This is a genomic window from Pseudomonas sp. SD17-1 (assembly GCF_029201585.1).
GTDB lineage: Bacteria > Pseudomonadota > Gammaproteobacteria > Pseudomonadales > Pseudomonadaceae > Aquipseudomonas > Aquipseudomonas palmensis.
In genome coordinates, this window is the sequence record NZ_CP104044.1 from 4352878 (window position 1) to 4409248 (window position 56371).

The 56371-nt window shown below is 64.9% G+C and carries 55 protein-coding genes (2 of these 55 running past the window's edge); 21 read left to right on the forward strand and 34 right to left on the reverse strand.

What is annotated here, in order from left to right; genetic code table 11:
* The 7 genes from N0B28_RS19780 to N0B28_RS19810 form a co-directional block, all read right to left on the reverse strand.
* Positions 1 to 239: the beginning of a DUF2058 domain-containing protein gene (locus N0B28_RS19780; RefSeq protein ID WP_043862554.1), read on the reverse strand. It extends 301 nt beyond the left edge of the window; 239 of the gene's 540 nt are visible here — the first part of the coding sequence; the start codon lies at positions 237 to 239; the stop codon falls past the left edge of the window.
* 26 nt (positions 240 to 265) lie between these two features.
* A complete protein-coding gene (mazG, locus tag N0B28_RS19785) occupies positions 266 to 1096 on the reverse strand; it encodes a nucleoside triphosphate pyrophosphohydrolase (protein ID WP_043862555.1) in 831 nt (276 codons plus the stop codon).
* A 95-nt stretch (positions 1097 to 1191) separates the two neighbouring features.
* A complete protein-coding gene (gene relA / locus N0B28_RS19790; protein WP_054914700.1) occupies positions 1192 to 3432 on the reverse strand; it encodes a GTP diphosphokinase in 2241 nt (746 codons plus the stop codon).
* A 98-nt stretch (positions 3433 to 3530) separates the two neighbouring features.
* A complete protein-coding gene (gene rlmD, locus N0B28_RS19795; protein ID WP_088514027.1) occupies positions 3531 to 4889 on the reverse strand; it encodes a 23S rRNA (uracil(1939)-C(5))-methyltransferase RlmD in 1359 nt (452 codons plus the stop codon).
* Positions 4889 to 5791 (reverse strand): cysteine synthase CysM, encoded by a 903-nt coding sequence (gene cysM, locus N0B28_RS19800; RefSeq protein WP_162484876.1) that lies wholly within the window; start codon positions 5789 to 5791, stop codon positions 4889 to 4891. The genes rlmD and cysM overlap by 1 nt, the downstream gene beginning before the upstream one ends.
* Before the next feature lie 175 nt (positions 5792 to 5966).
* The gene (locus N0B28_RS19805; protein ID WP_043862559.1) at positions 5967 to 7313 is read right to left on the reverse strand and encodes a sensor histidine kinase; all 1347 of its coding nucleotides are present in this window, start codon (positions 7311 to 7313) and stop codon (positions 5967 to 5969) included.
* Positions 7314 to 8030, reverse strand: coding sequence for a response regulator transcription factor (locus N0B28_RS19810; RefSeq protein ID WP_275728246.1), 717 nt, complete (start codon positions 8028 to 8030; stop codon positions 7314 to 7316). It lies immediately after the preceding gene.
* A 213-nt stretch (positions 8031 to 8243) separates the two neighbouring features.
* Between N0B28_RS19810 and N0B28_RS19815 the strand changes: the two genes are divergently transcribed.
* The 4 genes from N0B28_RS19815 (at position 8244) to N0B28_RS19830 (ending at position 12924) form a co-directional block, all read left to right on the forward strand.
* Positions 8244 to 10997 carry a response regulator gene (locus N0B28_RS19815; RefSeq protein ID WP_043862561.1) on the forward strand — a complete coding sequence of 918 codons (2754 nt, stop codon included), beginning with the start codon at positions 8244 to 8246 and terminating at the stop codon, positions 10995 to 10997.
* Between the two features lie 67 nt (positions 10998 to 11064).
* Positions 11065 to 12054 (forward strand): 2-hydroxyacid dehydrogenase, encoded by a 990-nt coding sequence (locus N0B28_RS19820; RefSeq protein WP_236176574.1) that lies wholly within the window; start codon positions 11065 to 11067, stop codon positions 12052 to 12054.
* A 31-nt stretch (positions 12055 to 12085) separates the two neighbouring features.
* Positions 12086 to 12523 carry a hypothetical protein gene (locus N0B28_RS19825; RefSeq protein ID WP_275728252.1) on the forward strand — a complete coding sequence of 146 codons (438 nt, stop codon included), beginning with the start codon at positions 12086 to 12088 and terminating at the stop codon, positions 12521 to 12523.
* Between the two features lie 8 nt (positions 12524 to 12531).
* Entirely contained in the window at positions 12532 to 12924 is a 393-nt protein-coding gene (locus N0B28_RS19830; RefSeq protein WP_078479811.1) for an META domain-containing protein, read from the forward strand.
* 84 nt (positions 12925 to 13008) lie between these two features.
* Here the strand turns inward: N0B28_RS19830 and N0B28_RS19835 are convergent, their stop codons facing one another.
* Positions 13009 to 13473, reverse strand: coding sequence for a TlpA disulfide reductase family protein (locus N0B28_RS19835; RefSeq protein WP_043862565.1), 465 nt, complete (start codon positions 13471 to 13473; stop codon positions 13009 to 13011).
* A gap of 87 nt (positions 13474 to 13560) precedes the next feature.
* Here N0B28_RS19835 and arsC point away from each other — a divergent pair, with 87 nt between their 5' ends.
* The 3 genes from arsC to N0B28_RS19850 are packed head-to-tail and all read left to right on the forward strand — an operon-like array spanning position 13561 to position 14913.
* Complete coding sequence (gene arsC, locus N0B28_RS19840) at positions 13561 to 13914, forward strand: arsenate reductase (glutaredoxin) (protein ID WP_054914702.1); 354 nt, start codon at positions 13561 to 13563, stop codon at positions 13912 to 13914.
* Positions 13911 to 14516 (forward strand): NAD(P)H:quinone oxidoreductase, encoded by a 606-nt coding sequence (wrbA, locus tag N0B28_RS19845; protein WP_043862567.1) that lies wholly within the window; start codon positions 13911 to 13913, stop codon positions 14514 to 14516. Before arsC ends, wrbA begins: the two co-directional genes overlap by 4 nt.
* The gene (locus tag N0B28_RS19850; protein WP_058540998.1) at positions 14509 to 14913 is read left to right on the forward strand and encodes a DUF2069 domain-containing protein; all 405 of its coding nucleotides are present in this window, start codon (positions 14509 to 14511) and stop codon (positions 14911 to 14913) included. The genes wrbA and N0B28_RS19850 overlap by 8 nt, the downstream gene beginning before the upstream one ends.
* Positions 14914 to 15027: 114 nt before the next feature.
* Here the strand turns inward: N0B28_RS19850 and N0B28_RS19855 are convergent, their stop codons facing one another.
* Both N0B28_RS19855 and ttcA read right to left on the reverse strand, forming a co-directional pair.
* Entirely contained in the window at positions 15028 to 15699 is a 672-nt protein-coding gene (locus N0B28_RS19855; protein WP_275728258.1) for a DNA-3-methyladenine glycosylase I, read from the reverse strand.
* A gap of 5 nt (positions 15700 to 15704) precedes the next feature.
* Positions 15705 to 16529: a tRNA 2-thiocytidine(32) synthetase TtcA gene (gene ttcA / locus N0B28_RS19860; protein ID WP_054914704.1), complete on the reverse strand. Its 825-nt coding sequence runs from the start codon at positions 16527 to 16529 to the stop codon at positions 15705 to 15707.
* A gap of 268 nt (positions 16530 to 16797) precedes the next feature.
* Between ttcA and N0B28_RS19865 the strand changes: the two genes are divergently transcribed.
* Positions 16798 to 17397 carry a Yip1 family protein gene (locus tag N0B28_RS19865; RefSeq protein WP_043862571.1) on the forward strand — a complete coding sequence of 200 codons (600 nt, stop codon included), beginning with the start codon at positions 16798 to 16800 and terminating at the stop codon, positions 17395 to 17397.
* Between the two features lie 128 nt (positions 17398 to 17525).
* Positions 17526 to 18020, forward strand: a complete 495-nt coding sequence (locus tag N0B28_RS19870) for a SprT family zinc-dependent metalloprotease (RefSeq protein WP_043862572.1) — start codon at positions 17526 to 17528, stop codon at positions 18018 to 18020.
* 111 nt (positions 18021 to 18131) lie between these two features.
* Here N0B28_RS19870 and N0B28_RS19875 read toward each other — a convergent pair whose 3' ends face one another.
* From N0B28_RS19875 to N0B28_RS19890, 4 genes are all read right to left on the reverse strand, one after another.
* Positions 18132 to 19460, reverse strand: a complete 1329-nt coding sequence (locus N0B28_RS19875) for a dicarboxylate/amino acid:cation symporter (protein ID WP_054914705.1) — start codon at positions 19458 to 19460, stop codon at positions 18132 to 18134.
* A gap of 298 nt (positions 19461 to 19758) precedes the next feature.
* Complete coding sequence (locus N0B28_RS19880; RefSeq protein WP_043862574.1) at positions 19759 to 21105, reverse strand: ATP-binding protein; 1347 nt, start codon at positions 21103 to 21105, stop codon at positions 19759 to 19761.
* On the reverse strand, positions 21102 to 21779 hold the full coding sequence (locus N0B28_RS19885) for a response regulator (RefSeq protein WP_043862575.1): 678 nt from the start codon (positions 21777 to 21779) through the stop codon (positions 21102 to 21104). The genes N0B28_RS19880 and N0B28_RS19885 overlap by 4 nt, the downstream gene beginning before the upstream one ends.
* Before the next feature lie 111 nt (positions 21780 to 21890).
* Positions 21891 to 22493, reverse strand: a complete 603-nt coding sequence (locus N0B28_RS19890; protein WP_043862576.1) for a membrane protein — start codon at positions 22491 to 22493, stop codon at positions 21891 to 21893.
* Positions 22494 to 22625: 132 nt separating this feature from the next.
* Here N0B28_RS19890 and N0B28_RS19895 point away from each other — a divergent pair, with 132 nt between their 5' ends.
* Positions 22626 to 23417: a dienelactone hydrolase family protein gene (locus tag N0B28_RS19895; protein ID WP_058540996.1), complete on the forward strand. Its 792-nt coding sequence runs from the start codon at positions 22626 to 22628 to the stop codon at positions 23415 to 23417.
* A 101-nt stretch (positions 23418 to 23518) separates the two neighbouring features.
* Positions 23519 to 24220, forward strand: a complete 702-nt coding sequence (locus tag N0B28_RS19900) for a 4'-phosphopantetheinyl transferase superfamily protein (RefSeq protein WP_043862578.1) — start codon at positions 23519 to 23521, stop codon at positions 24218 to 24220.
* Between the two features lie 9 nt (positions 24221 to 24229).
* On the opposite strand, the gene N0B28_RS19905 is transcribed toward N0B28_RS19900, so the two are convergent.
* Genes N0B28_RS19905 through N0B28_RS19915 form a run of 3 tightly spaced genes read right to left on the reverse strand, consistent with a single transcriptional unit; the run spans position 24230 to position 27085 of the window.
* Entirely contained in the window at positions 24230 to 24745 is a 516-nt protein-coding gene (locus tag N0B28_RS19905; protein WP_275728270.1) for a (2Fe-2S)-binding protein, read from the reverse strand.
* Complete coding sequence (locus N0B28_RS19910) at positions 24732 to 26363, reverse strand: ATP-binding protein (RefSeq protein WP_196933217.1); 1632 nt, start codon at positions 26361 to 26363, stop codon at positions 24732 to 24734. Before N0B28_RS19910 ends, N0B28_RS19905 begins: the two co-directional genes overlap by 14 nt.
* Complete coding sequence (locus tag N0B28_RS19915) at positions 26360 to 27085, reverse strand: response regulator transcription factor (RefSeq protein WP_054914711.1); 726 nt, start codon at positions 27083 to 27085, stop codon at positions 26360 to 26362. Before N0B28_RS19915 ends, N0B28_RS19910 begins: the two co-directional genes overlap by 4 nt.
* Positions 27086 to 27813: 728 nt before the next feature.
* Between N0B28_RS19915 and N0B28_RS19920 the strand changes: the two genes are divergently transcribed.
* The 3 genes from N0B28_RS19920 (at position 27814) to N0B28_RS19930 (ending at position 32989) form a co-directional block, all read left to right on the forward strand.
* Positions 27814 to 30702 carry a ribonucleoside-diphosphate reductase subunit alpha gene (locus tag N0B28_RS19920; RefSeq protein ID WP_043862582.1) on the forward strand — a complete coding sequence of 963 codons (2889 nt, stop codon included), beginning with the start codon at positions 27814 to 27816 and terminating at the stop codon, positions 30700 to 30702.
* 249 nt (positions 30703 to 30951) lie between these two features.
* Complete coding sequence (locus N0B28_RS19925; protein ID WP_043862583.1) at positions 30952 to 32199, forward strand: ribonucleotide-diphosphate reductase subunit beta; 1248 nt, start codon at positions 30952 to 30954, stop codon at positions 32197 to 32199.
* Positions 32200 to 32464: 265 nt separating this feature from the next.
* Positions 32465 to 32989 carry a Bro-N domain-containing protein gene (locus N0B28_RS19930; protein ID WP_054914712.1) on the forward strand — a complete coding sequence of 175 codons (525 nt, stop codon included), beginning with the start codon at positions 32465 to 32467 and terminating at the stop codon, positions 32987 to 32989.
* Positions 32990 to 33366: 377 nt separating this feature from the next.
* Here the strand turns inward: N0B28_RS19930 and N0B28_RS19935 are convergent, their stop codons facing one another.
* The 6 genes from N0B28_RS19935 to N0B28_RS19960 all read right to left on the reverse strand — a co-directional run bounded on the left by N0B28_RS19935 (position 33367) and on the right by N0B28_RS19960 (position 39920).
* Entirely contained in the window at positions 33367 to 33696 is a 330-nt protein-coding gene (locus N0B28_RS19935) for a low molecular weight protein tyrosine phosphatase family protein (protein ID WP_229590066.1), read from the reverse strand.
* A 148-nt stretch (positions 33697 to 33844) separates the two neighbouring features.
* A complete protein-coding gene (locus tag N0B28_RS19940; RefSeq protein WP_238596412.1) occupies positions 33845 to 34372 on the reverse strand; it encodes a UPF0149 family protein in 528 nt (175 codons plus the stop codon).
* A gap of 93 nt (positions 34373 to 34465) precedes the next feature.
* A complete protein-coding gene (locus N0B28_RS19945; RefSeq protein ID WP_254996796.1) occupies positions 34466 to 35611 on the reverse strand; it encodes a hypothetical protein in 1146 nt (381 codons plus the stop codon).
* A gap of 60 nt (positions 35612 to 35671) precedes the next feature.
* Positions 35672 to 36568: a nitrilase family protein gene (locus N0B28_RS19950; protein WP_054914714.1), complete on the reverse strand. Its 897-nt coding sequence runs from the start codon at positions 36566 to 36568 to the stop codon at positions 35672 to 35674.
* Between the two features lie 127 nt (positions 36569 to 36695).
* A complete protein-coding gene (locus tag N0B28_RS19955; RefSeq protein WP_123752779.1) occupies positions 36696 to 38645 on the reverse strand; it encodes an FAD-dependent oxidoreductase in 1950 nt (649 codons plus the stop codon).
* 81 nt (positions 38646 to 38726) lie between these two features.
* Positions 38727 to 39920, reverse strand: a complete 1194-nt coding sequence (locus N0B28_RS19960) for a hypothetical protein (RefSeq protein ID WP_275728281.1) — start codon at positions 39918 to 39920, stop codon at positions 38727 to 38729.
* Between the two features lie 116 nt (positions 39921 to 40036).
* Between N0B28_RS19960 and N0B28_RS19965 the strand changes: the two genes are divergently transcribed.
* Positions 40037 to 40939, forward strand: a complete 903-nt coding sequence (locus N0B28_RS19965; RefSeq protein ID WP_043862589.1) for a formate/nitrite transporter family protein — start codon at positions 40037 to 40039, stop codon at positions 40937 to 40939.
* On the opposite strand, the gene N0B28_RS19970 is transcribed toward N0B28_RS19965, so the two are convergent.
* Complete coding sequence (locus tag N0B28_RS19970) at positions 40936 to 42003, reverse strand: MBL fold metallo-hydrolase (protein ID WP_275728286.1); 1068 nt, start codon at positions 42001 to 42003, stop codon at positions 40936 to 40938. The genes N0B28_RS19965 and N0B28_RS19970 overlap by 4 nt on opposite strands.
* Before the next feature lie 154 nt (positions 42004 to 42157).
* Here N0B28_RS19970 and N0B28_RS19975 point away from each other — a divergent pair, with 154 nt between their 5' ends.
* Positions 42158 to 43234, forward strand: a complete 1077-nt coding sequence (locus N0B28_RS19975; protein ID WP_078480541.1) for a diguanylate cyclase — start codon at positions 42158 to 42160, stop codon at positions 43232 to 43234.
* 71 nt (positions 43235 to 43305) lie between these two features.
* Here the strand turns inward: N0B28_RS19975 and N0B28_RS19980 are convergent, their stop codons facing one another.
* On the reverse strand, positions 43306 to 43629 hold the full coding sequence (locus N0B28_RS19980) for a DUF2025 family protein (protein WP_043862592.1): 324 nt from the start codon (positions 43627 to 43629) through the stop codon (positions 43306 to 43308).
* Between the two features lie 192 nt (positions 43630 to 43821).
* Here N0B28_RS19980 and N0B28_RS19985 point away from each other — a divergent pair, with 192 nt between their 5' ends.
* Positions 43822 to 45036, forward strand: coding sequence for an ATP-binding protein (locus N0B28_RS19985; protein ID WP_043862593.1), 1215 nt, complete (start codon positions 43822 to 43824; stop codon positions 45034 to 45036).
* Here N0B28_RS19985 and N0B28_RS19990 read toward each other — a convergent pair.
* The gene (locus N0B28_RS19990; protein ID WP_058540987.1) at positions 44975 to 45892 is read right to left on the reverse strand and encodes a LysR family transcriptional regulator; all 918 of its coding nucleotides are present in this window, start codon (positions 45890 to 45892) and stop codon (positions 44975 to 44977) included. The genes N0B28_RS19985 and N0B28_RS19990 overlap by 62 nt on opposite strands.
* Positions 45893 to 46006: 114 nt before the next feature.
* On the opposite strand from N0B28_RS19990, the gene N0B28_RS19995 reads away from it, so the two are divergent.
* Positions 46007 to 46765 (forward strand): SDR family oxidoreductase, encoded by a 759-nt coding sequence (locus tag N0B28_RS19995; RefSeq protein ID WP_275728292.1) that lies wholly within the window; start codon positions 46007 to 46009, stop codon positions 46763 to 46765.
* A gap of 4 nt (positions 46766 to 46769) precedes the next feature.
* Here N0B28_RS19995 and N0B28_RS20000 read toward each other — a convergent pair whose 3' ends face one another.
* The 7 genes from N0B28_RS20000 to N0B28_RS20030 form a co-directional block, all read right to left on the reverse strand.
* Positions 46770 to 47189, reverse strand: a complete 420-nt coding sequence (locus tag N0B28_RS20000) for a DUF4375 domain-containing protein (protein WP_058540986.1) — start codon at positions 47187 to 47189, stop codon at positions 46770 to 46772.
* 53 nt (positions 47190 to 47242) lie between these two features.
* Positions 47243 to 48100: an HlyD family secretion protein gene (locus N0B28_RS20005; RefSeq protein WP_054914719.1), complete on the reverse strand. Its 858-nt coding sequence runs from the start codon at positions 48098 to 48100 to the stop codon at positions 47243 to 47245.
* An 11-nt stretch (positions 48101 to 48111) separates the two neighbouring features.
* Positions 48112 to 48318, reverse strand: a complete 207-nt coding sequence (locus N0B28_RS20010) for a DUF1656 domain-containing protein (protein ID WP_043862598.1) — start codon at positions 48316 to 48318, stop codon at positions 48112 to 48114.
* Entirely contained in the window at positions 48305 to 50293 is a 1989-nt protein-coding gene (locus N0B28_RS20015) for an FUSC family protein (protein ID WP_043862599.1), read from the reverse strand. Before N0B28_RS20015 ends, N0B28_RS20010 begins: the two co-directional genes overlap by 14 nt.
* Positions 50294 to 50536: 243 nt before the next feature.
* Positions 50537 to 50653 carry a cytochrome c oxidase subunit CcoM gene (gene ccoM, locus N0B28_RS20020; RefSeq protein WP_043862641.1) on the reverse strand — a complete coding sequence of 39 codons (117 nt, stop codon included), beginning with the start codon at positions 50651 to 50653 and terminating at the stop codon, positions 50537 to 50539.
* Positions 50654 to 50786: 133 nt separating this feature from the next.
* On the reverse strand, positions 50787 to 50948 hold the full coding sequence (locus N0B28_RS20025) for a hypothetical protein (RefSeq protein ID WP_088513942.1): 162 nt from the start codon (positions 50946 to 50948) through the stop codon (positions 50787 to 50789).
* A 70-nt stretch (positions 50949 to 51018) separates the two neighbouring features.
* The gene (locus N0B28_RS20030; protein WP_043862600.1) at positions 51019 to 51348 is read right to left on the reverse strand and encodes a hypothetical protein; all 330 of its coding nucleotides are present in this window, start codon (positions 51346 to 51348) and stop codon (positions 51019 to 51021) included.
* A 152-nt stretch (positions 51349 to 51500) separates the two neighbouring features.
* On the opposite strand from N0B28_RS20030, the gene N0B28_RS20035 reads away from it, so the two are divergent.
* Complete coding sequence (locus N0B28_RS20035; RefSeq protein WP_078480545.1) at positions 51501 to 52115, forward strand: hypothetical protein; 615 nt, start codon at positions 51501 to 51503, stop codon at positions 52113 to 52115.
* Positions 52116 to 52121: 6 nt separating this feature from the next.
* Here the strand turns inward: N0B28_RS20035 and N0B28_RS20040 are convergent, their stop codons facing one another.
* Positions 52122 to 52820, reverse strand: coding sequence for a hypothetical protein (locus N0B28_RS20040; protein WP_058540983.1), 699 nt, complete (start codon positions 52818 to 52820; stop codon positions 52122 to 52124).
* Positions 52821 to 52936: 116 nt separating this feature from the next.
* Here N0B28_RS20040 and rapA point away from each other — a divergent pair, with 116 nt between their 5' ends.
* Positions 52937 to 55783 carry an RNA polymerase-associated protein RapA gene (rapA, locus tag N0B28_RS20045; protein WP_054914722.1) on the forward strand — a complete coding sequence of 949 codons (2847 nt, stop codon included), beginning with the start codon at positions 52937 to 52939 and terminating at the stop codon, positions 55781 to 55783.
* Positions 55784 to 55997: 214 nt separating this feature from the next.
* On the forward strand, positions 55998 to 56371 hold the beginning of the coding sequence (locus N0B28_RS20050) for an EAL domain-containing protein (RefSeq protein ID WP_275728298.1). The gene runs 1879 nt beyond the window's last position; the window shows 374 of its 2253 coding nt (coding positions 1-374); the start codon lies at positions 55998 to 56000; its stop codon lies beyond the right edge, outside the window.

Sequence of the window (56371 nt, forward strand, 5' to 3'; positions counted from 1 at the left end):
ACCTGGGCGGCACGGGCCTTCTGCTCGGCCTTTTCCTGCTGCTGACGGTTGAGCTCCTGGTCACGCTTGGCCTTCTCGGCCATGGCTTCCTTGGCCAGGCGCTGCTGGGTGTCGTCGACTTCGACCTGGCCTTTGTGCTCCAGGCGTTTCTGTTTCTTCTGTTCTTTGCTGACCTGCTTGACCTGCTTCTGGTTGACCAGGCCGGCTTTGAGCAGTTGGTCACGAAGGGAAAGGCTCATCGGTGTTCACTCACTTATGCAACAGCTCAGCCGCAGCTGGGCAGGTTCTTTTCCTGACGTTTGGCTTCGCCCCAGAGCGCGTCCAAGTCTTCGAGGGTGCAATCTTCAATCGGACGCCCCATGTCGCGCAATGCCTGTTCGATAAAACGGAAACGTCGTTCGAACTTGCGATTGGCGCCACGCAGGGCGTTTTCCGGGTCCAGCTTGAGGTGACGGGCCAGGTTGACGGTGGCGAACAGCAAATCGCCCACCTCGTCGGCCAGCGCCGCCGGGTCGTTGTCGGCCATGGCCTGGAGTACTTCGTCGAGCTCCTCGCGCACCTTGTCCAGCACCGGCAACGGATCGTCCCAGTCGAATCCGACCTGGGCCGCACGCTTTTGCAGTTTGGCCGCACGCGACAGGGCCGGCAAGGCCGCCGGCACGTCGTCGAGCAGCGACAGTTGTTCGGGCTCGCCCTTTTCGGCGCGCTCCTGGGCCTTGATCTCTTCCCAGCGCTGCTTGACCTGTTCTTCATCGAGCCGTGGCAGGTCCAGCGGCGCATGGAGCTCGCCGGTGGGGAATACGTGCGGGTGGCGACGGATCAGCTTGCGGGTGATGCTGTCGATCACCCCGGCGAATTCGAAACGGCCCTCTTCACGGGCCAGCTGGGCGTAATACACCACCTGGAACAGCAGGTCGCCCAGTTCGCCCTGCAAGTGTTCGAAGTCGCTGCGCTCGATGGCGTCGGCCACCTCGTAGGCTTCTTCGAGGGTGTGCGGGATGATCGTGGCGTAGGTCTGCCTGAGGTCCCACGGGCAGCCGTACTGCGGGTCGCGCAGGCGGGCCATGAGGTGGAGCAGGTCGTCTAGGGTGTACATCGTGTGCTCTCTGTTCGGCAGGTCTGGCCTCATCGCGGGTCAAGCCCGCTCCCACAAGGATCCTGCAGGAGCGGGCCTGCCCCGCAATGGCGCCCTCAAGGCGTACGGTTGCGCCGCGTCTCGATGATGTTGGGCAACTGCGAAATGCGCCCCAGCAAGCGCCCCAGGGCGTCCAGGCCCGGGATCTCGATGGTCAGCGACATCAGCGCGGTGTTGTCCTCCTTGTTCGAACGGGTATTCACCGCCAGCACGTTGATGCGCTCGTTGAGCAGCACCTGCGACACGTCACGCAGCAGGCCCGGGCGGTCATACGCACGCACGATGATGTCCACCGGGTAGGTCTGCACCGGCACCGGGCCCCAGCTGACCTGGATGATGCGCTCCGGCTCGCGACCGGCCAGTTGCAGCACCGAGGCGCAGTCCTGGCGGTGAATGGTCACCCCACGGCCCACGGTGATGTAGCCGACGATGGCATCGCCCGGCAGCGGCTGGCAGCACCCGGCCATCTGCGTCAGCAGGTTGCCAACGCCCTGGATCTGGATATCCCCGCGCTTGCCCGGCTTGTAGCCGGTGGCCTTGCGCGGCACCAGCTCGATGTGGTCGATGCGGTCCGGCTCCACCAGTTGCTGCGCGGCGTTGACCAGGTGCGCCAGGCGCAGGTCGCCGGCGCCCAGCGAGGCGAACATGTCTTCGGCAGTCTTGAGGTTGGCCTTTTCGGCCAGGCGCTCGAAGTCCACCTGCGGCAGGCCCAGACGGTTGAGTTCGCGCTCGAGCAGGGTCTTGCCGGCGGCGACGTTCTGGTCGCGGGCCTGCAGCTTGAACCAGTGCACGATCTTGGCCCGCGCCCGCGAGGTGGTGACGTAGCCCAGGTTCGAGTTCAGCCAGTCGCGGCTCGGGTTGCCGTGCTTGCTGGTGATGATCTCCACCTGCTCGCCGGTCTGCAGGCTGTAGTTGAGCGGCACGATGCGCCCGTTGATCTTGGCGCCCCGGCAGTTGTGGCCGATCTCGGTGTGCACGCGGTAGGCGAAGTCCAGCGGCGTGGCGCCCTTGGGCAGGTCGATGGCGTGGCCGTCGGGGGTGAACACGTACACCCGGTCCGGCTCGATATCCACGCGCAGCTGTTCGGCCAGGCCACCGATGTCCCCCAGTTCCTCGTGCCATTCCAGCACCTGGCGCAGCCACGAGATCTTCTCCTCGTAGTGGTTGGAGCTGGGCTTGACGTCGGTGCCCTTGTAGCGCCAGTGCGCGCAAACGCCCAGTTCGGCCTCCTCGTGCATGGCATGGGTGCGGATCTGCACCTCCAGCACCTTGCCTTCGGGGCCGATCACCGCGGTGTGCAGCGAGCGGTAGCCGTTCTCCTTGGGGTTGGCGATGTAGTCGTCGAACTCCTTGGGGATGTGCCGCCACAGGGTATGCACGATGCCCAGCGCGGTGTAGCAGTCGCGCATCTCGGGCACCAGCACGCGCACGGCGCGCACGTCGTAGATCTGGCTGAACTCCAGGCCCTTGCGCTGCATCTTGCGCCAGATCGAATAGATATGTTTGGCCCGGCCGCTGATGTCGGCCTTGACGCCCGTGGCCAGCAGCTCGTTCTGCAGCTGGTTCATCACGTCGCTGATGAAGCGCTCGCGGTCGAGCCGGCGCTCGTGCAGCAGCTTGGCGATCTGTTTGTACTGGTCGGGTTCAAGGTAGCGGAACGAGAGGTCTTCGAGCTCCCACTTGATGTGGCCGATGCCCAGGCGGTGGGCCAGCGGCGCGTAGATGTCGAACACCTCGCGGGCCACGCGGTTGCGCTTCTCGTCGTCGGCGCCCTTCACCGCACGAATGGCGCAGGTTCGTTCGGCCAGCTTGATCAGCGCCACGCGCACGTCGTCGACCATCGCCACGAGCATCTTGCGCAGGTTCTCGACCTGCGCCTGCGAGCCCAGCACCAGCGAATGGCGCGGGCTGAGGCTGGCACTGATGGCCGCCATGCGCAGCACGCCGTCGATCAGCTTGGACACCACCGGGCCGAAACGCTGGCCCACCTCGGCCAGGGTCACCTTGCCTTCACGCACCGCACGGTAGATGACCGCCGCCACGAGGGAGTCCTGGTCGAGCTTGAGGTCGGCGAGAATCTCGGCGATCTCCAGGCCCGCCTGGAAGCTCGAGGTACCGTCGGCCCAGGAATGCTTGGCCGGGTTACCTTTTTTCTCTATGTCCTGAGCGAACTCGCAGGCCGCCTTGAGGGCTTCCCGGTCCAGCGCCAGGTCGACGCTGACCACATGATCCAGCCATGCTTCGAGATTGATACTGCCGTCGGTGTTGACCGGCTGGTGCACTCTCACCTGTACCATCTTTGTTTACCTTTCCCTACAGCGCATGCTCATGCGCTTGAAAACACGGGTGTCGCCCCTGCCAGATCGAAGGGGCTACACCGGGCGGGCCAGCGTCGCTAACCCACCTCGAATAACGCCATGGCCTCGACATGCGCAGTCTGCGGAAACATGTCGAGGATCCCGGCACATTTTAACCGGTACCCCTGCTTGACCAGCTCGACGGTGTCGCGGGCCAGCGTCGCCGGGTTGCACGACACGTAGACCAGACGTCGGGCGCCAAGTGCGGCGATGTTGCGCACCACCTCGAAGGCACCGTCGCGCGGTGGGTCCAAGAGTACCGCACAAAAGCCTCCTGCCGCCCAGCCTGAAGTCGCCAGAGGCTGGGATAAATCGGCCTGAAAAAACTGCGTGTTATGCAGTTTGTTGCGTTGGGCATTGGCCGCAGCCCGATCGACCATGGCCTGCACCCCTTCCACCGCCACCACTTCGCGGGCCTGCCGGGCCAGCGGCAGGGCGAAGTTGCCAAGGCCGCAGAACAGGTCCAGCACACGCTCGTCGGCCTGTGGCGCAAGCCATGCCAGGGCCTGCTCGATCATCGCGGTGTTGACCTGGGCATTGACCTGCACGAAGTCACCTGGCCTGTAGGCCAATTCCAGGTTCCACGGTTCCAGGGTAAACCCTAGCGTGTCCGCTGGATTGGCCGGGGCCGGTTGCCCCTCACCTTGTAACCAGAGTTGTACACCCGCCTCGCTGCAGAACGCCTGCAAACGTGCCAGGTCGGCCTCGACCAGTGGCGCGGTATGGCGCAGCAGCAGTGCCAGGGCGGTGCCGCTGAACAGCTCCACGTGCCCCACCACCTGTGGCTTGCTCAGGCTCTGCAACAGCAGCGGCAGGTGACGCAGTATCGACTGCAAGGGTTGTACCAGCACCGGGCAGTCGTCGATGGCGACGATGTCCTGGCTGGCTTCGGCGCGAAAGCCCACGTCGAGCTTCCGGGCCTTGGCGTCCCAGCGCACCGCCACGCGGGCGCGCCGGCGGTAACCGAATTCGGGGCCGGACAACGGCGCGGCCCACTGCTCGGGCACCACGCCGGCCACCCGCTGCAACTGCTCGGCCAGCAGGCGCTGCTTGAGTTCGAGCTGAGCGGCATGGGGCAGGTGCTGCAGGTTGCAGCCGCCACAGCGATCGAAGTGCTTGCACGGCGCCGGGCGCCGCGCCTCGCTGGGGCTGAACACACGCTCCAGGCGTGCCTCGACCACCTTGCCGTGGGCATTGAGTACCCGTGCCTCGACCTCTTCACCGGCCAGGGCGCCGCTGACGAACCAGGTGCGCCCTTCGAAGAAGGCGATGCCGCGGCCGTCACCGGCCAGGCGCTCGATGCTCAAGCGCTGTTTCTTGCCCGTTGGCACCTGGGGCGCACGGGTACCACCGGTCGGCTGGAAGCGCAGACCGCCATTGCGTTTGGCCTTGGACATCAGTTGGCCGCGTCGAAGATGCCGGTCGACAGGTAACGGTCGCCACGGTCACAGATGATCGCAACCATTACCGCGTTTTCCAGCTCGCGCGACAGGCGCAGCATGGCCGCCACCGCACCACCGGAGGACACGCCACAGAAAATGCCCTCTTCGCGGGCCAGCCGGCGGGTGGTTTCCTCGGCTTCGCTCTGGGCCATGTCGACCACACGGTCGACGCGGCTGGCGTCGAAGATCTTCGGCAGGTACTCGTGGGGCCAGCGGCGGATCCCGGGGATCGCCGAGCCTTCCATCGGTTGCAGGCCGACGATCTGCACGTTGGGGTTCTGCTCCTTGAGGTAGCGCGAGCAGCCCATGATGGTGCCCGTGGTGCCCATGGAGCTGACGAAATGGGTGATGCTGCCGCCGGTCTGCTGCCAGATTTCCGGGCCGGTGCTGACGTAGTGGGCTTCGGGGTTGTCACCGTTGCCGAACTGGTCGAGCACCTGGCCACGGCCTTCGGCCTGCAGGCGTTCGGCGAGATCGCGGGCGCCCTCCATGCCTTCTTCCTTGCTGACCAGGATCAGCTCGGCGCCGTAGGCGGTCATGGCGGCCTTGCGTTCGGCGCTGGAGTTGTCGGGCATGATCAGGATCATCTTGTAGCCCTTGATCGCCGCTGCCATCGCCAGGGCGATACCGGTGTTGCCGGAGGTCGCCTCGATCAGCGTGGCGCCTGGCTTGATCTGCCCGCGCAGTTCGGCACGGGTGATCATCGACAACGCCGGCCGGTCCTTGACCGAGCCTGCCGGATTGTTGCCTTCGAGCTTGAGCAGGAGGGTATTGCTGGTCTCGCCGGCCATGCGCTGCAGGCGAACCAGGGGCGTGTTGCCGACGCAATCGGCGATGGTAGGGTACTGCAAGGTCATGGCGTATTTCGCAATCCAGACTGCGGGGGCGCCTATCATACCGGCAAACGGCTTTGGCCCATATCACGCAATGGTTGAGGGTTATAGCCGAGGGATATAAGCAGCCCGCGCGCAGCAACTTGAAACGGTGGTGGTGCATTCGCCGGCAAGGCCGGCGCCTAAAGCCGCAGCGGTGCTAGATCACCGCCGGCAGCTGCATGTTCACCCGCAAGCCCTTGGCGTTGTTCTGCGCCCACAGCTGCCCGCTCTGACGCTGCAGGGCATTGCGCGCAATGCTCAGGCCCAGGCCGAAGCCGCCGTTCCCCGGCCGCGAGTCGTCCAGGCGGGTGAACGGCGCGAAGATGTGTTCCAGCTGCGCCTCGTCCACGCCTCCGCCTTCGTCCTCCAGCCACAGCAGCCACTGGCCCCCCTGGCGGCTTCCCGCCAGGCGTATCACCCCGCCCGGCGGCGAGTGGCGAATGGCATTGCGCAGAATGTTCTCCAACGCCTGGGCCAGGCTGTTGAGGTTGCCCTGCACCCAGCAGTCGGCCCCCAGCGTGCACACCAGTTGCTCCCGCGGCCAGCCACTTTCGAAGCAGGCATCCTCCGCCAGCATCTCCCACAACGCCTGCACCTGGATCGGTTCGCTGACCAACTGCGTGCGCTCGGCGTCCAGCCAGGCCAGTTGCAGGGCGTCTTCCACCAGGCGCTGCATGTTGTCCACTTCCCGGCCGAGGCGTTCGCGCAGCGCCTCCAGGTCGGTCTCGCCCTCGCTGGCCACCCGCAGGCGGCTCAGCGGCGTGCGCATTTCATGGGACAGGTCGCGCAGCAACTGCTGCTGCAGGGCCACCGTGCCCTGCAGGCGCTCGGCCATGTCGTCGAAGGCGCGCCCCAGCTCGCCGAACTCGTCCTTGCGGCTGGTGGTGTCGCTGGCCACCCGCGCGGTGAGCCGGTCGGCGCGCCAGGCATTGGCCTGCTCGCGCAACTGGCTCAGCGGGCGAATCAGCATGCGATACAGGCCCACGCAGAACACCAGGGTCAGCAAGCCGGGGATCAGGCCGTTGGTGACCATGCGCCAGAACAGCATGTTCAGGCGCCCCGGCATCAGCCGCTGCGGCAGTTCGATCACCAGGCTGCCCAGGCTGGAGTCGTCCGGGAACGGCACGAGCATCCATGGCGAGCGCGCCGAATGCCGGCTTACCGGCCAGTCGGTGCCGCGCAGAAACGTCAGGCGCTGGCTCTGGGCGTCGGTCAGCGGCACGCTGCCCAGCGATTGCAGGTCGCTGCCGATCACGCCCACGAAACCGCGCTCGCGCTCGTGCATCTGCGTCAGCCACGCATCCACGCCGGCCTGCCCGCCGCGGCGCACGGCGTTTTCGGCCTCGCGGGCGTAGTCTTCGAGGGTGGCGCGCGCCTTGGGCGACAGGTAGGCGTTGCGGATCTCCATGTGCCGGCCCCACTGCCAGCTCAGGGCAATCATCAGCAGGCAGAACACCACCAGCAGCAAGGCCAGCTTCCAGAACAGGGAATGACGGCTGAGCACCTACAGGTCCTCGCTGGCGCTGAGCACATAGCCCTTGCCCCACACCGTGCGCACCTGGCGCTCCAGGTAACCGATGGCCTTGAGCTTGCGGCGGATCTGGCTCACGTGCATGTCCAGGCTGCGGTCATGCCGGGCATAGCCGCGCTGCAATACGTGCTGATAAAGGAATACCTTGCTCAACACCTCTTCATGGCTGCGGTGCAGGGTGTCGAGCAGGCGGTACTCGCTTAAGGTCAGGCCGGCCCGCTGCTGCCCGTGGAGCACATCGCAGGCCAGTTCATCGAACACCAGTTCGCCCGCGGGCGTGCCCTCCCCCGGCTGGTGCCGGCGCTCCAGCGCCACCCGCCGCAGGATCGCCTCGATGCGCACGCGCAGCTCGACCATGCTGAACGGTTTGGGCAGGTAGTCGTCGGCGCCGCGCTGGAAGCCGGTGATGCGATCGCCTTCGGCGCCCAGCGCCGACATCAGGATCACCGGTATCGAGCTCTTCTCGCGCAGCCGCGCCAGGGCATCCAGCCCGTTCAGGCCGGGCAGCAGGATATCCATCAGCACCACATCGAAGCTGCGCTGGCGAGCCATCTGCAGCCCTTCGCGGCCATCGCGGCACCAGGTCACCAGAAACCCGCTGCGCTCAAGCTGCTCGTGCAGGTGGGCACCCAGGACCGGATCGTCCTCGATGGCAAGTATGTTTGAGGCGTTAATGGCGACGGGATTCATTGGCGGGTGCTAGCAATTCTCAATCGCTCGATTATTGAGCATTCCCCCCATGCAAGCAACACGCGCCGACAAAAGCACCTGCGCCTCCTACAATCGACAAAAACAGATACAAATGAGTGCATTAGATACACAGTCGCGGTAATTTTCAGAGTTGGGTCGTCGGAACATGCCGACGAAGGTCCTACAGCGCTAACCGAGCACAGGAGAGTGGGCGTGCTGAATCGATTGGGAATCAGAAGCCGCGTACTGCTGCTCGCCCTGCTCCCGGCCAGCATGATGGCGCTGGTGCTGGGTGGTTACTTCACCTGGTTGCAGCAAAGCGAACTGCAGGCCCAGCTGCTGCAACGCGGTCGCATGATCGCCGAGCAACTGGCGCCCCTGGTGGCCCCGGTGCTGGCCCGCAACGATTCGGCGCAGCTCGAGCGCATCGCCGCCGAGGCGCTGGAGCAGGCCGACGTGCGCGCCGTGTCGTTTCTGCACCCCGACCGCAGCCACCTGGCCCACGCCGGCCCGAGCATGCTCAACCAGCAGCCCAGCGGTGGCGGCACCCAGTTGCTGCAACGCAGCGGCAACGATGCCACGCGCTACCTGTTGCCGGTGTTCGGCCGCCATCGCGAGCTGGCCGGCGAACGGGTTCCCGGTGAAGCCGACCGCCTGCTGGGCTGGGTCGAGATCGAGCTGTCCCACGATGGCACGCTGCTGCGCGGCTATCGCAGCCTGTTCGCCAGCCTGCTGCTGATTCTGGTGGGCCTGGGCGCGACCGCCCTGCTGGCGCTGCGCATGAGCCGCACCATCAACGGCCCCATCGGGCAGATCAAGTTCGCGGTCAACCAGCTCAAGGACGGCAACCTCGAACAGCGCCTGCCGAGCCTGGGCAGCCATGAGCTGGATGAACTGGCCAATGGCATCAACCGCATGGCCGAAACCCTGCACAACGCCCATGAAGAGCTGCAGCACAGCATCGACCAGGCCACCGAGGACGTGCGCCAGAACCTTGAGACCATCGAGATCCAGAACATCGAGCTGGACATGGCGCGCAAGGAAGCCCTGGAAGCCAGCCGCATCAAGTCCGAATTCCTGGCCAACATGAGCCACGAGATCCGCACGCCGCTCAACGGCATCCTGGGCTTTACCCACCTGCTGCAGAAAAGCGAACTGACCCCGCGCCAGCTCGACTACCTGGGTACCATCGAAAAATCCGCCGACAGCCTGCTGGGAATCATCAACGAGATCCTCGACTTCTCCAAGATCGAGGCAGGCAAGCTGGTGCTCGACAGCATCCCGTTCAACCTGCGCGACCTGATCCAGGACACCCTGACCATCCTCGCCCCGGCGGCCCACGCCAAGCAGCTCGAACTGGTCAGCCTGGTGTACCGCGACACCCCGCTGTCGCTGGTGGGCGACCCGCTGCGGCTCAAGCAGATCCTCACCAACCTGGTGAGCAACGCGATCAAGTTCACCCGCGAAGGCACCATCGTTGCCCGCGCCATGCTCGATGACGAAACCGAAGACAGCGTGCAGTTGCGCATCTGCGTGCAGGACACCGGCATCGGCCTGTCCAGCCAGGATGTGCGTGCCCTGTTCCAGGCCTTCAGTCAGGCCGACAACTCGCTGTCGCGCCAGCCCGGCGGCACCGGCCTGGGGCTGGTGATCTCCAAGCGCCTGATCGAACAGATGGGCGGCGAGATCGGCGTCGACAGTACCCCGGGCGAGGGTTCGCAGTTCTGGATCAGCCTCAACCTGCCCAAGGCCCGCGACGACGCCGAGGACCTGCCACCCCAGGCGCTGCAAGGCCGGCGCATGGCAATCGTGGACGACCACGAACTGGCCCGCCAGGCATTGGCGCACCAGATGCAGGACTGCGGCCTGGACGTGACCACCTTCACCACCAGCGAGCAGCTGCTCAAGGGCATCGAGGCCGCCTTCCTTGCCGGCCAGCCGTTCGAGCTGGCGATCATGGGGGTCAACCTGCAATCGCTGGCGCCCGAGCGCCTGGGCCAGTACATCCAGCGCCTGGAGCACTTTGCCTGTCAGGCCCTGGTGCTGTGCCCCACCACCGAACAGGCGCTGTACCACCCGCACCTGCCCAATGCCCACGGCCAGCTGCACGCCAAGCCTGCGTGTACGCGCAAGGTGCGCCGGGCCCTGCTCGAGCTGGTGCAGCCCAGGCGTACCAGCGGCGAATACAAGGTGCCCAGCGGCCAGCGCCAACCCCGCGTGCTGTGCGTGGACGACAACCCGGCCAACCTGCTGCTGGTGCAGACCCTGCTCGAAGACCTCGGCGCCGATGTGCTGGCGGTGGACAGCGGCCATGCGGCGATCAGCGCAGTGCAGGACGAGCACTTCGACCTGGTGCTGATGGACGTACAGATGCCGGTGATGGACGGGCGCGAATGCACCGAACAGATCCGCCAGTGGGAGGCCACGCGCAGCGCCCCGGCCTTGCCGATCGTGGCCTTGACCGCGCATGCCATGGCCAACGAGAAGCGCGCCCTGCTGCACAGCGGCATGGACGACTACCTGACCAAGCCGATCAGTGAGCGCCAGCTGGCCCAGGTGGTGCTGAAGTGGACCGGCCTGCAACTGGGCAGCCCGACCAACGAGCGCGGCGCCGAACTGCCGGTCGACGGCAACGACCTGAAGGTGCTGGACCCTGAGGAAGGCCTGCGCCTGGCGGCAGGCAAGCCCGACCTGGCCGCCGACATGCTGGCCATGCTGCTGGCTTCGCTGGATGCCGACCGCGACGCGATCCGCTGCGCCCGCGAGGCCGACGACCGCCACGCCACCATCGAGCGCGTGCACCGCCTCAATGGCGCCACGCGCTATTGCGGCGTACCGCAGCTGCGCGCCGCCTGCCAGCGCAGCGAAACCCTGCTCAAGCAGGACGACCCCGAGGCCCAGCGTGCCCTCGACGAACTGGACCAGGCCATCAACCGCCTGACGACCGTGGCCCGCCAGAGCGCCTGATCTCTGGCAAGGCCCGGGCCTTGCCGGTTGGTTACACTGACGGCATCCGACCCTTGGGAACCATGCCATGCAAGCCTTGCTTTTCAGCAGCCAACACTATGACCAGGACAGCTTCAGCAGCGCGCCAGGGGCCACGCAACTGGCGCTGCACTTTCAAGGCGCGCGCCTGACCGAAGACACCGCGGCACTGGCCGAAGGCTACGAGGTGGTGTGCGCGTTCATCAACGACGACCTCTCGGCGCCGGTGCTGACCCGCCTCAAGGCCGGCGGCACGCGCCTGATCGCGCTGCGCTCGGCCGGCTACAACCATGTCGACCTGGCCGCCGCCAAGCGCCTTGGGCTGACGGTGGTGCGGGTGCCGGCCTACTCGCCGCATGCGGTGGCCGAACACGCCGTGGCCCTGATTCTTGCCCTCAATCGCCGCCTGCACCGTGCCTACAACCGCACCCGCGAGGGCGATTTCAGCCTGCACGGGCTGACCGGCTTCGATCTGCACGGCAAGACCGTCGGCGTGGTCGGCACCGGCCAGATCGGCCTGGCGTTTGCGCGGATCATGGCAGGCTTCGGCTGCCAGCTGCTGGCGTACGACCCCTACCCCAACCCCGAGGTGGAGGCGCTGGGTGCACGTTACCTGGACCTGCCGGAGCTGCTGCGCGAATCGCGCATCATCAGCCTGCACTGCCCGCTCACGCCGCAGACCAGGCACCTGATCAACCCACAGAGCCTGGCCAGCCTGCAGCCGGGCGCCATGCTGATCAATACCGGGCGCGGCGCGCTGGTCGACACACCGGCGCTGATCGACGCGCTCAAGAGCGGCCAGCTCGGCTACCTGGGGCTGGACGTGTACGAGGAAGAGGCGCAGATCTTTTTCGAGGACCGCTCCGACCTGCCGTTGCAGGACGACGTGCTGGCGCGGCTGCTGACCTTCCCCAACGTGATCGTGACCGCGCACCAGGCCTTCCTGACCCGCGAGGCACTGGCGGCGATCGCCGCCACCACGCTGGAGAACATTGCCCGCTGGGCGGCAGGCAATCCGCAGAATCTGGTCGAGGGATGATGCTAGGATACGCGCCATATTTGGAGGACCCATGGTCGAACACGATTTCCGCTACACCCTGTTCAATCCGCAACACACCCTGATCGAATGCCGCTCGCTGGTACCCGGTCGCTATCAGGTCACCGGCAACGGTGGCTCGATCCAGAAAGGCGACGTACTGCTGGTGACCCTCAAGGGCAGCAAGACCCTGTCGATGCGCCTGACGGTCGAGACCGTGCGCCACCTGATCAACCCCACCGGCCAGTGGGTGGCGGTAGCGGCGGGCCCGGTGTTCGGCGAGCTGGCGATTCATGCATGGCAGGTCAACTGCGATGGCTGCCAGGCCACCCTGGACTTCGAATTCGCCGTGGATGCCAAGCTGGGCACCAAGGCGCAGAAGCCGGCGGCCGTGGCGCGCATCGCCGAATTGGGTTGGTGCACACAGGACGACAAGCACCTGTGCCCGAAATGCCAGGAGGCTGCAAAGTGAAACCCGTGATGGTCTGTGCAGCGGTGGTCGCGACCCTGGCCGGTTGCGCAGCCGAGCCGATGAAGCTGCAACAGGAGCAGAGCTACGTGCTGGAGTGGATTGGCGAACGTCCGCTGATCGACTACAGCCACCTGACCCTGACGCTGGCCGAGGATGGCCGGGCGTATGGCAATGCCGGCTGCAACCACTGGTTTGCGCCGTATACGCTGGACGGCGAGAAACTCAGCTTTGGCCCGGTGGGCAGCACGCGCAAGCAGTGCGCGCCGGCGCTGATGGAGCAGGAAAAGCGCTTTCTGAAGGCGCTGGAGACCGTGCAGCGCTGGGACATTTCGCCGATCGAGCAGGTGCGCTTCTGGCCCGAACAGGGCAAGCCGCTGCGCTTCTGGCCTGAGGAAGGCTGACAGCCCGCATCGCCTGCATCGCGGGCCAGGCCCGCCCCACAACGCTGTGGGAGCGGGCTTGACCCGCGATCGGCGCACCGCCGATCAGGCGCCCTTTAGCACCTTGATCTTCTCGGCCAGCCCCTCGGCCGTCTGCTCGCCCATCAACTGCTCACGCACCTTGCCCTTGTCGTCGATGATGTAGGTCACCGGCAGTGCCTCGCTGCGCGGCAGGTCGTAGCGCTCGGCCGGGTCGTCGGCCAGCACGGTGAAGTCGATGCCCAGCGCCTGGCTGGCCTTTTTCAGCTCATCGCCGCGCAAGCCGTCGAAATTCACCCCCAGTACGGTGATCCCCTGCGCCTGCCAGTCCTTGGCGGCTGCGTTCAGTTCGGGGATCTCGGTGCGGCACGGCCCGCACCATTCGGCCCAGTAGTTGAGCACCACCCAGCGCCCTTCGATCTGCTCGGCTTTCACCGCATTGCCGTTCTGGTCGAGGCCGTAGTCCACACCGCATCCGCCGAGCAACAGGCTCGCGGTGATGGCCAGGGCTGCTGCCAATCGCCTTGTCATGGGTCAATCCTTCTTCAAGATTCAGGCAAAATGCCAATTCGCTGCGGTTAGAATAGCCGCCACCCCCTGCCGGATGCGACCCCGAACATGACCGAACTGACCCTGTATCACAACCCGCGCTGCTCCAAGTCCCGTGGCGCGCTGGAATTGCTCGAAGCCCGTGGCCTGACCCCGGAGGTGGTGCGCTACCTGGAAACCCCACCCGACGCCGCCACCCTCAAGGCCCTGCTCGGCAAGCTGGGCATCGGCGCACGCCAGCTGCTGCGCAGTGGCGAAGACGAATACAAGACCCTGGGCCTGGCCGACCCGGCCCTGAGCGACGACCAGTTGATCGACGCCATGGCCCGGCACCCCAAGCTGATCGAACGCCCGATCCTGGTGGCGGGCAACAAGGCCGTGATTGGCCGGCCGCCCGAGAAGGTGCTGGAGATTCTGCCGTGAGCGCGCCCTATATCCTGATCCTGTTCTACAGCCGCCACGGCTCCACCAGCGAAATGGCCCGGCAGATTGCCCGTGGCGTCGAACTGGGTGGGCTGGAGGCGCGCCTGCGCACGGTGCCGGCGATTTCCACCGAGTGTGAAGCGGTGGCCCCCGACATCCCCGAGAACGGCGCGCTGTATGCCACCCTCGACGACCTGCGCCATTGCTCGGGCCTGGCCCTGGGCAGCCCGACGCGCTTCGGCAACATGGCCGCGCCGCTCAAGTATTTCATCGACGGCACCAGCAGCCTGTGGCTGAGTGGCGGGCTGGTGGGCAAGCCAGCGGCGGCGTTCACCTCCACGGCCAGCCTGCATGGCGGCCAGGAGTCGACCCTGCTGTCGATGCTGCTGCCGCTGATGCACCACGGCATGCTGATCATGGGGCTGCCCTACAGCGAATCGGCGTTGCTCGACACCCGGGGCGGCGGCACGCCGTATGGCGCCAGCCACCATGCCGGGGCCGATGGCAAGCGCGACCTGGACGCCGACGAGATCGCCCTGTGCCGTGCCCTGGGCCAGCGCCTGGCGAGCACTGCCAAACTGCTGGAGAACGGCCGTGGCTAAGAAGCCCAAGGTGCTGCCGCCGCTGGAGTGGCTGGAGCCACGTGTGCGCGCTACCCGGGTGCTGAGCCTGGTGGCGTTTTTCAGCCTGATGGCGTTGCTGACGGTGAACAACCTGTGGTTCGCCAACCTGCACGGCGCGCGCGTGGGGGTGATCCTGGCCATCGAGCTGGTGCCGTTGCTGCTGGTGCTACCGGGCATGCTGATGGGCAGTGCACGGGCCCATGCGTGGACGTGCTTCGTGGTGAACCTGTACTTCATCAAGGGCGTGCTGGCCGCGTTCGACCCGGCGCGGGCGCTGCTGGGGTGGCTGGAAGTGGGGATCAGCCTGGTGCTGTTCGTGAGTGCGCTGCTGTTTGTGCGCTGGCGCTTTCAGTATGAGCGGCGGGTGGCAATGTAGGAGCCGGCATTGCCGGCGAAGGGCTGCAACGCAGCCCTGTAGCATCAGACTGAATCGCGTTGCGGCCTTCGCTGGCAAGGCCAGCTCCTACAGGCGACAGCGACACCGTCGTTCTCAATGGTTGACGGTATACGCCAGCATCATCGACAACTGGCACATCGGCCGCCCGCTCTGGGCATGCCACTGGTTGAACGCCTGCTGCACGGTGGCCAGGTCGCGCTGGCTGGTCGGCTGCCGGTCGATCACATCCTGCGCCACCAGCGCCGCCACCACGTCATTGCTCGGCACGAAGGTGTCCTTGCCGACCATGCGCAGAAAACGCGGCGCCGACAGCCCGCCCATCTGGTTGCCCTGCTTGGCCAGGTACTTCCACAGGCCGACGATGTCGGTCACCGGCCAGTCGGCGATCAACGCACCGAAACTGCCCTTCTCACTGGCCACGTCGAGCATGAACTGCGCATTGCGCGGCACGCTCTTGAGCTTGCCCAGGTGGCGGATGATGCGGGTGTCCTGCATCAGCCGCTCCAGGTGCTCGGCGCCCATCAGCACCACCTTCTCTGGGTCGAAGCCGAAGAACACCTGCTCGAACGCCGGCCACTTGGCATCCACCAGGCTGTGCTTGAGCCCGGCGCGAAACACCCGCAGGGCCATGGTCGAGAGGTAGCGGTCGTCGCTGATCTGGCGCAGCTGCGCCGGGCTCAAAGGCTCGGGCAGGTGCGCCTCGAGCGCCGCCGCCGAACCGAAGCGGTTCAGGCAGAATTCATGCAGCCACTGATAATCGCGCATGCCGGTCAGAGGTTCAGCACATCGACAAACCGCGGGGTGGCGGTTTCATCGATGCGCAGGTTGGTGAAGTCGAACAGGTTGCGGTCCGCCAGCTGCGACGGCACCACGTTCTGCAGGCCGCGGAAGATGCTCTCGGTGCGTCCCGGGGTCTTGCGCTCCCACTCCACCAGCATGTCCTTGACCACCTGGCGCTGCAGGTTTTCCTGCGAGCCGCACAGGTTGCACGGGATGATCGGGAATTGCTTCATGTCCGAGTAGGCCTGGATGTCCTTCTCGGCGCAGTAGGCCAGCGGACGGATCACCACGTTGCGACCGTCGTCGGCGCGCAGCTTGGGCGGCATGGCCTTGAGCGTGCCGTTGAAGAACATGTTGAGAAAGAAGGTCTCGACGATATCGTCGCGGTGATGCCCCAGGGCCATCTTGGTCGCACCGATCTCGTCGGCGAAGGTGTACAGCGTGCCGCGACGCAGGCGCGAGCACAGCGAGCAGGTGGTCTTGCCTTCCGGGATCAGTTCCTTGACCACCGAATAGGTGTCTTTCTCGACGATGTGGTACTCGATGCCCAGGGTCGCGAGGTAGGCCGGCAGGATGTGCTCGGGGAAGCCTGGCTGCTTCTGGTCCATGTTGACCGCGACGATGTCGAACTTGATCGGCGCCACTTTCTGCAGGTGCAGCAGAACATCGAGCATGGTGTAGCTGTCTTTGCCGCCCGACAGGCAGACCATGACCTTGTCGCCCTCTTCGATCATGTTGAAGTCGGCGACGGCTTCGCCGGCAAGGCGACGCAGGCGTTTTTGCAGTTTGTTCTGGTTGACCGAAAGGGTGCCCATGGCGATTGAATCCGCAAGGTGTGACAAAAGCGGCACATTTTACGCACAAACCTGACGCTCGCGTAGCCCATCCGATAAAGACTGCAAGGAAATGAAGCGCCGCGCTTACAGCGCAATTTGCTCTAAAAAAGCGGATTTGTGCAGCGAACCCCTTCCTATACTGCGTCATAAGGCCACAGCAAGCGTGACCTGATCCCGTCAGGCCCAGCCACTGGGCCGCGCAAGCGCTCCGCTGGGGGGCGATGGCAACAACGAGGGAGTGACTGGCATGATCCATCACGTTCTGGGGCTGTTCACCCATCCTGACCAGGAATGGAAAGAAATCCGTGGCGAAGACGAAACCATCAGCCACATGTACCTGACCCACACCTTGATACTGGCGGCGATACCCGCCGTTTCCGCGTTCATCGGCACCACCCAGGTGGGCTGGGTGATCGGCAACCGCGCACCGGTCATGCTCACCGTCGACAGCGCGATCTGGATGACCGTGATGTCCTACCTGGCCATGCTGGGCGGCGTCGCGGTGATGGGCGCCTTCATCCACTGGATGGCGCGCACCTACGACGCCACCCCGAGCATGGCCCAATGCATCGCGTTCGCCACCTACACCGCCACCCCGCTGTTCATCGGCGGCCTGGCGGCGCTGTACCCGCACCTGTGGCTGGGAATGATCGTCGGCACGGCAGCCATCTGCTACACGGTGTACCTGCTGTACGTGGGCCTGCCGACCTTCATGAACATCCCGTCCGACGAGGGCTTTCTGTTCTCGAGTTCGGTGCTGGCGGTGGGGCTGGTGGTGCTGGTTGCCATCATGGCCTTCACCGTGATCGTCTGGGGACTGGGCGTGGGGCCCGTCTATACCAGCTAGACAATACGCCAACCTAGGGGCTGTACCCATCAGGCCGCCGCAAGGCGGCTTGATGCTGTGCGGACCAGCGGTCTCGGCAGCGCCGCCCGGGTTGCGGCATAATTGCCGGCCAGGAGTGTCCAACCGATATGCCAGAGCTGCTCAATTCCCGCGTCGAAAGCTGTTACCAGCAAGCCGAAAGTTTTTTCAAGCGCCCCTTCCTGCGTCCCGAGGTGAGCTTCAAGCTGCGCGGGCAGAAGGCCGGTGTCGCGCACCTGCACGAAAACCTGCTGCGCTTCAACCTGCAGCTGTACCGCGAGAACAGTGAAGACTTCCTGCGCCAGACCGTGCCCCACGAAGTCGCGCACCTGGTGGCGCATCAACTGTTCGGCGACCGCATCCAGCCCCATGGCGAGGAGTGGCAGCTGATCATGCGCGGGGTGTACGAGCTGCCACCCAACCGCTGCCACAACTATGCAGTCAAGCGCCGCAGCGTGACCCGCTACATCTACAAGTGCCCATGTGCGGGCAGTGACTTTCCGTTCTCGGCGCAGCGCCACGGGCTGGTGCGCCAGGGGCGGCGGTATCTGTGCCGGCGGTGTCGGCAGACGCTGGTGTTCACCGGCGAGACGCGGGTGGAGTAGACGCCTCGCCGGCAAGCCAGCGCCCTGCAGGAGCCGACCTTGCGGCGAAGACGCCTGCACAGGCGCAAAAAAAAGCCCATCCGAAGATGGGCTTTTTGCGTTTGGCTAACCTCAGCCCTGGCGCACCGCACCTTCGGCGACACCCAGGTCGTCGGTAGGACGGGTGTCGACCAGCGGCGAACCACCCGAAGCCAGCTCGGCTTGCAGCTTGTCTTCGTCCAGCTCGTTGACCCACTTGGCCACCACCACGGTTGCCACCGCGTTGCCGATCAGGTTGGTCAGGGCGCGGGCTTCGGACATGAAGCGGTCGATACCCAGGATCAGCGCCAGGCCGGCAACCGGCAGGTGGCCAACCGCCGACAGGGTCGCGGCCAGCACGATGAAGCCGCTGCCGGTAACGCCTGCAGCACCCTTGGAGGCCACCAGCAGCACCAGCAGCAGGGTGATCTGGTGGGTGATGTCCATGGTGGTGTCGGTGGCCTGGGCGATGAACACCGCAGCCATGGTCAGGTAGATCGAGGTGCCGTCCAGGTTGAACGAGTAGCCGGTCGGGATCACCAGGCCAACCACCGATTTCTTCGCGCCCAGACGCTCCATCTTGGCCAGCATGCGCGGCAGGGCCGACTCGGACGACGAGGTGCCGAGCACGATCATCAGCTCTTCACGGATGTAGCGGATCAGCTTGAGTACGCTGAAACCGTGGGCACGGGCGATACCGCCCAGAATCACCAGGATGAACAGCAGGCAGGTGATGTAGAAGCAGGCCATCAGGTAGCCCAGCTGCACCAGCGAACCCACGCCGTACTGGCCGATGGTGAAGGCCATGGCACCGAAGGCACCGATCGGGGCCAGCTTCATGATCATGTTGATGATGTTGAACATGACGTGGGCGAAGCGGTCGATCAGGTCCAGCAGCGGCTTGCCGTAGGCACCCAGGCGGTGCAGGGCGAAACCGAAGATCACCGAGAACATCAGCACCTGCAGGATGTCGCCGTTGGCGAAGGCACCGACCACGGTGTTGGGGATGATGTTGAGCAGGAAGCCGACGGTGGTCTGCTGCGCACCGGCGGCGGCATAGGCAGCCACGCTGCTGGCGTTGAGGGTGGTCACGTCGATGTGCATGCCGGCACCCGGCTTGACCACGTTGACCACGACCAGGCCGATGATCAGCGCGATGGTCGAGACGATTTCGAAGTAGAGCAGCGCGTAGCCGCCGGTCTTGCCGACCGATTTCATGCTCTGCATGCCGGCGATGCCGCTGACCACGGTGCAGAAGATGATGGGGGCGATGACCATCTTGATCAGTTTGACGAAACCGTCACCCAGCGGCTTGAGCGCCACACCGGTGTCGGGATAGAAGTGACCCAGCAAGATACCGATGGTGATGGCGATGATCACCTGGATATACAGCGATTTGTACAGCGGCTGACGCGTCGTCATGGCTATTTTCCTCAATGTGCCGGCCCATCCTTCCCAGGAGGCGATCGGCACCTAAAGCGCGAACCCTCCTGCATTGGAGGGATTTGTTGTGTCGAGCTGCGTGGCAATGCTCTGCGGAGTCAATAGCAAGGCTGATGCCAGGATGTGCCAAGGCGGTGCAAACACCCTGTTTCAGGGCATTTCGTGCACCGCAAGGCAGCAAGGCAGGACGCGCCAGTTGGCGGATTTCCGCCCGGCACTCAAAGAATAGACCCGATGATGGCGGTAATCCGCCCACTGGGCGGAATGTGGCAGGCGCTCAGTCGAGCGGAAAGCGGATACGGAAGGCAGCGCCGCCCAGGGGCGAATCGTCGAGAGTGAGGGTGGCGTCGTAGCTCTCGATGATGTCCTTGACCACCGCCAGGCCGATGCCCTGCCCCGGGTACTGGCGATCGAGGCGCTCGCCCCGCTGCAGGATACGTTCGCGCTGGTGCACCGGTACGCCGGGGCCGTCGTCCTCGACACACAGCTCCAGCGCCGTGTCGCTGACCCGCAGGCTGATGCGGATCTGCCCCAGGCACAGACGGTAGGCGTTTTCCAGCAGGTTGCCGAGCAGTTCGAGCAATGCGCCCTGCTCCATGGGTACCAGTGCCTGGTCGGGCACTGCATAGGTGATGTGCACCTGCTTGTCGCGGTAGACCTTGGCCAGGGTGCTGCACAGGCTGTCGAGCAGCGGGTGCAAGGCCACCTGGTGGCGCACCAGGCCGCTCTTGCGCAGGCTGGCGCGCTGCAACTGGTAGTCGATCTGCTGGCTCATGCGCTCGATCTGGCTCTGCAGCACCCGCGCCTGCTCGCGCTCGCCTTCGCGCTGGGCCATGCTTTCGCTGACCCCTTGCAGCACCGCCAGCGGGGTCTTGAGGCTGTGCGCCAGGTCATCCAGCGAGTCGCGGTAGCGCCCGCGCTGCTCGCGCTCGCTGCGCAGCAGGCGGTTGAGCGAGCCGGTCAGGCGCAACAGCTCGCGCGGGTGTTCGGCACTGAGGCCCTCGCGGGCGCCAGACTCCACGTCGTCCAGCTCCACGCTCATGCGCCGCAGCGAGCGCAGGCCCCAGGTCAGCCCGGCCCAGAGCAGCAGCATCAGGGCCAGCAGCGCCGCGCCAAAGCCCAGGTAGAGCTTCTCTTGCAGGCCGTTGAGGGTTTGCTGGTACTCGCGCACCGGTTGCAGGGCAACGATGCTGAAGGCCGCGCTCTTGCCGCCCAGCAGCTTGACCTCCACGTCATAGACGAAGAACTCCTCGCCGTGGTCCTGGCGGATGCGCGCGAACTCGTTGCCGCGCCCGTCGTAGCGGGGTGTGTAGTTGATGTTCTCGTCGTTGGTGGCACGCGAACGCCACACCAGGTTGCCCTGGCGGTCGTAGATGTAGCCGAGCAGGCGGCTGTCGGGCAGGTTGAATTTCTCGTCCGGCAGCAGATCGGGCATCTGCAGCTTGCCGCCGTCTATGCGCGCCGCCGAGATCAGCGTGGTCACGTCCGAGGCCAGGCGCTGCTCGATGGACTCCTGCAGGGCCAGGCTGAAGGCCTTCTGCAGGGCCGGCAACAGAGCCAGCATGAACAGCAGCGCCAGCACCGCTGCGGCCAGCATCAGGCGCAGGCGCAGCGAACGAATCACAGGCAGCGCTCGGTGAACAGGTAGCCCAGGCCACGTACCGTGTCGATGGGCTTGAAGCCGTTGTCGCCCTCGAGCTTGCGGCGCAGGCGGCCGATCAGCACTTCTATCACGTTGGGGTCACGCTCGCCGTCGTCGGGGTACAGCTGCTCCATCAGACGGTCCTTGGCCACCACCTGCTGGTGATGGCGCATCAGGTATTCGAGGATGCGGTATTCGTAGGCGGTCAATGCCAGGGGCTGGTCATCGAGCAGCGCCTGCTTGCGGTTGAGGTCCAGGCGCAGGGGGCCTGCGATGATGGTCGACTGGGTGAAGCCGCTGGAGCGGCGCAGCAGCGCATTCAGGCGCGCCTCCAGCTCTTCGAACTGGAACGGTTTGACCACGTAGTCGTCGGCACCGGCGGCCAGGCCTTCGACCTTGTCCTGCCAGTTGCCACGGGCGGTGAGAATCAGGATAGGAAATGTCTTGCCCTGGCTGCGCAGTTGGCGGATCAGGTCCAGCCCGCTCATGCCCGGCAGGCCCAGGTCGACGATGGCCAGGTCGTGATTGAACTGTTCGGCCTGGTACAGCGCCTCCTCGGCATTGGCCACCGCTTCGACCACATGCCCGCTTTCGCTCAGACGGCTGAACAGGTGATGCCGCAACAGGGCTTCATCCTCGACCACCAGCAGTTTCATACGCTCCTCCATAACCAGGCCCGGCCTGCTTGGCCGGGCATCTCGCTACATAACGGCAGAATAACAGCGAACCGGCCAGAGTGAAGGCCGGTTCGGGTATTGCGCGGGGGTTCAGAACAGGTAGTTGGCCGACAGGTAGGTTTGCGCGCTGCTTTTCAGGCGCAGGGCACCGAGCTTGTCGCCGTCGTGCTCGGACAGTTCGGTGGTGGCGTTGCTGCGCAGGTAGCGGTAGCCCAGTTCGACCGAAGCATTGCTGCTGACCTGTTGCAGTACGCCAGCCTGCAGGCCGTAGGCGTAGCCGGTGTCGGTGTCGCGGCTGTAGCCGGAGGATTCCTGGCTGAGCTTGGTCACGCCCAGGCTCGCACCGCCGAATGCCTTGGTGCTGCTACCCAGCGGATAGAACACGTCGTAGCTGCCCAGCAGGTTTTCCTGGCGCATTTTCAGGCCGCTGTGGTTGTTGGAGACGTTGTCGTAGGTGAGGTAGTAGCGGCCCTGGTCGTTCTGCTGACCAATGCGCGCACCCCAGGTGCCGTCCTTGCTGATGATGCCGTCGGTGTTGAGGTGGTCGGTGTTGCTGCTGAGCAGGCCGGACTTCTTGATCTTGTCGCTGGTCTGGCCGTAGGTGAGGCCGGCGAAGGTGGTGTCGGCAGCCTGTACCAGGGAGCTGGCACCCAGCATGGTGATGGCGATCAGTACGGTATTGAGGCTTTTCATGAGTGTGTACTCCAGAGTGATGCGCGGTGTTTGTGTGGGAGCTAGAGTAAGCAGGGCGCCCTGAACCGCCGCTGAATGCTGGCTGAACCCCGGCTGAACGAGCGGGCATCAACGGAAAAAAGGAGACTGACCATGCGTTACCTGCTCGCACTTGCCCTGATCGGCGCCACTGGCCTGGCCCAGGCCGCGGTGCAAACCCGCCAGATCGACTACCAGGACGCCGACGGCAAGCGCCTGGTGGGCTACTACGCCTATGACGACGCCGTGAAGGGCGAACGTCCCGGGGTGGTGGTGGTGCACGAATGGTGGGGGCTGAACGACTATGCCAAGCGCCGTGCCCGCGACCTGGCCGGGCTGGGCTACAGCGCGCTGGCCATCGACATGTATGGCGACGGCAAGAACACCGAGCACCCGGCCGATGCGCAGGCGTTCATGGCGGCGGCCTTGAAAGACCCGAAGACGGCGGCAACACGCTTCGATGCCGGGGTCGAGTTGCTGAAGATCCAGCCGCAGACCAACCCCGACAAGATCGCCGCCATCGGCTACTGCTTCGGCGGCAAGGTGGTGCTGGACGCTGCGCGGCGCAGTGAGCCGCTGGCGGGGGTGGCGAGCTTTCACGGAGCGCTGGTGACGGCCACGCCGGCAACCAGCGGCAGTGTGAAGGCGCCGTTGCTGGTGGAGCATGGCGCCAGCGACAGCATGGTCACGCCCGAGCAGGTGGCTGCGTTCAGGAAGGAGATGGAGGCAGCCGGCGCCGACCTGAAGTTCGTGAGCATCCCGGGGGCCAAGCATGGCTTCACCAACCCGGATGCCGACCGCCTGAGCCACGGCGAGCACGGCGGGCCGGATATCGGCTATGACAAGGCCGCCGATGAAAGCTCGTGGGCAGACCTGCAGGTGTTTTTGAAGAAGGTGTTTGACTGAAGCCCGCTTGGCGGCAACGCTGGCTCCTGCGGCAGGCCGCGTGAACCTGTAGGTGCCAGCGTTGCTGGCGAAGGCTCGTGGGCCACGGCACAATAGCGCCCATGAATCGACTCCCGCACTGCTGCGCCCCGCTCCAGCACCACTGGCCCCTGCCCCACCCGGTCCCCGGTGCGGTGCTGGTCAGCTGCGCCTTCGACCCGGCCAACCTCGCCGCCGATGACTTCCGGCGCGCCGCCATCGAACCCACCCCCAGCCTGCAACGCTCGGTGGCCAAGCGTCAGGCCGAGTACCTGGCCGGCCGCGTGTGCGCCCGCGCCGCCCTGCAGCGCCTGGACGGGCGCGACTACCTGCCCGCCACCGGCGACGACCGCGCCCCCCTATGGCCGGCCGGCATCAGCGGCTCGATCACCCACGGCAAGGGCTGGGCGGCCGCCGTGGTGGCCCGCAGCAGCGACTGCCAGGGCCTGGGCCTGGACCAGGAAAACCTGCTGGAGACCGAACGCGCCGAACGCCTGATGGGCGAAATCCTCACTGCCGATGAGCTGCAGCGCATGGACCGCAGCCAGCTGAGCCTGACCACCACGCTGACCTTCTCCCTCAAGGAAAGCCTGTTCAAGGCGCTGTACCCCATCGTGCGCAAGCGCTTCTATTTCGAGCACGCCGAACTGCTGGAGTGGTCCGCCGATGGCCACGCCCGCCTGCGCCTGCTCACCGACCTGTCGCCGCTGTGGTGCCACGGCCGGGAAATCCAGGGGCAGTTCAGCCTGCAGGGCGATCAGCTGCTGAGCCTGGTCAGCGTGTGAGCCGCAGGCTTACAGCGGGCACTGCGCGCAGCGCCCTACCCACTCGACCTTGTAGCTCAGGCAACAGGTGCGCCTGACCCGCCGCCCGTCAGGGGGGTAGCGCACCGCGCCGTACAGCGGGTTGCCGGGCGTATCCAGCAACCGCTGGACCTCGGGCCGCTCACCTGCAATCTGCTCCAGGCAGTCACCGGCATTGCCCCACAACACCGCCGCCGGCACGCTGCCCAGCACGGCCAGTTGCTCGACGATGGCTGGCAGGTGCCGTTCCAGTACCGCCACCACACCGCCCACCGCCGCGGACGTCGACAGGTCGGTTGGCAGGCCGCGCCCATCCAGCGTCACCGCCAGCGCCTGAACCTGCAACGGGGCGCGCCCGACCAGGGCCGCACGCCACAGCACGGCGAAGTAGTACTTGGACCATTGCGACACCAGCACCGGCCGTTGCGCCGGCATCAGCTCGGGGCCGTACAGCCCGAGTAGCAGGGCATCGAAGGCGTCGGGGCGCAACAGCTCAGCGAGCCTCAAGGCCGTCCTCCTGCGCCTGCTCCGCGTCATGCGCGCGTGGCCAGCTCAGGCTGAAGCAGGCACCACCCAAGCGCTCGCTCTTGCCGATCAGGGCGCGCCCGGCATGCCAGTAGATGATCCGCCGCACGATCGACAAGCCCAGCCCGTGCCCGCCGGAGGCGCGGGTACGGCTGTCGTCCAGGCGGGTAAAGGGCGTGAAAATGCGCGACCAGGCGCTTTGCGGCACCCCCGGCCCATCGTCCTCGACGTCGATGCGACAGCGCTGGGCGCCCAGTTGATAGCTCAGGCTGACCTGCGACTCGGCGTGGCGCATCGCATTGCTCACCAGGTTCTGCAGGGCGCGGTGCAGGTAGCGCGGCTCGGCCTCGACCCACGCCCCCTGCTCGCCACCCTGGCACGGCCCGCGCAGCACCCGCACCTCGCGGCGCAGCGGCGCCAGTTCGGCAATCACCTGGTCGAGCAAGGCGTCCAGGTCGATACGCTGGAAGTTCAAGGCCGGCGCCCCTTGCTCAAGGCGTGCGTAGGTGAGCATCTCGTCGACCAGCCGGTCGAGGTCCTGAATGTCATTGTCCATGCCCAACAGGTATTTCTCGCGGGCGTGCTCGCTGCTGGCGTTCTCGACCATCTCCAGGCCAAAGCGCAGGCGCGCCACCGGGGTGCGCAGCTCATGGGACACCGCCCGCACCAGTTCGCGCTGCATGTTCAGCGATTGCTGCAGGTGCCCGGCCATATGGTTGAACGCCGCGGCCAGGCGCCCCACCGAGTCGGCGTCGTCCGCTGCCACCCGCACGTCCAGGCTACCCTGGGCAATCTGCGTGGCTGCCGCCTCCAGGCCCGACAGACGCCGCTCCAGCTGGCGCACCAGCAGGTACACGATCAGGCCGATCAGGCACAGCCCCAGCGCCGCGATCACCAGCAGCATCTGCGGTGGATACGGGTTCATCTGATACAGCGGCCCGATCTCCAGCACCCAGGGCGTGGCCACCATGCCGGCGAACACGCGGATCGAGTTGCCGTCCTTGCCCAGCGCCATCACGGTGTCGCCTTCGTCGACGCGACGGCGCTGGTCGCCGTCCATGTCGGTCTGGTCGAGGCTGAGCAGGCGCAGGTCGAAGCCGAACCCCTTGCTCTGCTTGAGTTCGGCCAGGCGCTGCGGCTGCTCGCCCACCGGGTAGCGCACCAGTTCGTCGGCCAGCAGGTAGATGGTGGCGCGGGCCAGTTGCTCGCTGATCTGCTGCACCTCGCCGGTCAGCAACAGGTTCTGCCCGCGCACCTGGCGCAGCACCCGCGCCGCATGGGGGCCGGTGCGCTGCACCAGCACATGCCCGCGTTGCAGGCGGGTGCGCTGGCTGCCGTCGAGGGCGGCCTGATCGATCGAGGTGAGGGCCAGCGGAATGCCCAGCAGGCGCCCCCATATCGCCAGCGCCCGGGTACGCTCCACATCGCTCATGGGGGCCAGGTTGTCGGCCATCAGGGTAAAGGTGCCGTGGGCCAGGCGCTCGCGGTACTGCTCGGCACGCACCTCGTTGAGCAGGTGCAGGCTGAGCGCGCCCAGCAACGCCACCAGCACCAGGGCGGCCAGCATGCCGCCGTAGATGCGCAGGAAGATCGAGTTCATTCAACCAGGCCCAGCGCCTGGGCAGCCTCGCCCACGAACAGGTAGCCTTTGCTGCGCACCGTCTTGATCATGCGCGGGTGGTCGGGGTCGTCGCCTATCTTGGGGCGGATGCGCGAAATGCGCACATCGATGGAGCGGTCCTGGCCGTCATAGCCCACCCCGCGCAGGGAGGTAAAGATCTCTTCGCGGGACAGGATGCGCCCCGCGTTGCTCACCAGCAGCCACAGCAGGTCGAACTCGGCAGCGGTCAGCTCGATGCCGTTGTCGCCAAGCCAGGCTTCGCGCAGGGTGTTGTCCACCCGCAGCGGGCCGAACTGCAGGCTCTGGCGCTCGCCCGTGGTGGCCGGCACCTCGGTGCGACGCAGCAAGGCGTTGATCCGCGCCAGCAACAGGCGCGGGCGCACCGGCTTGCACACGTAATCGTCGGCGCCCAGGTCCAGGCCCTGCACCTGGTCCAGGTCCTCGCTGCGCGCGGTGAGCATCAGGATGACCCCGTTGTACTGCGTGCGCACCTTGCGGCAGATGCTCAGGCCGTCCTCGCCGGGCAGCATCAGGTCGAGGATCACCAGGTCTGGCTGCTCGGCCACGATGCGCGCCGCCGCCTTCGCCCCATCGCCCTCCACCGCCACGTCGAAGCCATTGGCTTGCAGGTAGTCACGGGTCAGCTCGGCTAGACGCTCGTCATCCTCGACGATCAACACCTGACTGTTGGGCTGCTGCACGGATCACCTCGGCTGGGCTTTTTATTGTTGGAGTGAAGCCCTTCAATAAAGGGCAACATTGGCCCGCGATACTACCACTGCCGGGCGCCGGAAAAAGCCGCGCCAAAGTCGCTGGACAAGTGTGTTTTTTGTGATAGGGTTCGCGCCCTCAAAAATGCCCCTGCGACGCTTTGCCCGGGCAAAAAAAGAGTGACGAGCGGTGGAATGGCGGTGGGACGCGGCCTACAAGGCTTTGCCCATAATCACGCACAATCTACCCACACGTTATCCACAGGCCACTGCCTTGCAATACCCCCGATACCGCATTATCTTGTATCCCCAGCGCGACAAAACACTACATGTTGGGTTTTGAACAAAAATCCAAGCACAAGTGGAGCAGAGAACTCAAGCCTTCAGAGGCGCTTTTTTTGCTTGAACTTTGATTGAAATTCGCAGCCAAACCGCTCCTGCGGAAGGCGACCGGTGCAAGCCCGCGACGGGCCTTGTTTCGGGTACGGGTGTTGCAAGTGCAACCCCGTCAGCAACAGTTTTTGGGCCGTGGCCCAGAACCTTTGACTTCGGCCAGGGAGCGGCAAGCGATTGCCCCTTTTTTTCCTGATCTGTCCCGAAGTCGGTAGACCCTGCCCGGCCAGGCGCGCATGCGCCGGTGGGCAAGTTGGCGAGCTTTCGGACGGAACGGTAGGTGCCCAAAAGGCATCTGAACAAACATAGAGAACGTGGAGACACCCATGCAAACCGACACAACTCGCGAGAACCCGCAGGCGCTGGCGCCGCAGGCCGCTGATTCGAACCAGGATCTGGCTGCCACCGCCCCCGGCCAACTGCGCGTGATCAAGCGTAACGGCACTGTCGTCGCCTACACCGACGACAAGATCACCGTGGCCATCACCAAAGCGTTCCTCGCAGTTGAAGGCGGCACCGCTGCCGCCTCGTCGCGCATCCACGACACCGTCGCCCGCCTGACCGAGCAGGTCACCGCCACCTTCAAGCGTCGCATGCCTTCGGGCGGCACCATCCATATCGAAGAGATCCAGGACCAGGTCGAACTGGCCCTGATGCGCGCCGGCGAGCAGAAAGTCGCCCGTGACTACGTGATCTACCGTGACCAGCGTGCCAAGGAGCGTGCCACCCGCACTCCGGCCGACGCCTCGGTACAGCCGCACCCGAGCATCCGCATCAGCCTGGCCGACGGCAGCTTCGCGCCGCTGGACATGAACCGCCTGAACACCATCATCACCGAGGCCTGCGAAGGCCTGGCCGAAGTCGATGGCGAGCTGATCCAGCGCGAAACCCTGAAGAACCTGTACGACGGCGTGGCCATCAAGGACGTCAACACCGCCCTGGTGATGACCGCCCGTACCCTGGTAGAGCGCGAGCCGAACTACTCGTTCGTCACCGCCCGCCTGCTGATGGACACCCTGCGTGCCGAAGGCCTGAGCTTCCTCGAAGTGGCCGACAGCGCCACCCACCACGAAATGGCCGAGCTGTACGCCAAGGCGCTGCCTGCCTACGTGGCCAAGGGCGTGCAGTTCGAACTGCTCAACCCTGCCCTGGCCGACTTCGACCTGGAGCGTCTGGGCAAGGCGATCAACCACGAGCGCGACCAGCAGTTCACCTACCTGGGCCTGCAGACCCTCTACGACCGCTACTTCATCCACAAGGATGGCGTGCGCTTCGAGCTGCCACAGGTGTTCTTCATGCGCGTGGCCATGGGCCTGGCGCTGGAAGAGAAAGACAAGGAAGCCCGTGCGATCGAGTTCTACAACCTGTTGTCGTCGTTCGACTACATGGCCTCGACCCCGACCCTGTTCAACGCCGGCACCCTGCGTCCGCAGCTGTCGAGCTGCTACCTGACCACCGTGCCGGACGACCTGTCGGGCATCTACCACGCGATCCACGACAACGCCATGCTGTCGAAATTCGCCGGTGGCCTGGGCAACGACTGGACCCCTGTGCGTGCACTGGGCTCCTACATCAAGGGCACCAACGGCAAGTCCCAGGGCGTCGTGCCCTTCCTCAAGGTGGTCAACGACACCGCTGTTGCGGTCAACCAGGGCGGCAAGCGCAAGGGCGCGGTCTGTGCCTACCTGGAAACCTGGCACCTGGATATCGAAGAATTCATCGAGCTGCGCAAGAACACCGGTGATGACCGTCGTCGTACCCACGACATGAACACCGCCAACTGGATCCCCGACCTGTTCATGAAGCGTGTCTTCGATGACGGCAAGTGGACCCTGTTCTCGCCAAGCGAAGTACCAGACCTGCACGACCTGACCGGCAAGGCCTTCGAAGAGCGCTACGAGTACTACGAAGCCCTGACCGAGTACAACAAGATCAAGGTGTTCAAGACCGTCCAGGCCAAAGACCTGTGGCGCAAGATGCTGTCGATGCTGTTCGAGACCGGCCACCCGTGGCTGACCTTCAAGGACCCGTGCAACCTGCGTTCGCCGCAGCAGCACGTGGGCGTGGTCCACAGCTCGAACCTGTGCACCGAGATCACCCTGAACACCAACAAGGACGAGATCGCGGTCTGCAACCTGGGCTCGATCAACCTGCCGAACCACATCGTCGACGGCAAGCTGGACACCGCCAAGCTGCAGCGCACCGTGAACACTGCCGTGCGCATGCTCGACAACGTGATCGACATCAACTACTACTCCGTGCCGCAGGCGCGCAACTCGAACCTCAAGCACCGCCCTGTGGGCCTGGGCATCATGGGCTTCCAGGACGCGCTGTACCTGCAGCACATCCCGTACGGTTCGGACGCTGCGGTCGAGTTCGCCGACAAGTCGATGGAAGCGGTCAGCTACTACGCGATCCAGGCCTCCTGCGACCTGGCCGATGAGCGTGGCGCCTACGAGACGTTCCAGGGCTCGCTGTGGTCCAAGGGCATCCTGCCGCTGGACTCGCAACAGATCCTGATCGAGCAACGTGGCCAGCAGTACATCGATGTCGACCTGAACGAGAGCCTGGACTGGGCACCGGTACGTGCCCGTGTGCAGAAAGGCATTCGCAACTCGAACATCATGGCCATCGCACCGACCGCGACCATCGCCAACATCACCGGCGTTTCGCAGTCGATCGAGCCGACCTACCAGAACCTGTACGTGAAATCGAACCTGTCGGGCGAGTTCACCGTGATCAACCCGTACCTGGTCCACGACCTGAAGGCCCGCGGCCTGTGGGACTCGGTCATGATCAACGACCTGAAGTACTACGATGGTTCGGTGCAGCAGATCGAGCGTATTCCGCAGGAGCTCAAGGACCTGTACGCCACCGCGTTCGAAGTCGAGACCAAATGGATCGTCGATGCAGCCAGCCGTCGCCAGAAGTGGATCGACCAGGCCCAGTCGCTGAACCTGTACATTGCCGGCGCTTCGGGCAAGAAGCTGGACGTGACCTACCGCATGGCCTGGTACCGTGGCCTGAAAACCACCTACTACCTCCGTGCCCTGGCCGCCACCAGCACCGAGAAGTCGACCATCAGCACCGGCAAGCTCAACGCCGTGTCCAGCGGTGGTGACAGCGCCCCGGTCCAGGCGGCAGCGCCAGCCGGCCCTGCCCCGGTGCCAAAAGCCTGCGCGATCGACGAGCCAGACTGCGAAGCCTGCCAGTAAGGCCTGAAGGCGCCGCTTGCAAGCGGCGCCTTGCGCCTACCCTGTAGGCGCTGGCCTTGCCAGCGAAGAGGTCGGCACAACCACCGGCCTCTATCGCCGAACACCCAGGTGCGGGTCACCCCGCCCTCCCCGAGGGGCTGCGCCCCCGGAAGCATTCCAAGATTTTGCGTGCACACCTTAACCGCGAGCAGCGCAACCCTAGATCCAACCGGCCATACTCTTTCATGGCCCTCAAGCAGGAGACCCATCATGCTGAGCTGGGACGAATTCGAAAACGAAGACGGCGAAGTCGCCGCCAAAGGTCAAACCGCCTCTCAGGTGGCTGAAGCGGGCATCGACAAGCTCGACAGCGCTGGCGGTGTGGCCGCGCAGGAAGCCCGTGCAGTGACCGCCGCCGACTCCGACGCGGTCAAGCGCGCCAAGGCGGCCCTGGACGATCTCGACATCGCCGAAGGCCTGGCCGAGCTGGAAGGCTCAGCTGCCCGTGTAGCGGTCGACGAGAAGCGCATGATCAACTGCCGCGCCGACCTCAACCAGCTGGTACCGTTCAAATACGACTGGGCCTGGCAGAAGTACCTGGATGGCTGTGCCAACCACTGGATGCCGCAAGAGGTCAACATGACCGCGGACATCGCCCTGTGGAAGACCCCCGAAGGCCTGACCGACGACGAGCGTCGCATCGTCATGCGCAACCTGGGCTTCTTCTCCACCGCCGACTCGCTGGTTGCCAACAACCTGGCACTGGCCGTGTACCGCTTGATCACCAACCCCGAGTGCCGCCAGTACATCCTGCGCCAGGCGTTCGAAGAGGCGATCCACACCCACGCGTACCAGTACTGCATCGAATCGCTGGGCATGGATGAAGGCGAGATCTTCAACATGTACCACGAGATCCCTTCGGTCGCGAAAAAGGCCGCCTGGGGCCTGCGCTACACCCGTGCCATCTCGGACCCGGAGTTCGACACCGGCACCGTCGAGACCGACAAGGAGCTGCTGCGCAACCTGATCGCCTACTACTGCGTACTCGAAGGCATCTTCTTCTACTGCGGCTTCACCCAGATCCTGTCGATGGGTCGTCGCAACAAGATGACCGGCGTTGCCGAGCAGTTCCAGTACATCCTGCGTGACGAGTCGATGCACCTGAACTTCGGTATCGACGTGATCAACCAGATCAAGATCGAAAACCCGCACCTGTGGGATGCCGAGATGAAGGAAGAGGCCTCGCAGATGATCCTGCAGGGTACCCAGCTGGAAATCGAATACGCACGCGACACCATGCCACGCGGCGTGCTGGGCATGAACGCGGCGATGATGGAGGACTACCTCAAGTTCATCGCCAACCGTCGCCTGTCGCAGATCGGCCTGAAGGAAGAGTACCCAGGTACCACCAACCCGTTCCCATGGATGAGCGAAATCATGGACTTGAAGAAAGAGAAGAACTTCTTCGAGACGCGGGTTATCGAGTATCAGACTGGCGGCGCGTTGAGCTGGGATTGATTCCCGCGCGTGGATGCTGCAAAAAGAGGCTGCCGCAAGGCAGCCTTTTTTGTGCCTGGCTTTTTTCAGAGGTGGTGAGCGGATATCGGAAACTGATCTAAAGACTGCCAGACCATTCTTTCAGTAATTCCGGAATTGCCCCTCAAGTCTCATCATTGACTGCCTTTTCGCATACCCGTAAGTTTGTTTTCACGTCTAAGAAGCGTATGCAGCGGCGAACCGTTCCCGATAGAAGCGGCTCTACCCATGATGCTGGAACCCGACGATGCCCCATCACAAGGCTACGCTTTTTCTACGCCACAACCGCCCTCTCCACGCCCTCTGGCTCGAATCCCAAGCCTGGTTCAGCGCACGCGAACTTGGCCGACTGATCGGCCGTTATCTCGACGAGCAGATCATTCGCAGGCTCGATGCGGATCAGCATCGCACCGTCATGCTTTTGCGATACGGCGAGTACCGGAACACCGTGATGATCAGTGAGTCGGGCGCGTACACCGTATTGGCACACCACTACATTCCAGAGAATCGCAGCCTGCGACGTTGGCTGACCTATGAGGTGATTGCTGTGATGCGTGACGCACAAGGTCCAACACAGCACGATGCTCCGCAGACCAGCCTGATGACCTGGACCGGGCGGTCGTTGTGCTTGCTGCATTGGCAGAGCGAACCGTGGATACGGTTGCGGGATATGCCGGAGGTGCTTGGTAAGTCATCGATTCATACACCCTCGACTAATGCCAAACTTGCACAACCTTGGAGACAAGCCGCTGCTCGGCTGTTCAGAGGGTGATCCGCGCGCTGGCGTTGTAGCGAGCGAAGCGGATTATGCCTATACAACCAATGAGTGCAGCGTCAGACCGATGCATGTCAGACCTCACTCCGAAAAACCGGACCTGGGCCAGGATTTGTCTACATCAAACTTGGCGCGTGCAACTCCATTGGCGTTTTTGATGGAGTTCAGTGGACATGCTGCATATCCGCCGCCTAGTTAAATGCGCAGTTGCCGAGTAGTTAATATCGCTGCGCCTACCAGCGTCTGGCGCCGTGGCTCCATGTTCCAGGCTGCTTTGCAGCCCTTCGCCGGCAAGGCCGGCTCCTACAGGGTCACGCTGGAACCCGGTAGGAGCCAGCCTTGCTGGCGAAGAGGCCAGCAGACCTTGCGCACTACTACAGTTGATCCGGCAAAAACTGCGGCACCCTGGCCTTCAACAGTTCAACCAACTCCGGCGCCATGAACCCATAGTCGTCCGGGATGCCCAGGCAAACGATGCGCTTGTCGCCCAGCACCGAGCGGAATCGCGCCGACAGTTTCTTGCGGTGCGCCTGTTCCATCACGATCACCAGGTCTGCCCACGCCAGCAACTCGTTGCCCACCGGCACGTCCGCATCATTGCCCACACCGGCAGAGGCCGTCTCCACCCCCGGCCAGTCGGCAAACACCTGTTCAGCCGTGGGGCTGCGCAAGCGGTTCTGAGTACACACGAACAGTACATGCAGTGTCATTGATTACCTGGAATTACAAAAAGATTAGGGTTGGCAGACAGCCCATCGCGGGGCAAGCCCGCTCCCACAGGAGGGCGCAAACACTTTGTGGGAGCGGGCTTGACCCGCGATGGCGTTGGCAAATCAGAGGGTCGTGCGATGGCTACCCGCGCTGCGAATCGAAAAACCGATACAACGCCCGCAAACCGATCACGACGGCCTCGACCGAAGCCGCATGCTCCTGCGGCTGCAACGCCTCGATTTTTTCGATGTTCTCGTCCAGCCCATGCAGCGCAATCGCCTCCAGGTGCCGCACCTGCACCGGCGGCAGCGCCGGCCAGCGCGCTACCTGCACACCCCGCAAATAGCCGAAGCACCACTCCTCGACCACCACCTGCGGATCAGGCTCGGACTCGTCTTCGAGAAACAACGGCTCGAAGGCATCACACGCCTCACTGAGCTCGCCCGCCACGTTGTTCATGTAGCGCATCAACAACGCCGAAAACGCCTCGGCCTCGGCCGGCTTCTTGAACCGCGGCGCTCTGCCACCGGTCACTTCGGGCAGCCATTCGTTGGGCGTCAACAACACGGGCGAACTGGCCAGCGCCACCAGAAAGCCATCCAGCTCCGAGAGCGTGAGGATGGCTTCATCGTTACCGTACTTGAGCAGAAAACCATCAAGACGGGTCATTTCCTTATCGTTCAAAGGCTGTACAAAAGCTGTCATGGCATAGCCTCAAGGCGGGATCCTGCCGTAACACTACATCACCCCGCCCTTCAGCGCTTACCCGGCGCCCGTCAGCCACGCCACAAATGGCAGGATCATCAGCGTGCAGGCAGCCATCGACAGCACGTTGCCAATGTACCCATGCAGATGGCTGGGCAGGCGCTGGCTGATTGCGACCGCCAATGGCGGTGCCATCACCGCGCCCAGGCCGGCGCTGAGCACCACTACCTCCCACGTGCCACCCAATGTCAGCACCGCCGCCGGCACCACGGACACGATCGGGATGTAGGTCGGGTACCACCCCCGCTGCATCCATTGCCTGCGCCACAACAGCACGCCGATCAGCGACGCCAGCGCCTGCCCGCCCACCATCTCCAGCACCAGCTGCGAGCCGTAGGCCGGCCCGGCCGGCGACAGCAGGTAGGCCGCCAGCACGCCGAGCAACAAGCCCAGGCTGGCCAGCTCATTGCCGAAGAACGGCGCCTCGCTGAAGTCGGCCAGCACCCGTCGCAGCGTCCAGCCAACGCCGTAGTGCGGTGTCGCTCTCTCGACGACCGGTGCCGGTGGCGGCGCATCGACAGGCGGCGTCGAGCGCACCAGGCCTGCAAACCGCCGGCACAGCATGAACGCCAGCACGCTCGCAACGGCCATGCCGCCAACATTGCCGATCACCACCGGCAAGCCGAATGGGTAGCACAGGTAATTGACCAGCAGCAGGCTTGCTGGCGTCACCAGCAGTGCCCCCAGCAACGCGCCATTGATCGCGACCTTCCAGCCGCCGCCGAACAGCAGCACCATCGCCGCCGGCAACGAGACGAACGCGACGAAGGTGGGTTGCCAGGTGCTTGCGCTGAGCGTCCAGCCCCACAGCACATGGCTGAACACCAGCCCCAGCAGCGAGCTGGTCACCAGCCAGGGCCACAACCCGGTGCCATAGCAGATCGCAAAGCCCTGCCATGCCCGGCCCGTGCGGTGCGCCCAATGGGCCAGCGCGGCGCCCAGCAGCAACCCGATCGCCGGCAGCTCATGCTTGTAGAACGCTACCTCGCTGATATCGCCGACGATCCAGCGCAACCGCGCCAGCGGCTCGTGCAGGTTGGCGACCATGTGCGCGTAGTCGGGCCATACCCCGACCCAGGATGCCGCACGCCCGCTGATGACCTCGATGAACACCCCGGTGCCCAGCGACACGCACACGCACATCAGCAGCAAAGGCAGAAAGCCTGCCTCCACCTTGTCGATTGACTTGTCCATGGCGACTCCTCAGCGCGGCAGCGCTGGATGCTGGTCATAACCCAGCATCGCGCCATAGCAATCGGTGCGACGGTCCCGTGGCAGGTCATTCAGGCTGTTCCAGACCGGCGCGCTGCGTGCAGTGCTGAGGTCGACATCGGCATACAGGATGCACTCGTCCTCGGCGCCCCCCACCTTGCCCAACGGCCAGCCATTGGTGCCCGCGATCAGCGAACACCCCAGAAAACGCCCGCCACGCTCGCTGCCGATGCGGTTGGCGGCGGCAATGTAGACATTGTTGACGTGGGCCGCAGTGATGGTGAGGTACGAGGCCATGCACCTGCCGCTGGCATCGAACAGCGGGGGCGGTGTCCACACCCAGTTGTTCAGGCTGCAGATGATGTCTGCACCCTGCAACGCAAGCAGGCGTGGCACCTCGGGAAACCATACGTCCCAGCAGATCATCAGGCCGATCCGGCCGATCGGGGTTTCAAACACCGGAAAGCCCAGATCACCGGGGCTGAACCAGAGCTTTTCCTGGTTCCACAGGTGTGCCTTGCGGTAATGCCCCAGCAGGCCGTCGGGGCCGAACAGCACCGCGCTGTCATACAGCTTGAGGCCATCGCGCTCGGCAAATCCTGCCACCAGGTACACCTGATGCTCCCGGGCGAAGGCGCGCCAGGTCTTGATGCTGGGACCTTCATCGAGGGTTTCGGCATGCGCATAGGCTTCTGCTCGGGTCTCGAAGGTGTAGCCGGTGTTGGCAAGCTCGGGCAGCACGATCAGGTTGGCGCCGTCATGCACCGCCTCTTCGGCGAGCTGCAGACCTTTGCACAAGTTGTTGTCGCACTGGTCCAGCCCGACCTGAGGGTCGAACTGGATCACGGCAATACGCACGGGGCTGACCGGGACAGAGGGTGCAGGCATGGAAGTGTCCTTTTTGTTGTTCGAGTTGTCGTTTGGAGGCTTTCCAGTGGACAAAACAACCCTCAAGAGGGACAAGTCGGCCCCTTCCGACAATGCTGCAAGGCCGCTCTGCGCCTGTAGGAAAGGCCTACCGGGACGCCTGGGGCTGAATGCGATAGTGCGGATAGACCGACATGCTGAAACCGCCGTTGAACAGCGCCCCGGTGTCGTTGCACAGGTTGATCACGGCATCGATCGCGGTACGCAGGCAGGGCTCGGTCCAGCCTGCATCCACCGAGAACGACTCGCCTGCCAGGTACAACCCGCTGTGACGGGCATGCTCACGGCTGTATCGCATCAGGCTCAACGCATCGTAGTAGGTGCCGGCCCGGTAGAGCCTGGCGCAGCCCAGAGCATTGCGGTCGGTGACCCAACGCTGCACCCGCGCATTGCGGGTATCGACATACGGCGATAGCGGTGCCTGCACATTGCTGCACCGCAACAGGATCCGGTCCAGCTCCTGCACGCACTTTTCCACCAGTTGCTCATCGCTGAACGCGGCCAGCTTGGTCGCGTCGTCCTCCCAGGTGTAGCTGAGCAGGATGCAGTCGCTGGCATAGCGGTCGTTGTAGCGATAGGCATAAACATCGTGGATAAAGCTGTCAGTAACGAGAATTTGCGGGATGGCCTGATTACGTTGCAAAAAACTTTTCTGCAATGGCGCATACACCTTGCAGCTGGTTTCCCAGTGCGCCGTCTTGTATGCATCGATGATCTGCTGAGGCAGCATTGCTGCAGTGAAGCCTTCAAGACGCACCGATGTCTCGATCAGCCAGGAAGGCAAGGTGACGATCACTGCGTCGAAGTCTTCGCTCTGCAACGTGCTCGACTGCAGGTCGCTGGCATGCCACTGGTACTGCACGCGAATCTGCTGGTTCGCCAGCTTGCGCAGGCCAGTAACCGGGCTGTCGGTAAGCAGCCCGTTGGGCAGGGCACTGAGGTGCTGGTAGGGAGATGCACCGGTTGGCGCTACCGGCATGAACAACAGGCATTCATCCAGAGCGGCCAGCCCCAGGTAGGTAGGTGACGCGAACGGCAGACCTCTGCTGTCGTATACAGGCTGATTGGCAACCAGCGGCGCGTCCAGCGGGTCACCCTGCTCGTCCACGCGGCCATGCACCAGCTGCAGGTGGCTGCTGAAGCCGAAGATCGCCGTTCGCAGCGGATAAAGGCTGCAGACATCATAGAAAGCCCCCCAGCTGCCGTCGCCGATACCGATGGCATAGAACAACGCGGACTCTGCCGCGCTCATGCCCAGGCCGCCGAAGTCGCCGGGCGTTTCGGGGTTCCACACATCAATTGCCGGCAACCTGACCAGGTCCCGAAACGACATTGCCTGATAGCGTTCAACAATGGCGGCCCACAGGTCTTCCCACTGCTCGCCGCCATAGGCTTGCGCCACGGTTTCGGTCATCCGGTCGGCAAACACCCGCCACTTTTCATGTACCTGTTGCAAGGTGGCCGTAGGTGGCGGTGTCCGGCCGTCAGCGTTGTCCCAGATCAACAGCGTCGGCTCGCCCTCGCCGTCCAGCAGACCTTCACGCAGGTAGATGCCTGTCGAGCGTACGGCAGGCGTACCCGGGTTGGGAAAGTCGGACAAGCGCAGATCGAACTGACTAGCGTAGTACGCCATCAACGAGCGCCCCTCTTTCGGCGCTTCGCCACTGCGATTGAACAACGGCATGCGCATGGCGCCCATTTCGAACGGCGTCGAAGGCTCCCTGTCGCCTGGGCCAGGGTCGACGATGGTCATGTGCCGACCGCCGATCCGTTGCGACTTTTCGATCAGGGTGATGTGCTGGAAGCCGCAACGCAGCAGCTCGCGGGCGGCAGTCAAACCGGTAACGCCGGCACCGATGATGCAAATGCGGTGCTCGGCGCGACGGGCTTGGGCGATACCACCGACCTGCTCGAGCAACCTGCGGTAGTCAAAACACAGATCGGGCGGGTTGGGGAACCGCGCCGACCAGCCTTCGGCATTACCCGCCAAGGGGGTCGCAACATCAGCGGGATGGTTGTAGGTGGAACCGATAGTCATGGGCTGCTCTCTGCTTGAAGTGGCGGAGCAGAGAGCTTGAAGTCGCTGCCGGCTGCAGCGGTGCTACATAGTTGAACGCCCTCACTCCGGCAGTTCGAGCTCCACCCCACCTGCATGCTGCCTCACTATCCGATACGGCAGCACCGCCCAGCCCACCCCACGGCAATGGCGCTGCACGCTGTCGAACACCGGGTCGAACTGGATGCCTTCGGGGGTAAAGCGCCATGTGGGCATCTGCCACACCTGCGCCTGTGCGTAATCGCAGCCGTCCTCGCCCACCTCGCCCAACATGTGCTGCGGATAAAGCTGCTTGAGCTGCGCCAGCAACCACGGCGCAAAGGTGCGCGAACGGTAGTCCACATAGGCACCGAAACTCACGGTGGCGAACTGCTCGGGGTTGGGGCCAGGCTGGTACTCGTAGTGAAACGGCTTGCCCTCGCCCACCCACAGCACATCGTCCAGGGTCAGCTCCTTGCCCGACTCCACCGCCAGGTTGAGCGGCGCATCGGTGGGCAGCATCGGCGTGCCGTCGCAGCTGTAGTCCTGCACGATGCTGACACTGAGCAGCGCATTGCTCATGAACCGCGGCGTCACCGTCTGCCGGTAGTACCCGCCAGGGCGCCCCAGCAGCATGCACTGGTGGTAGGCCACCACATCACTGGACAGGCGCGCGCGCAGCAACTGGTTGAGGCGTGTGAGCTGCTGCGCAGGGTAACCGTCCTCGATCACGAACAGGCTTATCCCCGAGGACGGCTCGCTCAGCCAGCGCAGCGGGTAGCCTTGAAAGTGTTCAAGCTCGCCCGGCTTCAACGGCAGTTGCATCAGCCTCAGGTATTCATAGGGTGAGTCGGTGTACTGGCGGGCCAGGAACGGATCGGCACCCGACGGTACCTGCGGCAGTCGTGCCGGCAGCAGCGTGATCGGCAGGCGTTTGCCCTGGGCGCTTTGCCACTCACCTTGCAGGCCGCCCTGGGCAGCCGGCCACAGCGCGAGTGTTGGCAGCGAGTCGATGCCTGCCTCCGGGGCCGGCTCATGCCCCTCCACCAGTTGAATCCGCGTGCCCTGGATGCTGCCGGTGAGCTGCAGGTCGTGGTGATGCTTCACGTAGAAGTAACGCCCGCTGACATCCTCGGGCACGGCGCGGTCGAGCTCCAGCACGATCGACTGGGTACCCAAGGTACCGGTGAACACGTCGCTGCCCAAGCCCGCCTGGGCGGGCATGGCTGCGGTCAAGGCCTGCGCGGCCAGCAGTGCGACGCAACATCCATGTTTCATGGGAAAAACGTCCGCTATTCAAGAGGGGTGAATTATGCCGACAAAGCCTGCGGCACAAGGCAACTAATTGAACGGCGGCGGATCTTTACTCAGAGCCCCCCACGGAAACCTCCCCCATGAACGAGCAGAAAAGCGGCAAGACCCCGGGCCTGTCAGCGGACGAAGAGCAGGAGGTCAGCCACAACCAGCCGCCACGTGCCGCTGTGCTCCACGAGATCATCCGCGCCCAGGGCGACAAGGAACTGCAGCGCACCATCGCGGCGCTGTGGTGGTCGGCACTGGCGGCCGGCTTGAGCATGGGCCTGTCGCTGATGGCGATGGGGCTGTTCTATTCCCGCCTGCCCGAGGGCGACAGCAGCCAGGTGATCGCCAGCCTGGGCTATTCGGCGGGCTTTCTGGCGGTGATTCTCGCGCGCCAGCAACTGTTTACCGAAAATACCCTGACCGCCGTGCTGCCGGTGATGACCAAACCCACGTTCAACAATGTGGGGCGCCTGTTGCGCCTGTGGGGCGTGGTGCTGTTCGGCAACCTGGTGGGCACCGTGCTGGTGTCATACGTGATGCTGCACCTGCCGATCTTCGACACCAAGACCGATCTCGCCTTTCTTGAAGTGGGGCGCAAGGTCATGGAAAACGAGGTGGGCCAGATGTTTGCCAAGGGCATCATCTCGGGCTGGATGATCGCGACCATGGTGTGGATGATCCCGTCGATGGAGAACGCCAAGATCTGGATCATCCTGCTGATCACCTATCTCATGGCGCTGGGTGACTTCACCCATATCGTGGTTGGCTCGGTCGAGGTGTCGTACCTGGTGTGGGCCGGGGAAGTGAGCTGGCAGCAGTTCTGGCTGCACTTTGCCGCGCCGACCCTGGCGGGCAACATCGTGGGCGGCAGCTTCATCTTCGCGCTGATCAGCCATGCGCAGATTCGCAGCGACGCCGGCCTGCCCGATGAAACCCTGAGCAAGGGCCGCGAGCGCCCCTTGCCCGGCCGGCGCGACCCTAGCGACGCACCTTAACGCTGCCCGGAGGCCAACACGGCCGCCTGGGCCTGCTGTTGCTCCAGTGGAAGCCACCACGCGGTACCCCGCTGCGGTTGCACCAGGCTGACCCGCTCCCCCATCTGCGGGGTGCTCAGCGGTACCCGTGCGTTGGCCGCCAGGGCCATGATGCGGTCGAAGGGTTCATGCCAGGCGTGGGTGGACAGGTCGAAGGTGCCGTTGTGGATCGGCAGCAACCAGCGCCCGCGCAGGTCCAGGTGCGCCTGCAGGCTCTGCTCGGGCTGCATGTGCACATTGGGCCAGTTGACGTTGTAGGCGCCGGTTTCCATCAGGGTCACGTCGAATGGCCCATAGCGTTCGCCGATCTGCCTGAAGCCCTCGAAATAGCCTGTATCGCCGCTGAAGAACAGGCGCAGGTCCTCATCGAGCACCACCCATGACGCCCACAGGGTGCGGTTGCTGTCGAACAGCCCGCGCCCGGAGAAGTGCTGCGCCGGGGTGGCGACGAACTGGATGCCCGCAACCTCCGTGGCCTGCCACCAGTCGAGCTGGCGCACCTTGGCCGCAGGCACGCCCCACCCGACCAGGGTGTCGCCCACCCCAAGCGGGGCAAGGAATACCTCGGTGCGCTCGGCCACGGCCAGCACCGCCCGTTCATCCAGATGGTCGTAATGGTCGTGGGACAGTATCACCGCCGTGATCGGCGGCAGTTGCTCCAGCGCCAGCGGCGGCTGGTGAAAGCGCTGCGGGCCGGCCCACTGCACCGGCGAGGCGCGCTCGGCGAACACCGGGTCGGTGATGAAGAAACGATCGCGCAGCTTGAGCAGCACCGTGGAATGGCCCAGGCGCCACAGGCTGCGGTTCGGCGCGGCCAGCACCTGGGCCTGGCTCAGGGGGTGCACCGGTATCGGCAGGGTTGGCCGGGTGTCGGCCGGCTTGCTCAGAAACAGGAACTTGAAACCGATGCGCAGTTTTTTCAGCACCCCGTCGCGGGGCAACTGGGCCTGGTTGCGGTACCGCCCGTCCTGCTGCAGCGAAGGCTGCACGGGGGTTTCGGTGGCTTGTGCTGCAAGGGAAGCCATGAATGCAAATACTCCGACTAACCGTTTCAGGTGCATGCCCATTGCCCGTACCAACTGTGAAATGGCCTGCAAGGCCATTCTTGAACAGCCCGGCTTTGTTCAACAATATTCACGCAAATTATGCGATGAACGGCGTCAGGCAGATCGGCAAATCATGACTCAAATCAGCAACGGCAAGGGATTATCATTTGTCAGAAGAATTTACCTGCCGCGTATCATCGGCTCGGGTATCGGCCTGTTCAGCGTGCTCTCCGGCGTGCTGCCCCTGCAGCTGCCGTACTGGGTCGTAGCGCTGCTGGTATTCAACGGCCTGGGCTGGCCGCACCTGGCCTACCAGCTCGGCCTGCGCTCGCAAGCCCCCTATCGCGCCGAACAGCGCAACCTGATGGTCGACTCGCTGATGGGCGGCTTCTGGGCCGGCACCGTGCAGTTCAACCCGCTGATCAGCGTCACCATCCTGGCCATGATGGGCATGAACAACGTCGCCGCCGGTGGTCAGCGCCTGTTTGTGCAAGGGCTGCTGGCCATGGGGCTGGGCATGGTGGCGGCGGTGGCGCTGTTCGGGCCGAGCCTGCAACTGGAGGTCAGCACCGTGCAGGTGTACGCCTGCCTGCCGATGCTGACCCTCTATCCGCTGGCGCTGGGCTGGGTGTGCTACCGCCTGGCGATCAAGCTGGCCGAGCACAAGCGCAGCCTCAGTGCGCTGAGCCGCACCGACAGCCTCACCGGCCTGTTCAACCACGGCTCATGGAAAGACCTGCTGCAACTGCGCTTTCAGCTGTGCCAGCAGGCCCCGGCCCAGGCCGTGATCGCGATCATCGACATCGACCACTTCAAGACCATCAACGATGTGTATGGCCATGTGGTGGGTGACTGCGTGCTGCGCCAGCTGAGCGTCGAGCTCAAGCGCAACCTGCGCGAGGACGACGTGCCGGGGCGCTACGGCGGGGATGAATTCGGCGTGATCCTGCCCGGGTGCAGCCTGGAGCATGCCAGCCAGGTCATGGAGCGCCTGCGCCAGCGGGTCAACGAGTACCGCAACGAGCAGCTCCCGCAATTGCGCATCAGCCTGAGCATCGGCCTGGCCAGCTTCCAGCCAGGCTTCGCAGACTCCATGGTGTGGCTGAACGAGGCGGACAAGGCGCTGTATGCGGCCAAGCAGAGTGGCCGCAACAAGGTCAATGTGGCCCGCGGCGAGGTGGTGCCGCTGCGCCTGGCCTACCCGGACTGAAATGCAGGCACCACGTTCCGGCGCCTTCGCCGGCATGGCCGGCTCCTGCAGCTAGGGCTTGCGGCCCTGTGTCACGCCCGCAAGCGGCGCTGGGCCGCGATCTCCGGCAGGTCGTTGCGACGCAGGTACACCCGCAACGGCTCGGTGATGTTCAACCGCTCGTCGACATTCTGCGCCAGCAGCACCTCGATCAGTTCGCGGCGCAAGGTCATCACCTCGCCGCCGCTCGCCTGCCACACGAATTCATGGCTGGGGATGATGCTGTCGTCGGCCACGTCCATGCCGAACGAGTCTTCGCTGAAGCGCACGATATGCCGGCCCAGCTTGTGGTTGAAGCCTACGAAGCCCTTGAGCTGGTCGGCCGCGGCGCAGATATCCTGGGAAGTGATGTGCATGTCAAACCTCACTGGAGCATCGTCGAAGATGCGGGGTGAATGGAATTGGCACGCGGGGCGGGTCGTCTGCGGCCCTCTCTGACGGAGAAGCTCGACAGGCAGAGGTTACTAAAAACCCGCCTGCGCCTGACACCCTTTTTTTCGCTAAACTGCCAGACATCCTCACCTTGCCGCCAGCCACGTGGACGTTCCATGAGTACTGCCATCACCGCCGACCTTGCCACGATTGCGCGGATCAACGCCGTGCCGGCCATCCTCCAGGTGATCTGCGAAACCACCGGCATGCGCTTTGCGGCCGTGGCCCGTGTCACCGAGAACAACTGGACCGCCTGCGCCGTGCTCGACAACCTGGGCTTTGGCCTGGGAGTGGGCGGCGAGCTGGACGTGGCCACCACGCTATGCCACGAGATTCGCGGCAGCCACCAGACCATCGTGATCGACAAGGCCAGCGAGGACGCCCGCTACTGCCACCACCCCACCCCGCGCCTGTACCGCTTCGAAAGCTATATCTCGGTGCCGGTGTTCCGTACCAACGGCAGCTTTTTCGGCACCATCTGCGCGCTCGATCCGGCCCCGGCCGCCCTCACCGGCAGTGCCATCCAGCCGATGATGGAGTCCTTCGCGCGGCTGTTGACGATCCAGATCGAGAGCGAGGAAGCCGCCCAGCAGACCGAGGCGGCGCTGAAGAAGGAGCTGGCCATCGCCGAGCTGCGCGAACAGTTCATCGCGGTGCTCGGCCACGACCTGCGCAACCCGCTGTTCGCCATCACCGCCGGCGCCGAGCTGCTGGTCAAGCGCCTGGGCGATGCACGCTCGCGAACCATCGCCGAGCACATCCTCGCCTCCGGACGCCGTGCCACCGAACTGGTGCGCGATGTGCTGGACTTCGCCCGCGGGCGCCTGGGCAACGGCATCATGGTGAACATCCAGCCCTGCCCCGACCTGGACACCGCCCTGCGTCAGGTGGCCTCCGAGCTGCAACGGGTCTACCCGCAGCGGGTGATACGCCTGCATATCGATGACCTCAGCGGCATGTGCTGCGACCGCGAGCGGATCACCCAGCTGCTCTCCAACCTGCTGGCCAACGCCCTGAACCATGGCGACGCCAACAGCCCGGTAGATGTATCGGCGCGTATCGAGCAGCAGGTGTTCACCCTGGGCGTGCACAACCAGGGCGCGCCGATTGCCCCGGCGGTGATGGCGCAACTGTTCCAGCCGTTTTCGCGCCCGCTCGACGGCACCCCGCAAAGCGGCCTGGGGCTGGGCCTGTACATCGCCAACCAGATTGCCCTGGCCCATGGCGGGCGCATGGAAGTGGTGTCCAGCCGCGAGGCCGGCACGCTGTTCAGCCTGCGCCTGCCACTGGATCGAGTTGCCCCGCCAGAACCTGCTCCAGCCACCCCATGAACGCCGCCACCCGCAACGGCAGGTGCACCTGCCGAGCGAACAGCAATGACACCGGCATCGGCTCGGGCACCTGCTGGTCCAGCACGCTGACCAGTTGCCCGCTCTCCAGGTACTCGCGCACACCGGCAAAGGGCGCCTGGATGATGCCCAACCCGGCCAGGCAGGCGCTTTCGTAGGCATCGGTATTGTTCACCGTGACCGCACCGCCCATGGGCTGATACCGCGTCGTGGCGCCCTGTCGGTACTCGAACCCCGGGCAGCGCGCCCCCAGGTTCTGTACGTAGTGGATCAACTGGTGGTCACGCAGGGCCTCCAGCCGTGTCGGCACCCCCATGCGCTGCAGGTAGGCAGGGCTGGCGCAGTTGACCATGCGCAGGCTGCCCAGGGGCCGGGCGACCAGCGCAAGGTCGCTGAGCGCACCGATGCGCAGCACGCAGTCGAACCCCTCGCGCACCAGGTCGACCTGGCGATCGGTGCAACTGATCTCCAGCGCCAGCCCCGGGTGCTGCTGCATGAACGCCGGCAAGGCCGGCAGGATGATGCGCCGTGCCATCAGCGTCGGCAGGTCGATGCGCAGGCGACCGTGCAACTGGGCCGGGTCGGGCCGAAACAGCCCCTCGAGCTCGTCCATTCGCGACAGCAGGTCTTTGCTACGCTCGTACAGTTGCAGGCCATCCTGGGTGGCCTGTACACGCCGCGTGGTGCGGTTGAGCAGGCGCGTGCCCAGGTGCCTCTCGAGCAGGCGCACCTGTTCCGAGACGGTAGAACGCGGCAGCCCCAGGCTCTCCCCGGCCAGGGTGAAGCTCGACAGTTCGGCAACCCGCACAAAGGTGCGCAACAGCTCCAGCGTGTTCATCCAGCCCCTCCATTGTTCGACCCTGCCGAACAGTATTTCCGAATCCAGCGGATTTATCAGTACCGGAGCGACCAATAGACTGTGCTCGACTTAAGCCACCCCGAGGAACCGACCATGACCCGCAAGATCGCACTGATTACCGGCGCCAGCCGTGGCCTGGGCAGGAACACCGCGTTGCACCTGGCAGCCCAGGGCATCGACATCATCGGCACCTACCACAGCAAGGCCGACGAGGCCCACGCGCTGGTGGCCGAGCTTGAGCAAAAAGGCGTGCGCGCCGCCATGTTGCAACTGGACGTGAGCAACAGCGCCAGCTTCGAGGCGTTCGCCGCCACCCTCGATGACACCTTGCAGCGTACCTTCGGCCGTCGACAGTTCGACTTTCTGGTGAACAACGCCGGCATCGGCATCAACGCAAGCTTCAGCGAAACCACCGAAGCGCAGTTCGATACCCTGCTCAACATCCAGCTCAAGGGCCCGTTCTTTCTCACCCAGCGGCTGCTGCCGCTGCTTGCCGACCAGGGCCGCATCGTCAATATCTCCACCGGGCTGACCCGCTTCGCCCTGCCCGGCTTTGCCGCCTACGCGGCGATGAAGGGGGCAATGGAGGTGCTGACCCGCTACCAGGCCAAGGAGCTCGGTGCGCGTGGCATTCGCGTGAACATCCTGGCCCCCGGTGCCATCGAGACCGACTTTGGTGGCGGTGTGGTGCGCGACAATGACCAGGTGAACGGCTTTATCGCCAGCAACACTGCCCTGGGCCGCGTGGGCCTGCCGGATGATATCGGCGCGGCGGTGGCTGTGCTGCTCGGCGACGGTGGCAGCTGGATCAACGGCCAGCGGGTGGAGGTGTCGGGCGGGATGTTCCTGTGAAACCTCAGAGGTGCCTGTACAGCTCGGTGAGGCGGTCCAGCGCGGCCTGCACGAAGTCCTCGGGCAGGTCCTGGATCAATCGCGACGGGGCCTCGAACAGGTCCTCGCCGTGCGCTGCCTCAAGCGCCTCGAGCACCTCCATGCGCGCGTCACGACGCTCGGGGTAGTGCGGGCCGAACAGCGCCAGGGCATCACCGAACGCCTTGGCAGTGACCGGCATGTGCAGGGCATGCAGGCCGCGCAAGGCGATCAGGGCCTGGTCGCCGGCACTGTTCCAGAAATACTGGTCCAGCCGCCCGTTCATGGTTTCGGCCTCCAGCCACCACAGCGCGATGGCTTCCTGCTCCTGCGCCAGCAAGGTGTCGAAACCGTGACCCCAGCGTGCTTCGAGTTGCGCCCAGGTGGGACTGTTGGTGATGCTCATGTACGTTCCCTCGCCCACGTGCCGAATCGATGGGCGCGATTATAGGCGCCGCCTCAGTCCTCGCGCACCTGCACGCTGGCGGTCATGCCTGCACTGAGGTTGACCCCCGCCGGCACCTCGTCGAGCCGGATGCGCACCGGAATGCGCTGGGCCAGGCGCACCCAGTTGAAGGTCGGTTCCACTTCGGCCAGCAACTGGCTGTCGGGGGTGGCGTTGCGATCGGTGATGCCGCGGCTGATGCTCTGCACATGGCCCTGCATCGGCTCGCCGGCGCTCATCAGCCACACCTTGACCGGCGCACCGACCTTGATGCGCGGCAGCTTGGTTTCTTCGAAATAGGCCTGCACATAGAAGGTCGAGTCGTCCACCAGCGCCATCACCGGCTGCCCGGCATTCACATAATTGCCCTCGGCCAGGCGCAGGTTGGTGATGTGCCCGTCCCGCGGTGCCTTGACCTGGCTGCGCGCCAGGTTGAGCGCGGCCACCTTGACCTCGGCCAGGGCCTGGCGCAGCTCGCCACGGGCCACGGCGGCGTTGATCTGGGCGTTTTCGCGCAGCTCGGCGCTGATCGCCTGCGGGCCCAGTGCAGCGCGGCGCGAGGCCTCGTGTTCGCGCAGGCGCAGTTGCTGCTGGCGGGTCTCGGCCACGGCATTGGCTTTATCCAGCGCGGCCTCGAAGCGGTCCTTGTCGATGGACATCAGCAAGTCCCCCGCCTTGACCTCCTGGTTGTCGTGCACCTTGAGCTCGCGCACCCAGCCCGACACATCCGGGGCGACGATCACCACGTCGGCGCGGATCTTCGCGTCGCGGGTCCAGGGGGTGAGCATGTAGTAGCGCCACAGTTCGAGGCCGGCGAACACCGCCACCACCACCAGGCACAGGGTTACGGCAACACGCACATAGGTACGCATGGTCAAACTCCTTACAGGGGCCCCAGTACGCGGGTGACCAGGGCCAGAATACAAACGAACAGTGCAGTGTCGAACAGGGCTTCATGCCACACCCAGCGCCCCAGCGGGGTCAGACGCAGCAGCAGCCGCACCGCGAAGGTCAGCAGCAGCGCCAGCACCGCATAGATCAGAAACGGGCTGAGCAGTACCCCGCCCATTGCCCACTCACGCAACCCCATGGAGTTCCTCCTGTCGCCGGCACCACTTGGCCCAGCTGTGTCGAAGTTGCAGTACCGCGCCCACGGCAAGACGCAGCGGGTCGCTGTCGGGGCGTTGCTGCAACGCCGCGATGAAGGCTTCGCTGGCAGCATCCAGGCGCTGCCCGCGCCCGGCACCCGGGCCCTGTGCCAGCACGTTTTCCAGCTGCTGGAAATACGCGCGCTGCGCCGCGTCCGGTGGCACCTGGGCCACCGCCAGGCACATGCGCAGGTGCAGCAGTTCGTCGCCGATGTCCAGCCCGTGCAGGCCATCGTCCCAGTGGCCGCGCTCCTGCTCGGGCAGCGCGGTGTAATGGCGCGCCAGCTGCAGCAGGCGGTCGGCCATGCGCCCGCCAAACCAGGTTTCGGCGCCGCGCAGGTCGCGCCGGGTCAGGCGTACCAGGTCGTTCTGGGTGGCGGCGCGCAGGCGCCGGCCGTGCCATGCCGGGTTGCGCAACACCAGCAGCTTGAACGCCAGCACCGCTGCGCCCACCCCCAGCAGCATGGCCTGGGCACTGTTGAGAAAGTTGGCCACATCGAACGTCATGGTATTGAGCGGTGCCACCAGCACGATGAAGTGCAGGCAGTACGAAGTGGCTGTGGCGCCGATTTTCGGGTTGGCCATACCCAGCGCGCCCAGGAACAGCGGCACCCCCATGCCCATGCACAGCAAGGCGAAACCGCTCCACTGCGGCAGCAGGATCTGCCCGACGAAGAACGCCACGGGCACCGCCAGCAGGATGCCGCGCAAGAAACTCATGCCGATCTGCGCGCCGTTCTCGCGACTGGCGAACAGGCTGCACACCACGCAGGTGAGCACCAGGCCGCCGGGCGCCGCCGACCAGGCGGTGGCCAGCCAGAAGCTGGCCATGGCCAGGAACGCCAGCGCACTGCGCGAGCCAAACAGCAGTGCCAGCGGCACGTCGCGGTGCACCGCCAGGCTGTCGGGCAGGTCGGCTGGTGCCTTGCCCTCCTCCACCGCGCGCAGGGCCAGGGTCGCCGCCATGGCGTTGTCCAGCAGCAGGGTCAGACGCGCCAGGCAGTAATGCTGCGCGGGGCTGTTGTGCTCGTCATGGGCGGCATCCCAAACGCGCTGGCGCAGCACCAGCAGTGCGGCCTGATCGGGCTCGGCCAGGGCGGCCTGCACCTCGCTCAGCCACGGGGCCATGTGCTGCGCCTGTTCGTCGTCGAGCTGGCGCCACTGACGGCGTACAGAACGGGCGATGCGCAACAGGATCAGCAGCTTCTGGCTGAGCCCGCGAATAGCCCGGGCACGCTGGCGACCCAGGCTGCCTTCGAACCAGGCGTGTTCGCGCTGGGCATCCACCGCGACGATGCGCCCCAGAATCTCCAGAAGGCCCTTGCGCCCCTGCTCCTCGCCGGTCAGGGTCGCACTGGCCGCCTGCAGGCCGCTTTGCCAGGCCTGGCGAGCCTGCCCGCTGAGCTGCTGCTCGACCCGCATCGGCCAGAGCAAGGCGCTGACCAAGGTGGCGCAGATGATGCCCAGGCTGATCTCGGTGCAGCGTGCCACCGCCTGGTCGAACACCAGCAGTGGGTGATTGATGGCCGGCAAGGCGATGATCGCCACGGTGTAGCCGGCCAGCACGAAGGAATACGCCCAGGCGCTGCGCAGCAGGGTCGAGCAGGCCGTGCACAGCGCCAGCCACAGGGCCAGCGCCAGCAGAAAAAGCCACGGCGTCTGGGCGAACAGGCCCATGAACACCACTGACATGATCGTGCCGACCAGCGTGCCGAACAGCCGTGCCAGGCCCTTCTGCAGCACCATGCCCGACAGCGGCTGGGCCACGATGAAAGCCGTCATCAACGCCCAGGCCGGTTGCTCCAGCCCCCAGCGCAACGCCAGCCACAGCGCCAACCCGCCGCCAAGCAGGGTTTTCACGGCAAATTGCACAGCGAGTCGGTTGGGCGCCAGCAGGGCCTGCAGAGTGATGGGCACGGATCGAACCTTGGGAAGCGATGAAGTAAAGATAGACACAGATACGCGGGAAAGGTCAGATGCGAATTATTAGCTAGCTAACTACTTATAGTCCAGAATTTTTCTGCCTTCCCGCGCCGGCAAGGCCGGTGCCTACAGGGCCCATCCCGGCAGGCCCCGGTACTGCCACCCTAAATTCCAGGCAAAAAAAATGGGCAACCGAAGTTGCCCTAAATGCCTTGCGTGCTCATGTATCGGAAAGGATCAGCCCTGCTTGCGCTTGTTCGAGTCCTTCCAGATGAAAATACCCAGGCCTGCGAAAAACAGCAGCATCAGGCCGACTGTCACAACGCCAGCGATAACCACATTATCGAAGAACATATCGGCCTCCATTCGCCTGCACCTGTCTGATGGGGTAACAGTAGCGAATGGGGCGGGAGAGGAAATTGACCGAGGTCAATGGCGCCCATCAACGGACGCGCGAGGCGGGTGCAGGGTTGACCTGCATCAAGAATCAGCGCTTCTTCGGCTTGCCCTTGGGCTTTTTCTTGCCCTTGCCCAGGGGCATTGCCTGCTCGAACGCCTGACGCACTTCGTTCAGGCGCTTTTCCTTGAGGTCGTGCACGCGACGGGCGCGCTCGGCGCCGAAATCGATCAGGTTGTCGTCTTGGCTCATGTTCAGGCTCGTGGAACGGACTGCGGAAGTCGCCATGATGAGGGCTCGCGCCCGCACTGAACAGCCCCGCTCAGACTTCGATGTCCACCAGCAGGCCCTGGCGCGGCTGTTCGCCCATCAACGGCGCCACCGGCACAGTGTTGTCGGCGTTGACCTCGTCGCCCGGCAGGGCCTGGTACAGCTCTTCGTCCGGGGCCTTGCGGCGTTTGCCCTGGCGGCGGCGCTGCTCGTCACGCAGCAGTACCCCCGACTCCTGCGGGTCGCGCTTCTTGAAATCGATATTGCTGTCGGTGGCGCTGGGCTGGGCCGGCACCACGGGGGCGATGGTCGGCGGCTGCTTGACCGGGTCGTGTTGCGTGGTGACCGGGGCGGCACTGAGGGGAATGATGGGCGGCAGCATGGTTGTTGTTCTCCTGTCGCCAATGTGTCGGCTGCCAAACGGCAGCCTTGAGCGCCGATGGCAAAAGTGTGGCACCCGTCACAGCCAGGGGTGTGCCTGAGTATAGTACGCTGCGCTTCCCGTTTTTCGCCCTATTAAGGCAGGAGCCTACGATGCGCATCCCCTATCGCCTCCTGGCGAGTATCGGCCTGGCCACGGCCGGCCTTGCGGCCATGGCCGACCCGGCTCCGGTGCTGTTCGGTGGCTGGCGCAACCTCGCCACGGCGGCCGATGCCGGGTATGTCGAAGAGAACATGGCATTCGCCATGCTGCCGGCAGTGGTTGCCCGCGGCACGCGCATGGCCGTGCTGGACGAGCAGCGCAAGCAGACCGTGTGTTGCCTGGAGGTGGTCAGCGTGCCGCTTGAAGACCGCCTGCTGCGCCACCGTTTCGACCTGCCGGGCGTCTGGGTGAGCGACCTGCGCAATGACTGGAACATCGACCACCGGCCCTACCTGCCCGAGGTGTTCGCCCTGCAACGACGCGACGCCCTGGTCGACTATCACTTCGATGAAAATGGCTACGGCCACCTGGGGGGCCTGCTCGTCCCGGCCGATGCGCGAATCACACCTCAGGGCACGCTGCACACCGGTGGCCAGACGTTCACCGTCGACATCGATACCCAGCCGATGGCCAACGACAACGGCTCGATGAGCCGCTACACCCTGACCGACACACGCAACCCGCAGCACCGCTATACGGTGGAAGTCCCCGTCGCCACCTACTGACGTGCCCTACTGATCGGGGTCGTCATCGTCCGGTTCGGGCGCCGCTTCGCTCCACGGGCGCTTGAGCACGCTGTTCCAGACCTTCTCCAGGTGTTCGCGCAGCACCGGCGGTGCGTCCTTGAGGGTGGGGCCGTCTTCGCGTTCACCACCAAAGGCATCCTCGCCTTCCGGGGCGATCAGCGACTGGCCGTTGATCACGTAGCTGGCGGCCCCTTCGCGCAGTTCCACATGCAGGTCCTGCGGGTCGACACCGCCGCCGCAAAAGGAATGGCTGGCAACGGTCAGCTCGGCCACACCATCGTTGTTCAGGTCGCTGGCGCCGCTGACGTCGGTATAGAAGCCCACGTCCAGGTCCAGCCCCGGGCAGGTGGTTTCATTCTCGATGGTCCAGCGCGCCTTGTAGGTTTGGGCGTCGTGGCTGCGGCCATACAGGGTGGCGGTGAGCACCACCCGGTCGACCTCCTGCTGGGTTTCCTCGTCGCTGACCTGGTCGTCCAGGCGGCTGAGTACCAGCACCGCCTCGCCGTCGCGGTCGCGAAAGTGCACGTTCTGCACCGGCACCTGCACGCCCAGCGCCGCCAGCGCCGGGGGCTCCAGTGGTGGCAGCAGTTCGAAACCCTGCTGGTCGCAGGCGCCGAGCGAGGCCAGGCTGGCCAGTACGATGCAGTGGCGTAACGGGAGGGACAGCAGAGGGTGTCGGAGCATGGGTCGAGGCCTGTGGTGGCAAAGACGGCTTTCGTCGATGAAATCGCCAGACGCTTTGGTCTGTGCAGCCCTATCCGTTAAGATAGTCGCCTTTTGAATGGCGGGAGTCAGGCAGTATGGCGCAGCAGTATCAACCGGGGCAACGCTGGATCAGCGACAGCGAAGCCGAGCTGGGTCTAGGGACCGTTCTGGCACAGGACGGCCGCTTGTTGACCGTGCTCTACCCGGCCACTGGCGACACCCGCCAGTACTCCCTGCGCAATGCGCCCCTGACCCGCGTGCGTTTCTCGCCGGGCGACCAGATCACCCACTTCGAAGGCTGGAAGCTGACCGTGCGCGAAGTCGAGGTCATCGACGGCCTGATGGTCTACCACGGCCTCGATGCCCAGAACCAGGCCTGCACCCTGCCTGAAACCCAGCTGTCGAACTTCATCCAGTTCCGCCTGGCCAGCGACCGCCTGTTCGCCGGGCAGATCGACCCGCTGGCGTGGTTCTCGCTGCGCTACAACACCCTGGAACACACCAGCCGCCAGTTGCAGTCGTCGCTGTGGGGCCTGGGCGGCACCCGTGCCCAGCCGATCGCCCACCAGTTGCACATTGCCCGCGAAGTGGCCGACCGTATCGCCCCGCGCGTACTGCTGGCCGACGAAGTGGGCCTGGGCAAGACCATCGAAGCCGGCCTGGTGATCCATCGCCAGCTGCTCACGGGTCGCGCCAGCCGCGTGCTGATCCTGGTGCCGGAGAACCTGCAGCACCAGTGGCTGGTGGAAATGCGCCGCCGTTTCAACCTGCAGGTGGCTCTGTTCGACGCCGAGCGCTTCATCGAAAGCGATGCCAGCAACCCGTTCGAGGATGCGCAACTGGCGCTGGTGGCGCTGGAGTGGCTGACCGAGGATGAAAAGGCCCAGGACGCGCTGTTCGCCGCCGGCTGGGACCTGCTGGTGGTCGACGAGGCGCACCACCTGGTGTGGCACGAAGACCAGGTCAGCCCGGAGTACGCGCTGGTCGAGCAACTGGCCGAGGTCATCCCCGGCGTACTGCTGCTGACCGCCACCCCCGAGCAACTGGGCCAGGACAGCCACTTCGCACGCCTGCGCCTGCTCGACCCCAACCGTTTCCACGACCTGGCCGCATTCCGCGCCGAGAGCGACAACTATCGCCCGGTGGCCGAGGCGGTGCAGGAGCTGCTCGATGAAGGCCGCCTGTCGCCCAAGGCCCACGCCACCATCCAGGGCTTCCTGGGTGCCGAAGGCGAGGCGCTGCTGGCCGCAGTCAACGATGGCGACACCCAGGCCAGCGCACGCCTGATCCGCGAGCTGCTGGACCGCCACGGCACCGGCCGCGTGCTGTTTCGCAACACCCGCGCCGCGGTGCAGGGCTTCCCGCAGCGCCAGCTGCACGCCTACCCGCTGCCGTGCCCCGACGAGTACATGGAACTGCCGGTGGGCGAGCATGCCGACCTGTACCCGGAAGTCAGCTTCCAGGCCCAGGGCGACAGCGACGAAGAGAGCCGCTGGTGGCGCTTCGACCCACGGGTCGAATGGCTGATCGACACCCTCAAGATGCTCAAGCGGGTCAAGGTGCTGGTGATCTGCGCCCACGCCGAAACCGCGATGGACCTGGAAGACGCCCTGCGCGTGCGCTCGGGCATTCCGGCCACGGTGTTCCATGAGGGCATGAGCATCCTGGAGCGCGACCGCGCCGCCGCCTACTTTGCCGACGAAGAGTTCGGCGCGCAGGTGCTGATCTGCTCGGAAATCGGCAGCGAAGGCCGCAACTTCCAGTTCGCCCACCACCTGGTGCTGTTCGACCTGCCGGCCCACCCCGACCTGCTGGAACAGCGCATCGGCCGCCTGGACCGTATCGGCCAGAAGCACACCATCGAGCTGCATGTGCCGCACCTGCAGAACAGCCCGCAGGAGCGCCTGTTCCAGTGGTATCACCAGGCACTCAATGCCTTCCTCAATACCTGCCCTACCGGCAACGCCCTGCAGCACCAGTTCGGCCCGCGCCTGCTGCCGCTGCTGGAAAGCGGCGACGACGGCGAGTGGGAAGCGCTGGTCAACGAAGCCTGCGCCGAGCGCCAGCGCCTGGAGTCGGAGCTGCACAGCGGCCGCGACCGCCTGCTGGAGCTCAACTCCGGTGGTGCCGGCGAAGGCCAGGCGCTGGTGGAGGCGATCCTCGAGCAGGACGACCAGTTCGCCCTGCCGATCTACATGGAAACCCTGTTCGACGCCTTCGGTATCGACAGCGAGGACCACTCGGAAAACGCCCTGATCCTCAAGCCGAGCGAGAAGATGCTCGACGCCAGCTTCCCGCTGGGCGACGACGAAGGCGTGACCATCACCTACGACCGCAACCAGGCGCTGTCGCGCGAGGACATGCAGTTCATCACCTGGGAACACCCCATGGTGCAGGGCGGCATGGACCTGGTGCTCAGCGGCTCGATGGGCAATACCGCGGTGGCGCTGATCAAGAACAAGGCGCTCAAGCCGGGCACCGTGCTGCTCGAACTGCTGTACGTCAGCGAAGTGGTCGCCCCGCGCGCCCTGCAACTGGGCCGCTACCTGCCGCCGGCAGCGCTGCGCTGCCTGCTCGACACCAACGGCAACGACCTGGCGGCGCGGGTGTCGTTCGAGACCCTCAACGACCAGCTCGAAAGCGTGCCCAAGGCCAGCGCCAACAAGTTCATCCAGGCCCAGCGCGATGTCCTGACCCCGCGCATCAATGCCGGCGAGGCCAAGATCATGCCGCGCCACGCCGAGCGTGTGGCCGAGGCGCAGCGCCGCCTGGCAGCCGAAACCGATGAAGAACTGGCGCGCCTGACCGCGTTGCAGGCGGTCAACCCGACCGTGCGCGACACCGAAATCCAGGCCTTGCGTGCGCAACGCGAGCAGGGCCTGGCGATGCTGGAGAAGGCCGCACTGCGCCTTGAGGCAATTCGGGTACTGGTCGCCGGCTGACCCACTGGCCGGCTCCTGCACGATCGATGCAGGAGCCGGCTTGCCGGCGAAGGGCGCGACTCGGTTTTAGAACCAAACGCTATCGCCCCAATCTCCAATCCATACAAGTCAATCTGCCATTAATCCCGATGGGTTAATGCTCTCTTCCTATACTCAGCCAAAACCGTCTCCACTCCGCTGGAGGCCGCGTGCACACCGGACCAAGAGGCATGCTATGGAGTGGCAGGGGCTGCATGTACTCGCCGAACTTCCCGCAACCGGACAATTGCTCCTCGATTGCCGGCACAACCCTTACCTGGTGGCACTTGCCTACCTGGTCGCCTGCGCGGGCAGTTTCGCCACCTTCGACATCATCGAACGCGTTGGCAATGCCGAGCACAGCGCCGCCCAACGTCAATGGCGCCTGCTCGGCACCTTCTGCCTGGCCTGCAGCGTGTGGGGCATGCACTTCATCGGCATGCTCGCCTTCCAGGCCCCCCTCGAGGTGCACTACGACCTGGCCCTGACGGCCGTATCGCTGCTGCTGATGCTGCTCGCCGCCTGGAGTGCGATGAACCTGCTCGGCACACCCCAGCCGCGCCTGCACCA

Coding starts and splice junctions, on each gene's coding strand:
- mazG (WP_043862555.1), bottom strand. CDS start 1,096: ATGTACACCCTAGACGACCTGCTCCACCTCATGGCCCGCCTGCGCGAC.
- relA (WP_054914700.1), bottom strand. CDS start 3,432: ATGGTACAGGTGAGAGTGCACCAGCCGGTCAACACCGACGGCAGTATC.
- rlmD (WP_088514027.1), bottom strand. CDS start 4,889: ATGTCCAAGGCCAAACGCAATGGCGGTCTGCGCTTCCAGCCGACCGGT.
- cysM (WP_162484876.1), bottom strand. CDS start 5,791: ATGACCTTGCAGTACCCTACCATCGCCGATTGCGTCGGCAACACGCCC.
- N0B28_RS19810 (WP_275728246.1), bottom strand. CDS start 8,030: ATGAATCCCGTCGCCATTAACGCCTCAAACATACTTGCCATCGAGGAC.
- N0B28_RS19820 (WP_236176574.1), top strand. CDS start 11,065: ATGCAAGCCTTGCTTTTCAGCAGCCAACACTATGACCAGGACAGCTTC.
- N0B28_RS19825 (WP_275728252.1), top strand. CDS start 12,086: ATGGTCGAACACGATTTCCGCTACACCCTGTTCAATCCGCAACACACC.
- N0B28_RS19830 (WP_078479811.1), top strand. CDS start 12,532: ATGGTCTGTGCAGCGGTGGTCGCGACCCTGGCCGGTTGCGCAGCCGAG.
- N0B28_RS19835 (WP_043862565.1), bottom strand. CDS start 13,473: ATGACAAGGCGATTGGCAGCAGCCCTGGCCATCACCGCGAGCCTGTTG.
- arsC (WP_054914702.1), top strand. CDS start 13,561: ATGACCGAACTGACCCTGTATCACAACCCGCGCTGCTCCAAGTCCCGT.
- N0B28_RS19855 (WP_275728258.1), bottom strand. CDS start 15,699: ATGCGCGATTATCAGTGGCTGCATGAATTCTGCCTGAACCGCTTCGGT.
- ttcA (WP_054914704.1), bottom strand. CDS start 16,529: ATGGGCACCCTTTCGGTCAACCAGAACAAACTGCAAAAACGCCTGCGT.
- N0B28_RS19865 (WP_043862571.1), top strand. CDS start 16,798: ATGATCCATCACGTTCTGGGGCTGTTCACCCATCCTGACCAGGAATGG.
- N0B28_RS19870 (WP_043862572.1), top strand. CDS start 17,526: ATGCCAGAGCTGCTCAATTCCCGCGTCGAAAGCTGTTACCAGCAAGCC.
- N0B28_RS19875 (WP_054914705.1), bottom strand. CDS start 19,460: ATGACGACGCGTCAGCCGCTGTACAAATCGCTGTATATCCAGGTGATC.
- N0B28_RS19885 (WP_043862575.1), bottom strand. CDS start 21,779: ATGAAACTGCTGGTGGTCGAGGATGAAGCCCTGTTGCGGCATCACCTG.
- N0B28_RS19890 (WP_043862576.1), bottom strand. CDS start 22,493: ATGAAAAGCCTCAATACCGTACTGATCGCCATCACCATGCTGGGTGCC.
- N0B28_RS19895 (WP_058540996.1), top strand. CDS start 22,626: ATGCGTTACCTGCTCGCACTTGCCCTGATCGGCGCCACTGGCCTGGCC.
- N0B28_RS19900 (WP_043862578.1), top strand. CDS start 23,519: ATGAATCGACTCCCGCACTGCTGCGCCCCGCTCCAGCACCACTGGCCC.
- N0B28_RS19910 (WP_196933217.1), bottom strand. CDS start 26,363: ATGAACTCGATCTTCCTGCGCATCTACGGCGGCATGCTGGCCGCCCTG.
- N0B28_RS19920 (WP_043862582.1), top strand. CDS start 27,814: ATGCAAACCGACACAACTCGCGAGAACCCGCAGGCGCTGGCGCCGCAG.
- N0B28_RS19925 (WP_043862583.1), top strand. CDS start 30,952: ATGCTGAGCTGGGACGAATTCGAAAACGAAGACGGCGAAGTCGCCGCC.
- N0B28_RS19930 (WP_054914712.1), top strand. CDS start 32,465: ATGCCCCATCACAAGGCTACGCTTTTTCTACGCCACAACCGCCCTCTC.
- N0B28_RS19940 (WP_238596412.1), bottom strand. CDS start 34,372: ATGACCCGTCTTGATGGTTTTCTGCTCAAGTACGGTAACGATGAAGCC.
- N0B28_RS19945 (WP_254996796.1), bottom strand. CDS start 35,611: ATGTGCGTGTGCGTGTCGCTGGGCACCGGGGTGTTCATCGAGGTCATC.
- N0B28_RS19950 (WP_054914714.1), bottom strand. CDS start 36,568: ATGCCTGCACCCTCTGTCCCGGTCAGCCCCGTGCGTATTGCCGTGATC.
- N0B28_RS19955 (WP_123752779.1), bottom strand. CDS start 38,645: ATGACTATCGGTTCCACCTACAACCATCCCGCTGATGTTGCGACCCCC.
- N0B28_RS19960 (WP_275728281.1), bottom strand. CDS start 39,920: ATGAAACATGGATGTTGCGTCGCACTGCTGGCCGCGCAGGCCTTGACC.
- N0B28_RS19965 (WP_043862589.1), top strand. CDS start 40,037: ATGAACGAGCAGAAAAGCGGCAAGACCCCGGGCCTGTCAGCGGACGAA.
- N0B28_RS19970 (WP_275728286.1), bottom strand. CDS start 42,003: ATGGCTTCCCTTGCAGCACAAGCCACCGAAACCCCCGTGCAGCCTTCG.
- N0B28_RS19975 (WP_078480541.1), top strand. CDS start 42,158: ATGACTCAAATCAGCAACGGCAAGGGATTATCATTTGTCAGAAGAATT.
- N0B28_RS19980 (WP_043862592.1), bottom strand. CDS start 43,629: ATGCACATCACTTCCCAGGATATCTGCGCCGCGGCCGACCAGCTCAAG.
- N0B28_RS19985 (WP_043862593.1), top strand. CDS start 43,822: ATGAGTACTGCCATCACCGCCGACCTTGCCACGATTGCGCGGATCAAC.
- N0B28_RS19990 (WP_058540987.1), bottom strand. CDS start 45,892: ATGAACACGCTGGAGCTGTTGCGCACCTTTGTGCGGGTTGCCGAACTG.
- N0B28_RS19995 (WP_275728292.1), top strand. CDS start 46,007: ATGACCCGCAAGATCGCACTGATTACCGGCGCCAGCCGTGGCCTGGGC.
- N0B28_RS20000 (WP_058540986.1), bottom strand. CDS start 47,189: ATGAGCATCACCAACAGTCCCACCTGGGCGCAACTCGAAGCACGCTGG.
- N0B28_RS20005 (WP_054914719.1), bottom strand. CDS start 48,100: ATGCGTACCTATGTGCGTGTTGCCGTAACCCTGTGCCTGGTGGTGGTG.
- N0B28_RS20010 (WP_043862598.1), bottom strand. CDS start 48,318: ATGGGGTTGCGTGAGTGGGCAATGGGCGGGGTACTGCTCAGCCCGTTT.
- ccoM (WP_043862641.1), bottom strand. CDS start 50,653: ATGTTCTTCGATAATGTGGTTATCGCTGGCGTTGTGACAGTCGGCCTG.
- N0B28_RS20025 (WP_088513942.1), bottom strand. CDS start 50,948: ATGAGCCAAGACGACAACCTGATCGATTTCGGCGCCGAGCGCGCCCGT.
- N0B28_RS20030 (WP_043862600.1), bottom strand. CDS start 51,348: ATGCTGCCGCCCATCATTCCCCTCAGTGCCGCCCCGGTCACCACGCAA.
- N0B28_RS20035 (WP_078480545.1), top strand. CDS start 51,501: ATGCGCATCCCCTATCGCCTCCTGGCGAGTATCGGCCTGGCCACGGCC.
- N0B28_RS20040 (WP_058540983.1), bottom strand. CDS start 52,820: ATGCTCCGACACCCTCTGCTGTCCCTCCCGTTACGCCACTGCATCGTA.
- rapA (WP_054914722.1), top strand. CDS start 52,937: ATGGCGCAGCAGTATCAACCGGGGCAACGCTGGATCAGCGACAGCGAA.